At 68.8% G+C, this 57671-nt stretch carries 38 protein-coding genes and 2 pseudogenes (1 of these 40 only partly in view); 18 read left to right on the top strand and 22 right to left on the bottom strand.

From position 1 onward, the window contains the following. Nucleotides 1–441, top strand: the final stretch of a protein-coding gene (locus tag ACFWIA_RS12815; protein ID WP_387003196.1) for a hypothetical protein. The gene continues 1578 nt to the left of window position 1, outside the view; only the last 441 of its 2019 coding nucleotides appear in the window; its start codon lies beyond the left edge, outside the window; it ends in the stop codon at nt 439–441. A gap of 197 nt (nt 442–638) precedes the next feature. On the opposite strand, the gene ACFWIA_RS12810 is transcribed toward ACFWIA_RS12815, so the two are convergent. Then, on the bottom strand, nt 639–7586 hold the full coding sequence (locus tag ACFWIA_RS12810; protein WP_387003194.1) for an SDR family NAD(P)-dependent oxidoreductase: 6948 nt from the start codon (nt 7584–7586) through the stop codon (nt 639–641). A gap of 979 nt (nt 7587–8565) precedes the next feature. Here ACFWIA_RS12810 and hutH point away from each other — a divergent pair. After that, on the top strand, nt 8566–10200 hold the full coding sequence (hutH, locus tag ACFWIA_RS12805; RefSeq protein ID WP_387003192.1) for a histidine ammonia-lyase: 1635 nt from the start codon (nt 8566–8568) through the stop codon (nt 10198–10200). A 71-nt stretch (nt 10201–10271) separates the two neighbouring features. Here hutH and ACFWIA_RS12800 read toward each other — a convergent pair whose 3' ends face one another. The 5 genes from ACFWIA_RS12800 to ACFWIA_RS12780 form a co-directional block, all read right to left on the bottom strand. After that, nucleotides 10272–11384, bottom strand: coding sequence for an SDR family oxidoreductase (locus ACFWIA_RS12800; protein ID WP_387003191.1), 1113 nt, complete (start codon nt 11382–11384; stop codon nt 10272–10274). Between the two features lie 28 nt (nt 11385–11412). Then, on the bottom strand, nt 11413–12648 hold the full coding sequence (locus ACFWIA_RS12795) for a beta-ketoacyl-[acyl-carrier-protein] synthase family protein (RefSeq protein ID WP_387003189.1): 1236 nt from the start codon (nt 12646–12648) through the stop codon (nt 11413–11415). Continuing rightward, nucleotides 12645–12878, bottom strand: a complete 234-nt coding sequence (locus tag ACFWIA_RS12790) for an acyl carrier protein (RefSeq protein ID WP_387003187.1) — start codon at nt 12876–12878, stop codon at nt 12645–12647. Before ACFWIA_RS12790 ends, ACFWIA_RS12795 begins: the two co-directional genes overlap by 4 nt. A 47-nt stretch (nt 12879–12925) precedes the next feature. Next, on the bottom strand, nt 12926–13909 hold the full coding sequence (locus tag ACFWIA_RS12785; protein WP_387003185.1) for an LnmK family bifunctional acyltransferase/decarboxylase: 984 nt from the start codon (nt 13907–13909) through the stop codon (nt 12926–12928). 761 nt (nt 13910–14670) lie between these two features. Then, nucleotides 14671–14961, bottom strand: a complete 291-nt coding sequence (locus ACFWIA_RS12780) for a GNAT family N-acetyltransferase (RefSeq protein WP_387003183.1) — start codon at nt 14959–14961, stop codon at nt 14671–14673. Nucleotides 14962–15109: 148 nt separating this feature from the next. Between ACFWIA_RS12780 and ACFWIA_RS12775 the strand changes: the two are divergent. Both ACFWIA_RS12775 and ACFWIA_RS12770 read left to right on the top strand, forming a co-directional pair. After that, nucleotides 15110–16317: pseudogene (locus ACFWIA_RS12775) on the top strand (IS701 family transposase). A gap of 165 nt (nt 16318–16482) precedes the next feature. Beyond that, nucleotides 16483–17357: pseudogene (locus ACFWIA_RS12770) on the top strand (IS5 family transposase). A gap of 44 nt (nt 17358–17401) precedes the next feature. Here the strand turns inward: ACFWIA_RS12770 and ACFWIA_RS12765 are convergent. Continuing rightward, nucleotides 17402–18166 (bottom strand): GNAT family N-acetyltransferase, encoded by a 765-nt coding sequence (locus ACFWIA_RS12765; protein ID WP_387003247.1) that lies wholly within the window; start codon nt 18164–18166, stop codon nt 17402–17404. A 343-nt stretch (nt 18167–18509) separates the two neighbouring features. On the opposite strand from ACFWIA_RS12765, the gene ACFWIA_RS12760 reads away from it, so the two are divergent. Further along, a complete protein-coding gene (locus ACFWIA_RS12760; RefSeq protein ID WP_387003181.1) occupies nt 18510–19136 on the top strand; it encodes a hypothetical protein in 627 nt (208 codons plus the stop codon). A gap of 678 nt (nt 19137–19814) precedes the next feature. Beyond that, entirely contained in the window at nt 19815–21584 is a 1770-nt protein-coding gene (gene ltrA, locus ACFWIA_RS12755; RefSeq protein WP_387003180.1) for a group II intron reverse transcriptase/maturase, read from the top strand. Between the two features lie 185 nt (nt 21585–21769). On the opposite strand, the gene ACFWIA_RS12750 is transcribed toward ltrA, so the two are convergent. From ACFWIA_RS12750 to ACFWIA_RS12710, 9 genes are all read right to left on the bottom strand, one after another. Further along, on the bottom strand, nt 21770–23041 hold the full coding sequence (locus ACFWIA_RS12750) for a class I SAM-dependent methyltransferase (protein WP_387003178.1): 1272 nt from the start codon (nt 23039–23041) through the stop codon (nt 21770–21772). A 1226-nt stretch (nt 23042–24267) separates the two neighbouring features. Further along, nucleotides 24268–25362, bottom strand: a complete 1095-nt coding sequence (locus ACFWIA_RS12745; RefSeq protein ID WP_387003177.1) for a methyltransferase domain-containing protein — start codon at nt 25360–25362, stop codon at nt 24268–24270. Nucleotides 25363–25674: 312 nt separating this feature from the next. Next, nucleotides 25675–25866 carry a hypothetical protein gene (locus tag ACFWIA_RS12740; RefSeq protein WP_387003175.1) on the bottom strand — a complete coding sequence of 64 codons (192 nt, stop codon included), beginning with the start codon at nt 25864–25866 and terminating at the stop codon, nt 25675–25677. Nucleotides 25867–26096: 230 nt separating this feature from the next. Beyond that, nucleotides 26097–27353, bottom strand: coding sequence for a flavin-dependent oxidoreductase (locus ACFWIA_RS12735; RefSeq protein WP_387003173.1), 1257 nt, complete (start codon nt 27351–27353; stop codon nt 26097–26099). 644 nt (nt 27354–27997) lie between these two features. Next, the gene (locus ACFWIA_RS12730; RefSeq protein WP_387003171.1) at nt 27998–28486 is read right to left on the bottom strand and encodes a TerB family tellurite resistance protein; all 489 of its coding nucleotides are present in this window, start codon (nt 28484–28486) and stop codon (nt 27998–28000) included. A 151-nt stretch (nt 28487–28637) separates the two neighbouring features. Continuing rightward, nucleotides 28638–29465 carry an acyl-ACP desaturase gene (locus ACFWIA_RS12725; RefSeq protein WP_387003169.1) on the bottom strand — a complete coding sequence of 276 codons (828 nt, stop codon included), beginning with the start codon at nt 29463–29465 and terminating at the stop codon, nt 28638–28640. Next, nucleotides 29462–29716: a phosphopantetheine-binding protein gene (locus ACFWIA_RS12720; protein WP_387003167.1), complete on the bottom strand. Its 255-nt coding sequence runs from the start codon at nt 29714–29716 to the stop codon at nt 29462–29464. Before ACFWIA_RS12720 ends, ACFWIA_RS12725 begins: the two co-directional genes overlap by 4 nt. Before the next feature lie 51 nt (nt 29717–29767). Beyond that, the gene (locus ACFWIA_RS12715) at nt 29768–30625 is read right to left on the bottom strand and encodes a class I SAM-dependent methyltransferase (protein ID WP_387003165.1); all 858 of its coding nucleotides are present in this window, start codon (nt 30623–30625) and stop codon (nt 29768–29770) included. Next, nucleotides 30609–32258 carry an AMP-binding protein gene (locus tag ACFWIA_RS12710; protein ID WP_387003163.1) on the bottom strand — a complete coding sequence of 550 codons (1650 nt, stop codon included), beginning with the start codon at nt 32256–32258 and terminating at the stop codon, nt 30609–30611. The genes ACFWIA_RS12715 and ACFWIA_RS12710 overlap by 17 nt, the downstream gene beginning before the upstream one ends. A gap of 490 nt (nt 32259–32748) precedes the next feature. Between ACFWIA_RS12710 and ACFWIA_RS12705 the strand changes: the two genes are divergently transcribed. The 8 genes from ACFWIA_RS12705 (at nt 32749) to ACFWIA_RS12670 (ending at nt 42887) form a co-directional block, all read left to right on the top strand. Then, nucleotides 32749–33255 carry a hypothetical protein gene (locus ACFWIA_RS12705; protein ID WP_387003161.1) on the top strand — a complete coding sequence of 169 codons (507 nt, stop codon included), beginning with the start codon at nt 32749–32751 and terminating at the stop codon, nt 33253–33255. Between the two features lie 52 nt (nt 33256–33307). Next, on the top strand, nt 33308–33448 hold the full coding sequence (locus tag ACFWIA_RS12700) for a hypothetical protein (protein ID WP_387003159.1): 141 nt from the start codon (nt 33308–33310) through the stop codon (nt 33446–33448). A 1370-nt stretch (nt 33449–34818) separates the two neighbouring features. Next, complete coding sequence (locus ACFWIA_RS12695) at nt 34819–35574, top strand: thioesterase II family protein (protein ID WP_387003157.1); 756 nt, start codon at nt 34819–34821, stop codon at nt 35572–35574. Continuing rightward, nucleotides 35574–37391 carry an amino acid adenylation domain-containing protein gene (locus ACFWIA_RS12690; RefSeq protein WP_387003156.1) on the top strand — a complete coding sequence of 606 codons (1818 nt, stop codon included), beginning with the start codon at nt 35574–35576 and terminating at the stop codon, nt 37389–37391. Before ACFWIA_RS12695 ends, ACFWIA_RS12690 begins: the two co-directional genes overlap by 1 nt. After that, complete coding sequence (locus ACFWIA_RS12685) at nt 37388–38830, top strand: tryptophan 7-halogenase (RefSeq protein WP_387003154.1); 1443 nt, start codon at nt 37388–37390, stop codon at nt 38828–38830. Before ACFWIA_RS12690 ends, ACFWIA_RS12685 begins: the two co-directional genes overlap by 4 nt. Further along, on the top strand, nt 38827–40239 hold the full coding sequence (locus ACFWIA_RS12680; RefSeq protein ID WP_387003152.1) for a tryptophanase: 1413 nt from the start codon (nt 38827–38829) through the stop codon (nt 40237–40239). The genes ACFWIA_RS12685 and ACFWIA_RS12680 overlap by 4 nt, the downstream gene beginning before the upstream one ends. 450 nt (nt 40240–40689) lie before the next feature. Continuing rightward, nucleotides 40690–41547, top strand: coding sequence for an SDR family NAD(P)-dependent oxidoreductase (locus tag ACFWIA_RS12675; RefSeq protein ID WP_387003150.1), 858 nt, complete (start codon nt 40690–40692; stop codon nt 41545–41547). Nucleotides 41548–42611: 1064 nt separating this feature from the next. Next, a complete protein-coding gene (locus tag ACFWIA_RS12670) occupies nt 42612–42887 on the top strand; it encodes a hypothetical protein (RefSeq protein WP_387003148.1) in 276 nt (91 codons plus the stop codon). A gap of 69 nt (nt 42888–42956) precedes the next feature. Here the strand turns inward: ACFWIA_RS12670 and ACFWIA_RS12665 are convergent, their stop codons facing one another. The 5 genes from ACFWIA_RS12665 to ACFWIA_RS12645 all read right to left on the bottom strand — a co-directional run bounded on the left by ACFWIA_RS12665 (nt 42957) and on the right by ACFWIA_RS12645 (nt 53763). After that, a complete protein-coding gene (locus ACFWIA_RS12665; RefSeq protein WP_387003146.1) occupies nt 42957–43391 on the bottom strand; it encodes a DUF6302 family protein in 435 nt (144 codons plus the stop codon). Between the two features lie 443 nt (nt 43392–43834). Further along, a complete protein-coding gene (locus ACFWIA_RS12660; RefSeq protein ID WP_387003144.1) occupies nt 43835–44731 on the bottom strand; it encodes an MBL fold metallo-hydrolase in 897 nt (298 codons plus the stop codon). After that, complete coding sequence (locus ACFWIA_RS12655) at nt 44728–45954, bottom strand: cytochrome P450 (protein WP_387003143.1); 1227 nt, start codon at nt 45952–45954, stop codon at nt 44728–44730. Before ACFWIA_RS12655 ends, ACFWIA_RS12660 begins: the two co-directional genes overlap by 4 nt. 85 nt (nt 45955–46039) lie before the next feature. Continuing rightward, a complete protein-coding gene (locus ACFWIA_RS12650; RefSeq protein ID WP_387003141.1) occupies nt 46040–51271 on the bottom strand; it encodes a type I polyketide synthase in 5232 nt (1743 codons plus the stop codon). A gap of 1640 nt (nt 51272–52911) precedes the next feature. Then, nucleotides 52912–53763, bottom strand: coding sequence for a hypothetical protein (locus ACFWIA_RS12645; protein ID WP_387003140.1), 852 nt, complete (start codon nt 53761–53763; stop codon nt 52912–52914). A gap of 161 nt (nt 53764–53924) precedes the next feature. Between ACFWIA_RS12645 and ACFWIA_RS12640 the strand changes: the two genes are divergently transcribed. The 4 genes from ACFWIA_RS12640 (at nt 53925) to ACFWIA_RS12625 (ending at nt 56323) form a co-directional block, all read left to right on the top strand. Continuing rightward, nucleotides 53925–54245 (top strand): pyridoxal-dependent decarboxylase, encoded by a 321-nt coding sequence (locus ACFWIA_RS12640; RefSeq protein ID WP_387003245.1) that lies wholly within the window; start codon nt 53925–53927, stop codon nt 54243–54245. Next, nucleotides 54242–54529 carry a hypothetical protein gene (locus tag ACFWIA_RS12635; RefSeq protein WP_387003138.1) on the top strand — a complete coding sequence of 96 codons (288 nt, stop codon included), beginning with the start codon at nt 54242–54244 and terminating at the stop codon, nt 54527–54529. The genes ACFWIA_RS12640 and ACFWIA_RS12635 overlap by 4 nt, the downstream gene beginning before the upstream one ends. A 292-nt stretch (nt 54530–54821) precedes the next feature. After that, on the top strand, nt 54822–55430 hold the full coding sequence (locus tag ACFWIA_RS12630; RefSeq protein WP_387003136.1) for an ABC transporter ATP-binding protein: 609 nt from the start codon (nt 54822–54824) through the stop codon (nt 55428–55430). Next, the gene (locus ACFWIA_RS12625) at nt 55427–56323 is read left to right on the top strand and encodes an ABC transporter permease (RefSeq protein ID WP_387003134.1); all 897 of its coding nucleotides are present in this window, start codon (nt 55427–55429) and stop codon (nt 56321–56323) included. The genes ACFWIA_RS12630 and ACFWIA_RS12625 overlap by 4 nt, the downstream gene beginning before the upstream one ends. 252 nt (nt 56324–56575) lie before the next feature. On the opposite strand, the gene ACFWIA_RS12620 is transcribed toward ACFWIA_RS12625, so the two are convergent. Further along, on the bottom strand, nt 56576–57490 hold the full coding sequence (locus ACFWIA_RS12620; RefSeq protein ID WP_387003133.1) for an alpha/beta hydrolase: 915 nt from the start codon (nt 57488–57490) through the stop codon (nt 56576–56578). Nucleotides 57491–57671: the final 181 nt, after the last annotated feature.

The raw sequence follows: 57671 nt of genomic DNA, 5'->3' as shown, positions 1-57671 counted from the left end.
CGCCACGGACGGGGCGTCACCGTGGTGCTCGACGAGGGGGACGGGGACGCCACCCCGTACGCGCTCGCCCGCCTGCTCGCCTCGCTCGGTGAGACGACCGTGCTGCTGACAGCCGACGCGGCACCGCTGCAAGGACTGCCCTGGATAAACCGTCGGGGAGTCCAGCGCCTCATCCAAGGCACCGGAGTCGGTCACGCCTTGGGCGTGACCGCCCTGGGCTGGGACGCCTTGACCCCGGGACGTCTGCTGGTCGGCGGTTCCACCGGGTACCGGACCGTCAACGGAGTCACGCGTCTCATCTGGAGCGGCCCGAGGGTGGCTCGCCTCCACGAGGTGTCCACCGAGCGACTCGACTGCCCTGTCCTGCGATTCGGTGACCGCGCGGGACCGACGACGCTGTCCGAGGTCCTACGGCGAGCGCCTCTGCTGCCCTGGTCCTGAGGGTTCGGCGGGTGGCGGGGGAGCCGTCGGACCCGGCTCCGGCGCGTCTACGGCCACCGGTCGCGGTACGCGTTCGCCGACCCGCGCCCCGAGACGTGCGGGACCCGCTCCGCGTGGAGGTTGGCCGCCGGCTGGCAAGCAGGCGGCGGAGTCGGAGCCCGGTGGGCTGCGAAGGGTGTGGTGCGTGCCTGCCCCGGTCAGGAAGAGGGGAGGGCCGCGAGCCAGGTACGGAAGGCTTCTGCGGTCTTGTCGGCGTACTGCTCCAGGAGGGAGAAGTGGTCGCCGGCGACGGCGCGGGCGGTGTGAGGGTGTGGCCAGTCGGGTGTGCTGCCGCGGGGGTGGAGCAGCAGGGTGGGGGTGTCGATGGGCGGGGGTGTCCAGTCGATGAGCAACTGGGCGTAGCTGACGACGGCGGCGATGGGTTCGGGTGTCAGCGGTGTGTCGGAGAGGGCCAAGCGGCTGGTGGCATCGTCGATGATCCCCAGGTCGATGCCGCTGGACAGCAAGGGGTCGAGCAGGATCAACGCGGCAGCGGGCTTGCCGTGCTGCTGGAGCGTGTGGGCGAGGGCATGGGCGAGGAGGCCGGCTGCGGAGTGGCCGAGCAGGACGAAGGCTCCGGTGTCGGTGAGGGCAACCAACTGGGTGACCCAGGCACGGGTGAGGGTGGAGAGGTCGGAGGGGAGGAGGTCATCGCTGTCGCGGAGCCCGGGTAGGGAGGTGGTCCACAGGGTGTGCGATCGGTTCGTGTGCTGGGCGAGCAGGGCGTAGGGGGAGTGTTCCGGCGCGGTGGTGAGCGGCGGAACGCATACCACCGGCGGGCCGGAAGCGGTGTCGTTGAGTCGCCGTAGGGGTTCGGTGCGCAGTTCCGCCGCGGTGGTGGTTGCTCGTCGGACGCCGGTGATCTGCTGCACGCGGCGCAGTCGCTCCGGGTAGGAGTCGGCGTTCCAGGCTTCGCGCAGCGCGGCGGTCGGGTTCGGCTGGCTCAAGACCGGGGCGGTCGTCGCGGAGGGTTGTCGGTCCGCGGCGGGCAGGAGGGTGGTGAGGTGACGGGCGAGGGCGGCAGGGGTGGAGTGGTCCAGAAGAGCGGTGGCGGTGAGGCGGGTGCCGGTGGCCCGGGACAGGAGCGTACGGAGTTCGACGGCGGCGAGCGAGTCGAAGCCGGCGCTGCGGAAGGCCCGGTCGGGGTCGATGTGCTCAGGGCCGGTGTGGCCCAGCACGGCGGCGGCATGGACCTGGACCAGTCGGGTCAGGGCGCGCAGGCGCTGTGGCTGGGTCAGGGAGAGCAGGTGGTCCCGCTCGCTGCGGACGTCGTGCGCGGATGCGGTGCGCAGCGGCGCGGGTCGGCTCCGGACGATGCCGGCCAGCATCGGGTGCTCGGCGGTGGGGGCGATGCCGAATGCCGCCAGGAAGGGCTGGTCGAGGTCGAGGGCGGTGTCGAAGGCGCTGAGGGCCTGTCGTGTGGTGAGTGGGAGCAAGCCGTCGCGGACCATGCGAGCGGTGCTTGGCGTGGTCACCGTCTCGGTGAGTTCGCTGCTTTCCTCCCACAGCCCCCAGGCCACGCTGATGCAGGGAAGTCCCTGGTGGCGGCGCCAGTGGGCGAACGCGTCGACGAAGGCGTTGGCCGCCGCGTAGTTGGCTTGGCCGGGGTTGCCGAGGACGCCGGCCATGCTGGAGCAGATGACGAAGGCGCTGAGGTCCGTGTCGGCGGTCAGTTCGTGGAGGTTGAGGACTGCGTCCACCTTCGGGCGGAGTACGTTGCGCAGGTGGAGCGGGGTCTGGTTGGCCAGCAGCGCGTCGTCGAGGGTGCCCGCGGCGTGGATGACGGCACCCAGGGGGTGGTCTGGGGGGATGGTGCTCAGCGCGTGGGCCAGTTGCTCGCGGTCGGCCGTGTCGCACGCGGTGATGGTCACGGTGGCGCCGAGCCCTTCGAGTTCGTGCCTCAGCACGTGGGCGTTCGGGGCGGACTCGCCGCGGCGGCTGAGTAGGAGCAAGTGGCGCACTCGGTGCCGGGTGACGAGGTGGCGGGCGAAGGCCGCGCCGAGGGTGCCGGTGCCGCCGGTGATGAGAGTGGTGTGGTGCGGATCGAGTGCGATGGGCTGGGTGAGTACGGTCTTCCCTGTGGTACGGCCCTGGCTGAGGCGTCGCAGGGCCTGGCGGGCGTACCGGACGCTCCAGCTCTGTGTGGGTGGCACGAAGTGGTCGGCGAGGTCGAAAGTGCTCTGGTCGAGTGCGTGCCAGCGGTGGTAGACGATGCCGGGGTGGTTCGCGGCGACGTCGGCGGAGTCGCGCCGATCGGTCATGCCGAGTTCGATGTAGCGGCCCTTGGGGCGCAGCAGGCGCAGCGAGGCGTTGACGAACTTTCCGGCCAGCGAGCCGATGATGACATCGAACCCGGTGCCCCCGGTGGCTGTCCGCAGGAGGGGCTCGAAGTCCAGACTGCGGGAGTCGGCGATGCGTTCGCGGGGGATCCCGGCACTGTGGACGAGACCGTGCTTGGAGGGACTGGCGGTGGCGTAGACCTCGGCGCCCAGTCGCTGTGCCATGTGCACGGCGACGCTTCCGACACCGCCCGCGGCAGCGTGGATGAGGACCTTCTCGCCGGCCCGCACCTGTGCGAGGTCGACGAGTGCTGCCCGGGCTGTGGCGGAGACGATGGGCAGCCCTGCGGCATGCGTCAGGCGCAGTCCCGGGGGAACACGGACCAGCCGATGGGGGAGGAAGTCCGCGGCGGACGCGTAGCAGCCCCGTTCGGCGGTGTCGGAGAGGCCCACGACCCTCTCGCCGGGACTCCATCCGGTGACGTCGCCGCCGACGTCAGTGATGACGCCGGCGGCTTCGAAGCCGATGATGCCGAGATCGAGGACACCCAGGCAGACGAGGGTGTCGCGGAAGTTCACACCGGTGGCGGTGACGCGGACGCGGATCCGGTCGGCGGCCACCGGCTGCTCCAGATCCAGCGCGACGACCGGTCGCACGTCCTCCAAAGCCCGCTGGGGAGAAGGCGTCAACCTCCAGGGGCCGCCGTCCGCTGGAAGGGTCAGTGCTTCGCCACCCGAGGCGCTGACCAGTTCCGGGACGAGGACGAAGTCGGCGCGCTGGGCGTGCCAGGTGTGCGGGGAGTCGTCCATGAGCGCCAGGGTCCTGGACGTGGGGGTTTGATCGCCGGTGTCGAGGATCTGGATGCGGCCCGGATGCTCGCGGCTTGCCGAATGCGCCAGCGCGGCGCACGCCGCCGCCCCCGGGTCCCTCACCGACTCCCCGAACTCGGTGGACTGCGCCTGACGGGTCAGCAGCAGGAGCCGTGTGTCCGTGAGGGCTTCGCTGGCCAGGAACGCCTGTAGGTCCCCGAGCAGTCGGCCCAGGCGCTGGTGCACTTGCGTGCCGGACGGGAGCGAGGTGCTTTCCGTCCGGCAGTCCAGGATGAGCCGGTCGAGTTTGCCGGCTCCGGTGGTGACCAGTTCCTCGGCCCGGGCGATATCCCGCAGCGTGTGCCGGACGGGCAGGTCGTCCGCTGTGGTGACCGCTCCCCATACCGGTGTGGCGTCGGCGGCAGTCGGTGCGGCGGGCTGCCGCGGCGCGGTCAGCGGCTGCCAGCCGTGTTGGTGTGCCACGGAGTCGGCGACGGCCAGCAGGGATCGCAGATGGCGATCGGTGGTGTGCTGCGACCGCAGTCCGCTGATCGTCAGGACGGGCCGCCCGGAGGCGTCGGTGGCTTCCACCCGCACGGTCCGCGGGTCGGTGGCGGTGACCGTCGCGTGCAGGGCGCGCGCGCCGCGCGCATGGATCTGGAAGGACGTGATCGCGTAGGGCAGGAGGGTACGGTCATCGGCCAGCCCGTGATGCTGGGCGTGCAGCGCCGCGTCCAAGAGGGCCGGGTGGGTGAGGAAGCCGTCGCTCGTGTGACCGGGGGGAAGGTCCACCTCGGTGTAGGTGGTGTTGCCGTCCTTCCAAGCGCGGCGAAGGTTGCGGAACCCCGGGCCGTAGCAGTAGCCGATTCGGTCCAGTTCCCGGTAGGCGGCGGCGACGTCCACTTCGGCGGCGCCGGGCGGGGGCCACTCGTGCGCCGGATTGGGCTTGTGCGGTGCGGCGTCGTTCTGTTCGCTCGGGTCGGCGAGGGTCGCCTCGGCGTTCCGGGTCCACGAGCCGTCCCTGCCGTGGCCGCGTGAGGCGAGCACGACGTGGCGGTGGCCGTCGCGGTCGGGCGGGGAGCAGTGGAGTTGGATGTCGACGGGCGTCTCGCTCAGGACCAGGGGGGCACACAGGACGATGTTGCTCAGTCGGGTCCGCCCGACCCGATCGGCCAGGTGGGCGAGGAGGTCCAGCATGGCGCTGGCTGGGAGAAGCACGGTCCCGTGGACGGCGTGGTCGGCGAGCCACGGAAGGGTGGCCAGCGACGTCCTTCCGACCGCCAGCAGGGAGCCGTCGGCGAGGTCGGTCACCGCACGCACCATGCGGTGACCGCCGGGTCGCAGTCCGGTCTGGTGGATGCCGGCCGAGTCCGCCGACGGCGTCAGCCAGAACGAGCGGTGCTCGAACCGGTAGGTGGGCAGGTCGATGACACCTGCCGCGGGGATGACCCTGTCCCACGCCAGGCCCGCACCGTGGACATGGGCCTCGGACAGGGAACGCCGGAAGGCGGTCAGGCCGGCGTCGTCGCGGTGGATCGTCCGGTCCGCGGAGCCCTCGACCGCGGCGTCGGCGAGCATGTCGCGCAGCGGCCCCGTCAGCATCGGATGCGGCGAGACCTCGACGAAGTGCCGGTAGCCCGACCCGATCGCCTCCTGGACCGCAGGTGCGAAGGCGACGGGTTCACGCACGTTCCGGAACCAGTAGGCGCCGTCCAGCTCACCCGCCGCGACCGTGCCGCCGCTGGTCGTCGAGAACATCGGGACCCCGGGGACGGCGGAGGCGACTGCTCCGAGCTCGCCCAGCAGACGGTCCCGGACCGTGTCGAGGTGTCGGCTGTGCGAGGCGTAGTCGACCGGTAGCAGCCGTGCCCGCACTCCCCGCTCACCGCACCGGTCCACGACCTCCCGCACCACGTCCGCGTCCCCTGCCACGACGCAGGCCGCCGGACCGTTGTCCGCGGCCACTTCCACCCGGCCGTCCCACGGGGCGAGCACCTGTAGCGCCCGCTCCGCGGGCAGGCCCAGCGACGCCATCGCTCCCCGCCCGCGCACCTCCTGGAGAACCGCGGCCCGCCGTGCCACCACACGGGCGGCCTCTTCCAAGCTGAGCGCACCCGCGACGCAGGCGGCGGCGACCTCGCCCTGGCTGTGGCCGATGACCGCGGCCGGGCGTACTCCGTGCGCCTGCCACAGCCGCGCCAACGCCACGTACATCGCGAACAGCACCGGCTGGACCACCGCGGCTCGCTCCGGATCGGAGGGCGCGCAGTCGCCCATGGCCACTGCGGTGACGTCGAAGTCCACCCAGGGCGCCAGCGCCGCCGCGCACTCGGCGAACGTCTCCGCGAAGACCGGGGACTCCTCCATCAGCCGGCGGCCCATCCCCGCCCACTGCCCGCCCTGGCCCGGGAAGACGAACACGGGTCCCGGGCCGCCCACCGCGCGCCCCGTGACCACCGAGCCGCCCTCCGCGCCGGCCGCCAGTCCGGCCAGTCCGGCCAGCAACTCGCACCGGTCAGCACCGGCGACGACCGCGCGGTGGGCCAGCGGGGTGCGGGTCGTCGCCAGCGACCAGCCCACGTCCTCCGACAGCTCGCGTTCGCGCTCCCGGAGCCATGACCCCAAGGCAGCAGCCTGCGCCTTCAGCCCGGTAGCCGTCGCCCCGTAGAGCGGCCACATCAACGCAGCCGACTGCGGCCGGTCGGTCCCGGTACCCAGCCCCACGGACGCCGGCGCGGGCGCTTCCTCCACCACCAGATGGGCGTTGGTCCCGCTGACCCCGTACCCCAGTACCCCGGCACGACGCGGCTCACGGCCCCGATGCCAAGGACGGGCCTGCCTGAGCAGGCGCACCCCCGCCTCATCACCGTCCGTCCCGGGCAGTGCCTCACCCACGTGGAGCGTCGCAGGCATCCACTGCTTCTGGAGGGAGAGCACCACCTTGATCAAACCCGCCATACCGGCCGCGCCCTGGGCATGGCCGATGTTGGACTTCACCGACCCCATCCGCACCGGACCGCGATCACCTCGGTCCGCCCCGTACACCGCGAGAACCGACCCGGCCTCGATCGGGTCTCCCACCCTGGTGCCGGTTCCGTGCGCCTCGATCAACTGCACCTGCCCAGGGCGCAGTCCCGCATCCGCCAGCGCTGCCCGCATCACCGCCTGCTGCGCCGTCCCGTTCGGAACTGCGAGCCCTTCGCTGGCGCCGTCCTGGTTCAACGCGCTGCCCCGGATCACCGCCAGGACCCGTCGGTTCTCCACCACGGCCCGCTCCAGCGGCATCAGCACCAGCACGCCGACGCCCTCCGCGGCCCCGAAGCCCTTCGCGTCCGTGGAGAAGGACCGGCTCACACCATCTACGGACATCGCCCCCACCCGCCCGAACTGCACGAGGGTCTCCGGCCCGGCCATCACCGTCACCCCAGCGGCCAACGCCACCTCGCACTCACCGGCGCGCAGCGCCTGCACCGCCAGGTGCGCGGCCGTCAACGACGAGGAGCACGCGGTGTCCACCGTGACCGCCGGCCCCCTCAACCCCAGCACGTGCGCAACGCGGCCGGACACCACGGAGAGTGCCAGGCCGGTGGCCAGATGATCCGAATCAGCCATGAGACTCTGCTGCCCGTACCCGGTTCCGAAGGCTCCGACGTACACCCCCGTCGCCGTTTCGCGCAGCGAACCGGGCGGGATCCGCGCGTGCTCGAGGGCCCGCCAGGCGCACTCCAGCACCCAGCGCTGCTGGGGGTCCATCGCCGTGGCTTCCAACGGTCCGATCCCGAAGAAGTCGGCGTCGAACCCGTCCACCCCGGAGACGAACCCGCCCCGGCGCACAGGCGTCGCCCCCGGCGCCGTCGGATCGGCCGCGCACAGCCGCTCGATGTCCCAGCCCCGGTCCCGCGGCAGCGGCATCGAGACATGGCCGCCGGCCGCCAGCATTTCCCAGAACTCCTCCGGACCGCAGACATCCCCCGGAAACCGGCAACCCATCCCGAGAATGGCGATATCACGTGCCACAGCCGCTCCTCATCCGTACGTCCGCGACGGAATCCTCTTGGTGGACCGGGCTTCCCGGCCATCGGCTCACCGGCCGTCACCTCCGCACAGGAAGCACCGGCTCCCGGAGGATTCGGAGGCCTGCGCCGACTCCCTGTCGGCCCCCACCCGCCCCGGCGCGTCGGCAGCTCGGGGGCGTTCCCGACCAGGATGAAGTAGTCGGCGGCACACGGCCCAGGGCGCGCACTGCGGCGCGCGCAGCATCAGTCCGGCGTTCAGCGCGACGCTCTTGTCGATGTTCGCTCCGGCCCGGACCTCGGGCGCAGCCGCCCTCGGTAGTTCGTCGTGCACGAACCCGACGGACGCCCTCGCCGACGCCGTCCCACATGGCGAACGCGTCGCCGCGCCTCCAGCGGGGGAGCGACGCGAGGCTGACTGCCGCTTCGTAGGGGAGTGGCTTTGCCGTATCAGGTGGCGATGCCTCGGACACCCTGAGTCGGTGGGAGCAAACGCTCGACCGACATTCCACCGAAGGCGATTGCGCCGGCTGACCGCTGGCGGCTCGCCGCGGCCCGGGGCCGGGCGGGAGCGCGCATGCGTGGCGAAAGGGGGCCAGCGCGCCGAGGCCTTTCTCGGCGTCGGCCGGCGTCGGCAGGACCGGGGAAGGGACCGACCGTGGCCGCCTCGGAGCCGTCGAGGGCCCCAGCTGGTGGGAGTGGCCACGGTCGTTCATCGAAGGGATCCGAGAGGAACGAGTTCTGTTCTCCGTCCGGTGCTGGCATGGCAGGAGAACAGCTGGCTTTCGCACTCCGCATCAACTGCGCTCGGCTTCTCTCAACCGTGGTCAGAAATGACCCGCCAAGCCCGTCACCCATGGTCGACAATGCCATTCCTGCCACGAGGTTGCGGTTCCGGAATGCCTGCGATTTAGTGAAAGCGCATTTACTGGGGAGCGCTGTGACTTCAGTGGCCGCGCCTGGCGGAGTGAAAGGGGATCAGTGTGTCATCGCGCTCTGAACGGATCGATGACTCGACCGCGGACGTGATTGCAGCGAACCTGGACGGCCACTCCCTCACCTTGCGGGACGTCGCCGATGTCGCCCGCACTCCACACGCTGTGCGGGTAGCGCTCTCCGCGCGGGCGGAAGCGGCTATGGCCCGCTCCGTGGCGACGCGAAACCACCTGATCGAGTCCGGCACTCCTGTGTACGGCGCCACAACCGGCTTCGGAGACAGCAGCAACCGGCGGATCGGTTCCCCTTCGATGGCTGAGTTGCAGCGGAACATGATGCGGTTCATGCAGGTGGGGACAGGGGCTCCGGCGCCTGGGGAAGTGGTGCGGGCGACCATGCTGATCCGTGCCAACTGTCTAGCCCGAGGATGCTCCGGAATCCGCCCCGAGCCGGTGCGGCTGCTGATGAAGCTCATCGAGCTGAACATCCTGCCGGTCATCCCCGAGCGCGGTTCCGTGGGTGCCAGCGGAGATCTCGCGCCACTCGCCCATCTCGGGGCGGTCCTGGCGGGCGAGGGCGAGGTGGTGCACCAGGGGGTCCGGCAGCCGGCGGCGGAAGCGTTGAAGGCCTGTGGTCTGCGACCGGTGGAACTGGAGGCCAAGGAAGGGCTCGCACTGATCAACGGCACCTCGTTCATGGCGGCCTTCGCCGTCTTGGCCGCCGTCGACAGCCGACGTCTCGTCTTCGCGGTCGAACTGTGCACCGCACTGCTGGTACGAGCACGCCACGGCCGGCCGGAGGAGTTCTCCGCCTTTCCGCATGACCAGAAGCCGCATCCTGGTCAGATGACGAGTGCGACCGCTGTTCGAACCCTCCTCCAAGGTGATGGCCAACATCCGGTTCCCTGCGGTGCCGCATCGGAGGCCCGGTTCGACGACCCGGGGTTCGAGGACCTGGAACGGCGTCTACAGGAACCCTATTCGGTGCGCTGCGCTCCACACGTCAACGGTGTGCTGCGGGACACCCTGAGCTGGGTTGAGCAATGGCTCACGGTGGAGATCAACTCCGCGAACGACAACCCTCTCTTCGACGCCACGACACAAAGTGTCCACAACAGCGGCAACTTCTACGGCGGGCACGTCGCTCAGGCCATGGACAGCCTGAAGATCGCCGTGGCCAGTACCGCAGACTTGCTTGACAGGCAGCTCCAGTTGATCGTCGACGAGAAGTACAATCGGGGCCTACCCGCCAACCTCGTTGCCCATCAACACTTCAGCGGTGATCGGGCAGGTCTGCACCATGGCTTCAAGGGCATGCAGATCGCCGCCTCCGCCCTCACGGCTGAGGCGTTGCATTTGACCACGCCGGCCAGCGCGTTCTCTCGTTCCACCGAGGCGCACAACCAAGACAAAGTCAGCATGGGCACCATCGCCGCGCGTCACGCCCGCCGCGTAGTCGACTTGGCCCTGAACACCGCCGCCATCCATGTGATCGCCCTGTGCCAAGCCGTTGAACTGCGAGGGGAGGCGCTCAGTCCCACGCTGAGAGCCGTCCACGAGCTTGTGCGCCGCCATGTGCCGTTCGCCGAAGCGGACCGGCCCCTGCACGGAGACATCGCCTCCGTGACCGAAATCATCCGCGGCGGCCTGCTTGAGCAAGCCGTACAGACCGACAGCGCGTAGCGACGGCCGATCGCGGAGCCGTACCGAGGGGACTTCGCCCCGCAGGCGCCCGCACTGGTTCTTGTGAGCGCTCAGTCGGTGTGCGCGGACGGTCTGCGCTGGGCGAAGGGACGGAACAGGCCCCGCAGGGTCTCCGGGGCGAGGTGCCAGGCGGCGACCGACGGGTCGACGACAGCGGCGTCGCAACGGGTGCGGTCGAAATGCTGGCAGTTGTTGATGTGGGCGTGGTAGACGGACAGCATGTCGTGCAGGACCCGGTCGCGAGGGCTGAGCCATCCGGAGTCCTGGACGAAGCGAGGTTCGGCACCGCCGGCGTTGGCCACACAGGCGCGGATGAAGTCGCCGGTGCTGGGAGGCGTGGGATTGGTCAGGTGGAACACCCCCGAGGCGCTTGGACGCTGGCTGATGTCGACGGCTTCGCGTACGACGTGGTCGATGGGGACGATGTTGAAGGGCTCGTCGGGCGTGACCTGGATGCGGCACGGTTCATGACGGAAGCTACGGCCGGCGGTGCGGTAGAAGGCGGCGATGAGTGATTGCCCGGAGTAGGCGCCGGCGGGTTTCGCGACGTAGCGAAGCGTGGTGCTGTGCCCGACGATGATCGAGGGACGCAGGATTCGCACGAACATTCGACCATTGGCGGTCAGGGCAATGCGTTCGGCGGCCATTTTGCTCCGTTCGTAGGGGTTTCGGCCCTGCGGGTCGGTGATGGCCTGTTCGGTGACGGTTCCCTGTGCCCGGCCTGCGACGTAGGCGGTGCTGATCAGATTGAAGGCCGTTGTCCGGAGCTGCTCTGCGAGGGTGAGGGCACGCCGGGTGCCTGCTGCGTTGGTGGCGAAGTTGCCTCGCCGTTCTCTCTCGCGGAAGAGCATGCGCGCGGCGCAGTGCCAGAACTCGGTGCGACCCGTCCCCGCAGGCAGGGGCAGACCGCGCAGGTCAGCGGTCAGATCGATGCCGGGGATCACGGTGACGCGACGCAGGATCCGTTCGGTCTGCGCAGGAGGGACCAGGTACGCATGGGCAGCGCTGCGCAGAATACCGCGCAACCGCGTGCGGGCGTCGTCGTGCCCGTGGGTCCGCACGAGGCAGATCAGACGGGCGTCGGTACGGGTGCCGAGTTCGAGGACGAGGGCAGATCCGACCAGGCCAGTGGCTCCCGTGATGATGTGAGTGGTCGTGGTCATGATGTGCTCCCGGGTGGGGCGGTGGTTGTCAGACGGTGGCAAGGACAAGGGCGGCGTTCTGGCCGCCGAATCCGAAGGATTCGGTGACTGCCAGGGGAACGGGGCCTGGATAGGCCGTAGTGGGCAGGTTGAGGCTGAGAGCCGGATCAGGGGTGTGGAGGTTGGCGGTCGGTGGGATGAGGCCGTGGTGGATGGTCAGGGCGGTCAGCGCGGCCTCGACTGCGCCGGCGGCGGCCAGCAAGTGACCGGTGACCCCCTTGGCGGATGAGACGCACGGCCCATGGGTGAACAGCCGCTGGAGCATATGGGCTTCGGCCGCGTCGCCACGGGGTGTGCCGGTGGCATGCGCGTTGACGTGAGCGATGTCGCGTGCGGTGACGTCGGCATCGGCAAGGGCCTGGCGCAGGGCGAGTTCGGCGCCGCGGCCTTCGGGATCGGGGTCGGTGAGGTGGTGAGCGTCCGAGGTGGCGCCGTAGCCCAGCAGCCTGGCGTAGGCGCGCGCGTTCCGGGCACACGCGTGGAGTGTCGTTTCCAGTACGAGGACAGCGGCGCCCTCGCCCAACACGAAGCCGTCCCGGTCGCGGTCGAAGGGTCGGGAGGCGGCGGCCGGGTCCGTGCGACGGGTGGAGAGCGCGCCGAGGCGGTGAAACGCGGAGGCCGTGAGCCGGGACACCGCGGCCTCGGTACCGCCGGCCAGGACGATGTCGCACCGTTGAGCGCGCAGCAGGTCCAGGGCGGTGCCGATCGCGGTGGTGCCCGAGGCGCAGGCCGTGGAGACGGTGTGACTGGGCCCATGGACGGCGAGGTCCATGGAAACACGCGCGGCCGCCATGCTCGCGAGCGCCGCGGGTACGGTGAGGGGGGCGACGAACTGCGGGCCGTCATGGTCCAGTCGCAGGGTCTGCGTCTCCCAGGTCGTCACACCCGCGACCCCTGCCCCCACCACGACGCCCACGCGGACGGCATCCCACCCTCCGGTGCCCAGACCCGCGTCGGTGACGGCTTCGCGGGCGGCCACCACCGCGAGTTGGATGAAGCGGTCCATCCGGCGCGCGTGAGCGCCGAGGTGGGCGAGGGGATCGAAGGAGGAGGGCACCGTGCAGGCGAAGTCCACCGGCAGGCCGGACAGCGCCGGGGCCGCCGCTCCGGTGGGAGCGCCCTCACAAACGGCCCTCCATGATGCCGCAGTGCCGACTCCGGCTGGAGTGACCATGCCGATGCCGGTGATGAGGACTTCCCGGTCCGGGCGGTGAGAGGGCGTCACTGGGTAGCCTTCGCGCCCTTGGCCTCCAGGAGCGCGGCGAGCTGCTCCGCAGTGGTGGAGAGGGTGATGTCCCCGTCCTCGATGGGCACGTCCAGAGCGTCCTGGAGGTCGGCACCGAGCTCGGCCACCAGGAGCGAGTCCAGTCCCAGTTCGGCAAGTGTGGCCGTCGGCTCGATCTCACAGGCCACTTGGTACTGGCCGGTCAGGAGGGTGGTGAGATATGTGTACACGGCTGGTTGTCCTTCGGAGTCCGGGGGCGTGAGGTCGGTGTGGGGCTTCAGTGGTCGAAGCCGCGATGGCGGAACGCCGCCACAGCGATGGTGCGGTCGGTGGTGGCGTCACGAACGGTGAGATCGTTCTTCTCATGTGCCGGGTCTTCGGGGTCGTGCGAGGTCCGTAGGGCGACGGTGAGCGTCGCGTCGAGGTCGGCGTTGCCGAGGTAGCAGATGCGGGCGTCGAGGAGGGTGCGGTCCAGGAAGGCCCGGTCGGTGCGGCCGGTGGCCCGCCACTGGTGCAGCTGCGCGCGTTCGGCGATGGGGAAGAAGGCGGCGAAGTAGAGGAGACCGGCACCGTTGACGTCGCGGATGACGTCGACCGGTTGCTGCGACGTCACCTCCGGGCCCCTTCGCGGCCAGTGGGCCCGGGCCGGGTCGGGGAAGACGCCGAGGTCACGGGTTTGGGCGCACAGGACGCGCGGCGCGGGGGCTCCCGGCGAGCGCGGCAGGTGCGCGTGGGTGAATCCCAGCGGTGCTGAGCGCACCAGCGCGACGTTGCTGTACGGATTGCTGCGCGAGACCCACACATTGAGGTTCTCCACGTACAGGCAGTCAGGGCGCGGCCGGCCCTGGATCTCGTCCACGTCGAAGGGCAGGGGCGGCTGTAGTGGGCCCGTGGTCCGGCGTATGCGGTGCGCCGTCAGAACGGACAGACGACCGCTGTCGAAGACGAGAGAATCGACCTCGATTCGGTCGCCGAACGTCAGGTCCTGGGGGCGAAGCCGGCCGCTGGAAGAGATCCGGTAGTAGTAGAACGAGAGGTAGGAGGGGAGTCCCTGCGCGTTGCGGGCGTTGCAGACGTCAAGTCCGCACACCATGCTGACGGTCTCCCAGGTCCAGTCCCCCACACACGCGACCAGCGATTGCAGCGGGCCACACATCCCAGGCCGCACGACCACGATCCGGCGCACGGAAGCCGCTCCAGTACGCTGAACGGGAGCGTAGGGCGTCGTATCGCCGGGATGCGCCTGAACATCACTCACCATAAGAGCCTTCCACGCGAAGAGTTGTGGAGACAGAAGCTGGCTGTGTGCGTTCGGAAGGAACGCACGAGGGCCAGCACGAGGAGGCGTTGGAGCGACGAGAACGATTGTCGCGGGCAACGCGAATGTCAACGCCAGTACCCTCGAACGGGTGGTACGCCTTTCGCTGCTGGGATAGGCCGACGTGAGAGTCGGAAGCAGCGTTCCGGTGTCGTGTGGGGATCTCGTCCGTGCTCTGGTGTGCATCCTCTGACCGGTCGGAGGCGGGCCTTTGCATGAAGTGAAGCGGCGGGCTCGCGGGCAGGACGGGCAGGTCAGGAGCCGTCACGCTGGGAGCGTGGCGCGAGTTCGCGCACCGCCAGCCAGTTGGCGAGGAGCGACACGGCATCGGATGGGGGAGGGCCGCCAGGTCCTCTGGCAAGGCTCCTGAACATCACAGGAGAACGCGGAAGGGAAGGCGATTCACGCTGGCACGCTGTTCCACTGTGCGGAACGGAACGTTCGACGCCTGGAACGCGGGGTGTACACCGTGGAACTACCGCCCGCTGAACGGCAGGTCGTCCGATGCCGTTGATTCTTCGTTCCTGGGAGGATTCGTCCAGGAGAACCGTTCCGTTCAGATGTCAGGAACGGGATCTGCGGAGCGACGTCTTGCGAAGCAAGCCTAGACGTTCCTGCGTACCTATTGCTGCTCCGCAGAAGTTCGTGGAGGGGTGATTGGCTACGTATCCCAACTGGCGAATGCGGGGTTAAGGCGTCAGTGGTCACCTGGGCACGGGAGCGTCGTGGGCCCAGACGTGCAGAACGAAGGCACGGCCTTTCCCGTCCACTTGTTCTGTCTCGTCGTTGGTGGGACGGAAATCCAAGGCCCGTGCGATGGAGAGGCCGGCTGCGTTGTCAGCCTCGATTTCCAGCAGTACGCGGGGTAGCGCCAGGGTCTGGTGGGCGTATTCGGTGAGGAGTTGCGCGGCACGCAGGGCCAGGCGTTGTCCGCGGTGCGGCGCCGACGCCGTAGCCCATGGTGCCTCGGGAAAGGTTGAGCAGCACTTCCCCAAGGGTTTCGTGGCCGTCGGCCGTGATGGCGAGGTGGAGTCGTTGCCCTTCGGCTCGGGTGCGGTCGATCATCTCCAGATACGCGCGTGGTCTAGTAGTGCTTTTTTAGGTGGTCTTGTCGTATTTGGTGTCTGGTAGTTCGCTGGTTGTATGAGGGCTGGGGAGCTTGCTGCGTGTCGGGTCCGGTTGGAGGAGTTCGCCGGCGAGGTGTTCGCGCCGCTGGTGCGACGGGATCAGCGGGTGAAGAGCCTGCTGTGTCTGCGGGGTCTGCTGCTGGACGGACGGCGGAAGTCGATGCAGCCCATGGCCGGACGCCTTGGTGTTGATCATCAACAGTTGCAGCAGTTCATGACCTCCTCGACCTGGCCTGTCCAGGACGTGCGGGCCCACCTGGCGTGGAGGGCGGTCCGCGTGGTGCGTCCGCAGGTGTGGGTGGTGGACGACACCGGCTTCCCCAAGGACGGGATCTCCTCGCCGGGGGTGGCCCGGCAGTACTCGGGCACTCTGGGGAAAGTCGGCAACTGCCAGATCGGGGTCAGTGTTCATGCCGCCTCGGACACGGCCTCGTGTCCGTTGTCGTGGCGGCTGTTCCTGCCTGCTGTGTGGGACGATCCGGACGCTGCGGCCCGCCGGGCTGTGTGCCGCATCCCGGCGGGTGAGGTTCACCGCCCGAAGTGGCGGCTCGCGCTGGAGATGCTGGATGCACTGGCCGCCACCGGGCTGCGGCCGGCCGTACTCGTCGCCGACACCGGATACGGCGCGAACGCGGACTTCCGGCACGGCCTGGAAGCCCGCGGCCTTGCCCATGTCCTGCAGGCCAAGGGTGAGATGACCGCCCATGGCGCGATTGCCGAGCCGTATCAGCCCGTCTACAGCGGGCTCGGCCCCCGGCCGCTGCCCCGCTACCGCACCCGCCCCGTTTCCTTACGCGACCACGTCATCGCCGCAGGCCGCCACCAGGGTCGGGCGGTGACCTGGCGCAAGGGCTCCAGGGCGGCGATGAGCTCGCACTTCGACTCCTGCGCGTCCGCCTCGCAGGACGGCGTCCCAAGCCCGCCGCCGACGGCACGATCCCCCTCACCTGGCTGATCGCCCAGTGGCCCGATGGTGAAACAGAGCCGGTCAAGTACTGGATCTCAAACCTGCCGGAGACCATCCCGGCGAAGGATCTGATCCGGCTCGCGAAGTCACGCTGGCGAATAGAGCACGACTACCGCGAACTCAAAGCCGCTCTCGGGCTGGACCACTTCGAGGGCCGCTCGTTCACCGGCTGGCACCGGCACGTCACCCTCGTGACCGCCGCCCACCTCTTCCTCACCGAAGAACGGACCCACCCAAAAGCCCCTGCCAGGGCCTGACCCTCTACCAGACCCTGACAATCCTCCAACACCTCATCGCCACCTGGACCGGCACCTGCCCCACCTGCCGACAGCCCACTCCATGGCAGCCCTACGACACCACCTAACAAAGCACTACTAGGCCGTGTATCGAAATGGATCTTGAGCTATGAATGATCACGGTTCATGGGACGGGGAGGTCTTACGGACGAGCAGTGGGCAGTGCTGGAGCTGTTACTGCCGAAGGGCGCCAGAGCGGGGCGGCCGCCCGTCTGGCCGCGGCGGCAGTTGATCGACGGCATACGGTTCCGTGTGCGGACCGGTGTGCCATGGCGGGACGTGTCCGTCGAGTACGGACCGTGGAGCCGGGTCTACGACTTGTTCCGCCGGTGGCAGCGCAACGGCACCTGGCAGCGGATTCTCACTCGGCTTCAATCCCTGGCCGACAGGAGGGGCGCGATCGTCTGGGACTTGACTGTCGACTCCACGGTCTGCCGCGCTCACCAGCATGCGGCCGGGGCCCGCAAGCGGGGTGACCTGCAGAAAGAACCGCCGGGTGGTGTGGTCACCGAGCCCGGAGATCACGGGCTGGGAAGGTCGCGCGGCGGGTTCACCACCAAGTTGCGCCTGGCGGTCGAGCAGGGACAGAAGCCCATGTCGATCGTGATCACGGCAGGGCAGCGCGGCGATTCGCCACAGTTCGAGCCCGTGCTGGAGAGAGTCCGTGTGCCTCGCCTCGGGCCGGGCCTGCCGCGCGTCCGTCCCAACCGGGTCCGCGCGGACAAGACGTACGCCTCCCGCAAGAACCGCGCCTACCTGCGCCGGCGCGGTATCCGCTGCACCATCCCTGACTAGGCCGACCAGGCGCGCAACCGCAAGAAGCGCGGCTCCCGCGGTGGTCGGCCGCCCGGGATCAATGCTGAGGACTACAAGGCTCGGCATGCCGTCGAGTGCGGTATCAACCGCCGCAAAGGAACCGGGCTGTGGCCACGAGATACGACAAGCTCGCGGGCCGCTACGAGGCCACTGTCCTCGTAGCGGCCGTCAATGAATGGCTGTGACCAGCTTGTTCAGGAATGACGGACGTCCGTGGAGTCTTGGCGGTTCAGGCGTTGATGGCATGTTCGACGAACTGGCCGCAGGCGCGGAACCCCAGACGGCGGTAGACGGGCTCTCCGTCGGCTGACGCCTGCAGGACCGCGATGCGGTGGTCTCGCTCGCGGGCTGTGTGAAGGGCCGCGAGCGTGATGGCTCCGCCGTAGCCGCGCCGGCGGTGGGCGGCCAGGGTGGAGATGTTGTAGATGCCGGCGACTCCCGCGTGGTGGAACACCTCGGCGGAGCAGACCGGACGGTTCTCCACGTAGCCCACCAGGTACCGGGCCGGGCAGGTCGCGGCCAGCGCCTGCGAAGCGGCCCGGGCGAAGAAGTCGTGGACGGTTTCGGCGGGTGGATTCCAGTTCGCTGCGAGGACCGTGGCGTACTCGGCGAGCTGTTCGGGCGTGGTCACCGTCCGGATGTCCAGACCCGGGACAGAGGGAAGCGGCAGGGTGTCGTCCAGCTCGGCCCACATCGCCGTCTCACGTTCGGACACCGGCAGACCGGCCGCCGTCAGGCGGGCAGTGAGGTCTGCCGGTGTCGAGGCAGGGCCCACCCACCAGGAGAAACTTCGGCCGGAGCCAGCCAGCATCCCGACGGTCTCGGCGATGCGGACCGCGGCGTCGTCGGCGGTGAAGCGGGCCGCGGCGACGATGTTGAACGTGTCGTCGTTCAGGCCGCTGTCCGCGACCAGGAGGTCGCCTGTCTCTGTGACGGTCGCACCGGGCATATTCCGGTGCAGATGGCAGGCGTGTTCCGCCAGGTTCCGTTCCATCCTGTCCGGCAAGTCGGCTTCATCAGGGAAATAGTCATTCATAGCGATTGATCCCAGCACAACCGAGCGAAGACCGCATGTCATTGAGGTAGTGCCACGTCGACGACCAGCACTTTCGATACACGCCCTAGGCGGGCGTCGCGGAACGGCGTTACAAAAACGCCATAGCCGAACGCCTCGCGAAAACATCCAACACCCCTTGTTGTGCCCGGAAGTTTGAAGCGATTGTCGAGCGCTTCGAGCGCCCCTGGTTCACGCCCTGCCCCGGTGTGTCGTGCGCGTCACGGTGGACGGTGCAACCGGGGCCGGCGCCCCTTGACCGGTCCCTTCGTGGGGGCTGCTCATGGTAGCCAGCCGCCTGACCCGCCCGCAGATTGGCCGCGCCATCCGGCTCCTCCGCGACGGCATCGCCGCGGAGAACCTGACGCTTATCACCTGGACCCGCCGCGACGGGTTCATGCTCTCCGACGACCATGCGGACTGGATCGAGTACGACAAGCGACAGTTCCCACAGATCCTCGGTCGCCTCACCCGGGTGATCACGGGCACGTTCGAGCCGCACCTGGCCCGCTACCCCGACGACGAATGGGCACAGCTCGCCCCAGCCCAGCTCACCGGCGTCCGCGCCACCCTCGCCCACCAAGTAGCCCCCGCCGCCGAACATCCTGCCGAGCCCGCCATACCCGCTGCGGTCCGTCGCCGCCGCTGCCCGTCCGACACCTCCGCCGCCGAATGGGCACTGCTCGAACCCTTGCTGCCACCCCGCGGCCTGCCAGACCAGGACCGGCGGACATCCGGAGAAGTGGCCCCGACGGGAGATCGTCGAGGCATCCGCTGCATCGTCGACAACGGCGCGAAATGGCGGGCTCTGGCCCACCCTGCGCATCGTCTCCCGGCCCAAACGGGCCAAGGGCTTCGTCGTCGCTGCCCCGCTGCTGGAAAGTCGAGCGGACCATCGGCTGGTGCATGAACGCCCGCCGCAACGCACGCGACTACGAGTGCGACATGAAAGCCACTTCTATCAAGTGGCGGGAGGAAAGGAGAGAGGGAACCCGCCCCGATAGTGACCACAGTCGGTTCCCGACTCCGGGTGCGATGGCGGTAACGCCGTGGTGCTGAGCCGGAGGAGAAGGTCCAAGGAAACTGCGGGCCACCGCAGTGCACAGACCAGGGAAAGTTCAGAAGGGTGAGACACCGCGAACCCTCGTTTGCACGGCCCGTAACGCGTACGTCGCAGTGGCAAGAAGTGGGCGACGACAAGGCCGGACGCTGAGAGGCGTCACATGCTCCGGATATTCGTAAGTCCGGAGATGGTCACCATGGCCTCGGGCTATAGAGGGCACCCTACCTGGACGGGACTTGAGGAAGTGGAACATGGAAACCCCGTAGCGGTCCGGAAACGGTAAGCCGACGGTAACGAAGGCCCAACTCCGCTGCGGGAACAGGATGACCCGAGAAGCGAATGCCGCTAGAGCGAAAGCTCATGGGAAACGCCAGATACCGGCACTCTCCGCCGCTGGCCATAACTAAGCGGATACCGGGCTGATACCCGGACCCGAAAGGGAGCCCACGCGGGTCAGGTGGGCCTTTGAAGAGACAGCGAGCACAACCCGAACCACGGTGCAAGTTAGACAAGGAGGGGAAGAACATGGGATCGAATCTCAGGAACGACCTCGCCCGGAACGGAACCGTGGACGATGCTGCCGCCTGGCATGAAACTGAGTGGGCCAAGGTGGATGGCGAAGTAAGGCGACTGCGACAACGAATCTTCAAGGCTGCACAGCAAGGGGACCTCAAGAAGGTCCGCAATCTCCAGAAGCTCATGCTGCGCTCACACTCCAACACGCTGCAAAGCGTGCGGAGAGTGGCACAGCAGAGTTCAGGCAGGAGATCCGCCGGCGTGGACCGAGAGAGGGCCCTCACTCCGATGGAAAGGGGGCGCCTGGCCCGGCATATTGATGCCGAATCAGGACTCAAGGCCAAACCGGTGAAACGTGTGTACATCCCGAAGGCGAACGGGAAGAAGCGACCGCTCGGCATCCCCGTGATCAGGGACCGCGTCCACCAGGCGCGCGTCAAGAACGCGCTGGAGCCCGAGTGGGAAGCCCGGTTCGATGGCAGGAGCTACGGCTTCCGCCCCGGCCGCGGATGCCAGGACGCGATGGAGACGATCCACAGTGTCACCGCGAAACGAAATGCGCGGCGACTGTGGGTCCTCGACGCGGATCTTGCATCCGCCTTCGATCGCATCGACCACGATCACCTCATGGCGGCCATCGGGCAGTTCCCTGCCAGGAAACTTGTCCAGGGATGGCTTAAAGCGGGAGTGATGGAAGACGGGCGCTTTTCTCCGACCGAGGAAGGAACCCCGCAGGGCGGAGTAGTTAGCCCCTTGCTGCTGAACATCGCTCTCCACGGGATGGAGACGGCTGTCGGAGTACGTACGGAAACCTTCAAGAGTGGAGTGCAAAGGTCCGTCATGGGAACTCCGGTGCTGGTCAGGTACGCCGACGACTTCGTCGTGCTCTGTCACACGAAGGAAGAGGCGGTGAGGATCCGAGACGAGCTGGCAGAATGGATGCGCCCCAGAGGACTCACCTTCAACGAGGAAAAGACCCGTGTGGTCCATCTCGATGAAGGATTCGATTTCCTGGGGTTCAACTTCCGCCGGTATCGTGACGGAAAAGTCCTCGCACGCCCGAGCCAGGAAGCCGTGCGAAGGGTTCGAGGGAAGATCAGGGAGACTGTTCGGTCCAAGAGGGGTGCACCAGCCAAGGCGCTTATTGCCGAGCTGAGCCCGCTCGTCAAAGGATGGTCCACCTACTACCGAGGGTCCTGCGCATCCGACACCTTCGGCAATCTGGACCGGTACATGTTCATCACCCTATGGCGGTGGGCAGTCCGGGAACACCAGAACCAAGGCCGTGTGTGGATCCGTAGACACTACTGGGGTCAGCACCGGCCTAGGAGCAGGGACACGTGGGTATTTGGCTCCGGCCAATACTATCTCCACAAGTTCAAATGGACGCGCATCATCCGGCACGTAGCGGTTCGCTCCAATGCCTCAAAGGACGACCCTGCGATGCAGGAATACTGGCAACAGAGAATCAGTAAAAGGAAGTTGCCGTCGGCCGAGCGCAGGCTAGTCCTGACACTGGCCGCACGGCAACGGGGACTCTGTGCCGGATGCGGTCTGGACCTGATCGAAGGAGCCGAGTATCAACCAGATGACGTTCACGATTGGGTGAACTGGTTCTCGGCCGCTTCGCGTGCGCTCAACGTGCACCACGTCGTCTACCGGCGTGCAGGTGGCTCCGACGAGTTGAAGAATCTGGAACTCCGACACACCGCCTGTCACCAGCAGCACCACGCTGGTGATCACCGGAGAGAGCAGTGCCAGCCCTCGCGGCCTGCTTGAGCCGTGCGTCGAGAGACGCACGCACGGTTCTGAGGGGGCGGCCCCGCTACCCGACACGCCTTCCCCAGCACGCCGAAGCACACCTGAACTGGGCACTCATCACGCGGGCCTCATCACCGGTAGGGGGACCTCCCGTCACCCAGGCGCGAGCCCTCGGTAGCGGAAGCTCCGCGCGGCAGGGGACCTCACCGGGAAGTTCCTTCGGTGAGGAGGATCTGGCGGACGTCAAGGTAGCGGGATCGGAACCCGGCTTCCGAGTAGGCGAGGTAGAACTCCCACATGCGCTGGAAGACGGTGTCGAATCCGAGCCGGGCGACGGTGAGCCGGTTCTCGGTGAACCTCTCCCGCCACAGGCGCAGGGTCTCTGCGTAGTGCTCGCCGTAGCCGGTGTCGGCGGTGGTACGAAGTCCGGCCGTTGCGGCGTGTTCGTTGATGGCCTCGCGTGAGGGGATCAGGCCGCCGGGGAAGACGTACTTACTGATCCAGGTGTGGGCGGCGTCGGTGTTCAGCATCTGCCGGTGGCCCATGGTGATGGACTGGAGGGCGATCCTCCCGCCTGGTGCGAGCGCGTTGCACAGGGTCATGAAGTAGGCGGGCCAGTACTCGGCTCCGACGGCCTCGATCATTTCCACGCTGACGACAGCGTCGTGGCGGCCCTCGACGTCCCGGTAGTCGCGCAGTTGCACATCCACACGACCGGTGAGGCCGGCGGCCCTGACCCGGGCCCGAGTGTGCGCGGCCTGCTTGGCGGAGAGGGTCAGGGTCGTCACGCGTGCTCCGCGGGAAGCGGCCCGCAGGGCGAGTGCGCCCCAGCCCGTGCCGATCTCCAGCAGCCGGGTGCCGTCACCGACCCTGGCGAGATCCAGAAGGCGGTCGATCTTTCGGCACTGGGCGGTGGCCAGGGACGTGAAACGGGCGGGGAAGGCGGGGAAGAGCCCGCAGGAGTAAGTGAGGGTGGGGTCGAGGAACGCGGCGAACAACTCGTTGGACAGGTCGTAGTGCCGGTGGATGTTGTCGCGGGCCCCTTGGCGGGTGTTGCGATCTCTGCCGGGGCGCGCTGAGACCCACAGCGGCCGTAGCCTCCGAAGGGGCGCGGGCACCAGGCGGTCGGTGCTCGCGGCGAGCACGGTGAGCACACCGGGCAGGTCGTCGCTGTCCCACTCGCCGGCCATGTAGGACTCGCCGAATCCGATGAGTCCGTGGCAGGCGATCCTGAGGTGGAAGGCGTCCGGATCATGGAGAACCATCTTGGCCGGAGCTCCGGTGGCCGGCGTTCCACTCCGGTAGGTGTCCAGGAGTGAGAGCCTGTTCAGGGCGCTGTTCACGAGGTACCGAGCGACAGACGTCTGGCCCGGCCGGGCTGTGGGCAGCCGGGCCACATCCGGCCAGCGGACGGCGTTCACCGCCTCGCGCGGCGCCGGGGTCCGATGGCGAGGTGTGCTGGCGGGGCGGATCATCCTCACATGCCTCTCCGCGGGATGTACAGGGGCGGGCGTACAGGCAGGCCGCGCAGGAACAAGAAGGATGCCGTGGTGGCGGATACCAGTCCGGACAGCAGCCGTCGGCCAAGGCATGCGGGCCGCAGCCAAGAGCCCCTCGGAAGCGAGGGGTGGTGCCGTCCCCGAACTGTTCTGTGGGTGCTATGGCCTCCACCATCACTCACAGAGGTATCGGATGGGCCATGGCACCAGTACACGGTCATCGGGTTGAACGCCAATGGGCAGCCTCGCCGGGCGGGCCTTCCCGTTCTAGTGGGTCAGCCGCCGCGGTGCGCACTGGCCGGCGACGGCCTGGGCGCACCGACGAGATCAAGCCCTTGGCGCGCTGGGCTGCGAGGGGGCGGTCGAAGCGCCGGATCAAGCGGCCGGCACGGACAATGGGTTGGAACGGAAGCTGCGGCAGCACCACGGCGGCGAGGGGTCGACCCGGCCCGCGCGCACCGCTGGGGGAACGCCCCGGCGCGCCGTTGAAAGTCCGGACGAGAGGCACCGCTAATACCTTCGGGACTTGCCGGTCTCAGGGCGCTTCACGCTGTATAGTTGCTAACTTCCTTTCAGTTGATGATATCTCGCGAGCCATTGGGTGTTGCGTCGCTCATTTGGGTGATACCCAAGGGTGGTTTCCTGTCGAGCCTTCAACCCTGATTGCTCCTCTCCGCCTCTGTTCCCGGCTCCCTGAGCCTGCCCGATGAAGGTCACGATGAGCGGTACACGTTCATTTCGAGGGCTGAATGAGTCGTAGGCTTGGGATGCGATCCCCTGAGTATCTACTCGGATGTTGGCCCGCTCCGGGTGGTTTCGCCCGCCGTCTTGGCGGAACTGCGTGGTCTGCCTGGACTTCCCGGCAGGGGCTCGCTGACTGGTCGGTACCGGCCAACCGCCCCACCCACTCGGCACAGAGCTGGCGACGTTGATTGAGGAATCCTATGACCGCCGCCCCTCCGCACTCGTCGGTCACCGCGGCTGCCCTCCTCGTTTACCTGACGATCCGGGAACCGTGTCAGGCAGGCCACTGTCCAGCCAGTTGTCTGTGGTGTCTGCCTTCCCCGCACGGCACAGCTCCGAGTGCGCACCGCGTATCGGCCGCATCCCCAGGAGGCGCTGACGGAAGCCGGCGCAGTCACAGTGCGGGCCCTGAGGGACCGATTGGGAAGCGCTGCCGGTCGGTTTGGGGCCGAGGTCTCTCACCGAGCCTGCCATTGGCCCCATGCCTGGTGGAGGTCCGGATCGGTGATCCGGCGGCCGGGCTGCCCGAGGTGGCGGCGCACGGCGTCGACCAACCGGTCGAAGGGCTCGACTCCAGCGGGCGCGTGGGCTAGCAGGCGCGCGCGGATCACCCCGGTGAAATGAAGCAGGAGCGTGTACCGGTCATCCTTCGGGTGGGCGGCAGGATGTCTGATCGTGTTCGTGGACACGGAAACCACGCCCGTGGATTCGAGCAGGGCGCCCAGACGTCGGCCGATGCGGACGTCTCCGGTCCATAGATCGGCGATGCGATCGCGCAGCTCTTCGAAGGCCGGGAGATGTGGGTCGCAGGACCATGTCGACCAGTCGTACTCCTGCACGAGCACCCACCCTCCGGGGCGGAGCGTCGCGAGTGCCCGGCGGACCACTCGTTCGGGGTCGGGGACGTGCGCCAGGAGGAGACGGACGTGTGCCAGGTCCGCGCCCGTCACCGGGAGGGCTGAGTCCGCGCGGACATCGACAACTTTGCAGATCAGATGTGGCCCTCCGCGGCGGTCGGCCTGCCGGCGGCTGGCGACTTGGATCGTACGCCTGTCTCGGTCCAGGCCGATCACGATGCCGGAGGGTCCAACGCGGCTCTCCAAGAGGTCGAGGATGCCCAGAGGGCCGCAGCCGACGTCAACGGCCCGCCAACCGGGCTGGATCGGGATCCGGTCGAGCGCCACTTCCGCGGCGGGCCGCAACTGGGCGCTCTGGGCGATGAGGCGACGTACCTCTTCGTCCGAGGAGCCCAGGACATAGGCGTGGAGGCGTCGTGGTTCTCCATGAGATGGCTTTCTCACATCATTGGGAGGCACTGGCTGAGGGATGTGGCGAGAGGCCGCGGTGGTCCCCGAGCGCGAACACGACTGCCCCGCTGACGCGTTCAGGCTGGGAAGTGCGGGGTGGTTGGGGGATGGTGTGTTCCGCACGGCGCCCGGGAGCCGGCCAGTGCGCGCGTCGGTGCGGGGCGCCGTGGACCTGGTCGGGCCGGGTGTCCGGTCGGACCGCGAAGCCCACAACCGGCCCCGTTGGTCACCGCGGTGGAAATCCATCGGACGTACACCCTCCCGCAAGCCCCTGCGCCGACCACCCGCCCAGCCGTCTACAACGCCCACGGCACCACGATGAACCACCCCGACCTCGTCACCGACGCGTCAGGCGGCCTGAGTCGCGCCCTCGCCGCCGGTTTGCTGCGGCACGGCGCCCGGGCTGTGATCGCCGACCACGGCACCGCCGCTACTGGACTGGACGAAGCCGACACCACACTCGCTCCCCTGGCCACCAGTGGTGGGCACCGTTGCGGTCGACAGCGCAGGACCTCGGAGGTCGCCCTATCCCACTGCACGCACTCGCTGTCTGTTAGGTCAGTTAGCCTGCACGATCGTGATGACCGATGTCGTCGACATGCCGCGGGTCACCCAAAACACCGTGTCGGTGTCAGCAAGGGTGGCATTGCGCCTGTCCTGGTTCCCTTGCAGAGCGACCCCGAAAGCGTAGGGGTTCTCGGGCAGTCGAGCGACCTCTGACAGGAAGCGCTTCCGTCGGCTCTCACTCATGTTGCAGACCGAATTAGTCGCCTGAGTTGTGTATTGGATCCTGTATGTGCTCACAGCGATACCCTTGGGGTCGTCCTTGATTGCTCCACGGGCCAGCGAGGCCACCTGCTTCGCTACCCGTGGGCTTCTCGAACGAATCCTGCTGGACGGTGCAGAATGGATGACGCGGACGGAGGCGCGGCAGCGGGACGAGGGCGGCGGCGAGACCGAGAGCTGAGCATGCCGGGCCGTCAGAACCTCAGGGTCGAGTCGGGACGCGGTACTGTCCAGGACGGGTGCGTGTTGACCTGCTCCATGGTGGCGCGGGCCAGCTCTTTGTAGCCGTTCGTGATCTCCGCGGCCCGGTCGGCGGGCGGCGGGCCGACGTGGTCCTCGGCGCGCGCGATGATCTCTTCTGGCCCCAGGTTTCGGTTGGCCAGGACAATCGCGTTGGTGGTTGGCCGTCGCATCAGGTCGTAGCGGCGTAGGGCGGCCACGGGATCGCCTTCCCGGGCGAGGCACCAGGCCAGTACGCGGGTGTCGACCACGGACTGCGATCCGCCGTTCATGCCCATGGGGAACATCGGATGCGCGGCATCACCGAGAAGGGTGACCCGCCCGAAGCTCCAGCGCGGCAGCGGGTCGCGGTCGGTCATCGGGTACTCAAGGATGGCCGACGAGCGTTCCACCAAATTCGTGAGGTCGATCCATGGCAGGTTCCAAGAGGCCGTCCCGGCGTGGGCCTCCGCCGCGGTGACGCGGCGGCCGACATCGTCCGGATGCGGTAGGGCCGGGCTGCGCCGTACCTCCAGTACCCAGTTCATCAGTGCATCACCGCCCTCGTAGGCGGGATCCTCGACGGGGTAGGCCACGAACTTCGCGCCGGGGGTGCCACCGGCCACCACGATCGAACGGCCGTCAAGGATGTGCGGATACGGTGCGACGCCGCGCCACATGTGAACGCCGTTCCAGTTCGACGGGGCCTCGTTCGGATAGAGCTGGGCACGAACCGCGGAGTCGACGCCGTCGGCGCCAACCAGGCAGTGGGCGTCGGCGAGCGAGGGCAGCCCGTTTGTCCGCTCCAAGAAGTGGGCCCGGACACCATCGGCGGTCTGTTCGAAGCGCTGGAACCGCAGACCGGTTCGGACCGAGTCGGTCCCCAGCCTTTCGCGTACCGCCGCCAGTAGCATCATCTGGAGGCGTCCGCGGTGCACGGAGTACTGTGGCCAGTGATAGCCGGCCGCCGTCCCCAGCGGCTCCTCCCACACGACCTCACCAGCCCGGTTGCGGTAGCTCAGCCGGTGCGGCGGCAGCCCGATGGACGCCAGTTCGTCGGCGAGACCGAGCTCGGTGAGTTCCCGGACGGCGTGCGGCAGCAGGTTGATGCCCACTCCGAGCGCCCCGACCGTCCGCGCTGCCTCGAACACCTGGGGTGCGAAGCCTGCGGCGTGCAGGCTCAGGGCGCAGGTCAACCCGGCGATGCCTCCGCCCACGACAGTCACTCTCATAGGCCCGTCCCCGCCTTCTGCCGTTGCCGGGTTTCCTTCCCGGGCGTCGTCCGCTGCTACGGGAATCACTCTTCTCGCGCCTTTCCCATGGCTGAGGGATCCGGGGCGCGGCTGACCCGAAGCTCGCGTCCTCATGTGACACGAGCCCTCGCGGACCACGCCTCGACATCAGCATCCCGCCACCTGTCCGCCCGCGTCCAGCGTGAGGTGGTGTTGGCGGCCGTCATCATTCGTCCTCTCCGCCATGCCTCGGAGTCCCGGGGGGCTACGGCTGGGCGAAGAGGTACTGCACAGCGAACTCACAGGTCCGAGCCCGGTGGGCCGGGGCCGTCACTCCACACTCCTGCTACTGCGCGCCGACAAGGCCCACGGCAAACCTGAGCTGCGGAACGACTCCCAAGGAAACGTGTCCGCGTCGCCGGCAACGGCGTCGAGTCGTCAGAACGACGCGGCTGCCGATGTCTGGTCATCGAGCCCACAGCGTCCTGGCTGACTAACCACCGACGGCTCAGCCACCGATACGAACCCCGTGTCCGCGACCACCTGGCCGTTCTCGGCCCCGCAGCGGCCGTCTGCTGCCACGGACGACGCATCCGCCGCACGCCATCACGGTCTGGGGGCCCGAGTTCCGGCCGGCTCAAAGGCTATGGCAGATCGGGAAGGCCGAAGAGGGACTGACGCAGGGTGGTGACGGACCGCTCCAGCGCGATGAGCGCGATCAGCGCGTGCACGATGTCGTCGGTGACGCCGAGGAGAGCCGCGGCCTCCATCAGCCGTGCCCGTTCCGCCTCGTGGAAGTCACCGTCGGCCGAGGCCATCTGGACGGCGTGGTAGAGCAGGTGCCGGTTGCCCTGCCAGGAGTCCGAGTCGACGCGTACTGTACGGAGAAGGTCCGCCAGGTCGACGCCGTGCGGGACGAAGGACTGGTACTGGTCGAGGATCTCGGCTGGGGCGCCGAACCTCCGCTGGTGGTCCAGGAGCCATTGCAACTCCGCCGTCGCCACCTCGCCGTCGGCCGCGGCGATGGTGAGCAGAGCCAGGCCGTAGTTGAGGACGGATTCCGGAGATACTTCCCGGATGCCGTATTCATGGATGCTGAAGTCCGACATGGCGATGGGTTCGGTACTTGACACAGGAGATCTCCGCTCCAGAGGTTGCGCACAGGGAGGTTGCCGTGTTGCGTCTGTAGCTTTTCCGCGTCGTGGGTCGATGAACTGGAGGCCGTCCCTGTTCACTTTCTCCGGGGACGAGCGTCGGATGGGTTGGGGCAGGCCGCGGTGACCGTCAGGGAACGCGTCGGTGCGGTTCTCTTCGGATGGGGACGTCCACGGCGGCACGTGCCCGGGGGCCGGGCAGATCATGGCGGCTGAGTCCCATGGCGGCGAGAGTGGGCAGTACCACCTCCTTGAAGAACACGCCGGAGTCGATGCCGGCGGTGCGCATCACGGCGACCCGGGCCTCATAGTCCGGCAGGATGTCCTCAGCGGGCATCCGGAAGGTGCGGAGCACATGAGCGAGGTCGTGAAGGGTGCCGACGCGGTCCGTCTCCAGATGCAGTTGGAGCATCCGCTGGTAGAACTTGGCGTGAGCCATTTCGTCCCGGCCGATCAGTCGGTAAACCTCCGCGAGCACGGAGTCGCCGGACCGCGCGGCGAGGTCCCGCTGTTTGCGGTAGATGACGAACGTGGTGAGTTCCTGAACGGCTCCGTAGACGACCATCTGGCGGCCTTCGTCATAAGGAGAGCGCCAGGTTCTTGACAGGACATCTTCGGCGTAGTCGAAGAGCTGTTCTTCGGTGCGCTGTCCGCTGCGGTGGAGGTACTCCCGCAGGACCAGGGAGTGCCGGGATTCCTCATAGCCCCAATTCGCGGCGAACCATGCCTGACCGTAGTTCCCGCCGCAGAGATCGAGATGAGCTTTGAGGTAGTCGGGTAGGAACATCTCCACCCCGCAGAACGTCTCGGCGCACAGAGCCAGCCGTTCATCTGGCCGGGAATCCCTCAGATCTTCCCAGGGGATGTCCGTGAAGGGGTTCCAACGCCGGGTGCGTTCCGCCTGCTCGAAGAACGTCATGTACTCGCGGTGGAATGCCTCCCGCAGGGTGCGGTTCACTCCAGGGTCTCCTTCGCTCCGGCATCGCTGAGGAGTGTGATCAGATCTCCCACGGAGACGATCGCGTGGATCTCTTCGTCCGGTACTCGCTGTTCGGTCTTTTCCTCGGCCCAGGAGACCAGTTCCAGCAGCTCCAGTGAATCGACGCCCAGGCTCTCGATGTTGTCTTGCGATGACAGCGGGGGGAACGTCCGTCTGGTCACGTGATGCAGACCCTGGTGCAGGAGGTCCAGCAGTTGCTGATCGGTCATGGGGCCCTCCGATGGGGTGCGGTGGGGGGGGAAAAGAACCATGAGGGCGGGTCACGCCGCGTCGTCGATGCGTTGCAGGGACCACTGGGCCAGTGACATGTGGCGGCGGGCGAATCCGTTGACGCAGCCGGTCAGATAGCGGTCGTAGTCCGTGAACAGTTGGTTGCCCCACCGCTGCCGGACTAGGGCTTCGTTTCGGCGCAGGCGGGCCTGCCATTCGGCGCAGGTGCGCTGGTAGTCCGTGCGCCGGGTCCGCATCTGTTTGACTTCCCAGTAGGGCGCGGCGGCCGACATGATGTCCTCGGGCCGGGGAGCGAGGCCGCCGGGGAAGATCTTGCGACTGACCCACCTGATCTCGCGGATGTCCTCTCGCGCGCGGGGGACCCGGTCACGCAGGATGGTCTGCAGCCCGAAGTGGGTTCCGGGCTCCGCCCACTCCCAGGCCCGGCGGAAGTAGTCGGCATACTTGGCGGCTGCTCTGCCCTCGCGGAAGTCCTCGGCGGAACAAAGATGTTCGATCATACAGATCGAGATGATCGCGTCGAACCGGACGCCGGGCCGGTAGTCGGCGTAGTCGACGCAGGAGGCTGTCACTCTCGGCAGGCCCCGTCGAACGATCTCGGCGTGCTGGGCCTCGGAGAGAGTGATGCCGTGGACCTCCGCGACGTTCCGGTCGTGGACCAGATACTCCAGGTTCGCGCCCCAGCCACAGCCGATGTCCAGCACCCGGCTCGCCGACGTGACACGAGCGAAGTCGTACATCACGCCGAGCTTCGCCTGCTGCGCCTCGTCGAGGTCGTCCGTGTCATCGAAGACCGCACACGTGTAACTCATTCGTTTGTCGAGCCACAGCCTGAAGAACTCGTTGTCGATGTCGTAGGAGACGGCTACGTCAGCTTTGTCGGACACCGTCCAGTTCTCCTTCCAGATAGCGTCGGCGGGTCTCCTGGCGGCGCAGCTTGCCCGAGGTGGTTCTGGGGATCGTTCCGGGGCGCACCAGCACCACGTCGTGAACGGACAGGGTCAGCTTTTCGCTGATGGCGGTGCGGACTCGGGCGGCCAGTCCTCCTCTGTCAGCGCTCGCACGGCACTCGATCACGAGGACGAGTTCCTCGGTCTCCTCCGCAGGACGGGTGAAGGCCGCCACCCCGCCTTGGCGAACACCGGACTGGCTCTCCACGATCCACTCCACTCGCTGAGGGTCCGTGTTGTGGCCCCGTACGATCAACAGATCCTTCACCCGTCCCGTGACGAAGAGCTCTCCGTCGACGAGGAAGCCGCGATCGCCGGTGTGCAGCCATCCTTCGCCGTCGAAGGTGCGGCTGGTGGCCTCGGGGTCGCCGGCATAGGCGTGCGCCACGGACGGTCCTCTGACCCACACCTCACCCACCAGGCGATCGGGGAGAGGCCGCCCGACGCTGTCGCGCACGCTGAGCTCGTGGTCGTCGAAGGCTTTGCCGCATCCCACGACCTCGGTGAGAGGCTCGGCGGACGGGGATGATCCGGCCGGGCTGTTCGGAGCCGGAGCGGCACGGCCAGCGGAAAGGTCCTTCAACGAGACTCGTTGGAGCGCGAGGGGGCGGCCAGGCGGGCAGAGCGTCACAGCCAGGGTGGACTCGGCCAGCCCGTAGCAGGGCAACATCACATGGGGATTCAGCCCAGCCGGCCCGAATGTCTCGGCGAAGCGCCGCAGCACACGGGGATTGATCGGCTCGCCCCCGCAGCCGGCGACCCGCACCCGACTGAGGTCGAGCGCGGCCACGTGCTCCGGACGCGTGCGACGCGCGGCCAGCGCATAGGCGAAGTTCGGTGCGAAGGTCACCGTCGCAGACCTCTCGTGCATCGCCCGCATCCACGAACCCGGATCACGAGCAAAGGTTCTGGTCGGCATGAAGGAAGTGGGCAGCCCGACGGTGAGTGGGGCCACCACGAACCCCACCAGGCCCATGTCGTGATGGAGCGGCAGCCACGAGAGCGTTCGGTCCGTGGCGAGATCCACCCCAATCCCTTGCCGCGCGATGGCCAGCCCGTTGGTCATGACTGCTTCGGCCCGTGCCGCCACCGCACGCGGACGCGTTGTGCTGCCACTACTGAACTGGAGGTACACGACATCGTCCGCACTGCGCCGGACGGGACCGCGGGAGGTGGGCGAGGTGCGGGTGAGGTCTTCGTAGAAGAGAAGGCGTCCGAATGGGCGGAGGGCTTCGCTCGCTGCCGCCGGGACGCACAGCGCTGTCGGGCGGGCCACCGAGAGGACGGTGCGCAGGAGTTCGCTCCACTGCCGCTGGCGCCCGGCCATGGGCGGTGCGGGCGCGGGCACCGGCACTACCCCGGCCCACAACGCCCCGAGGAAGGCTGGGACGAAGGACGCCGGGTCGCCGTCGAGCATGGCCAGTCGGTCACCGGCCCGCAGACCCGCGTGGGAGAGTCCCGCGGCCACACTTCTGACCGCATGCGACAACTCGTGGCGGTTCAGGCTTGTCCAGCGGCCGTCGGAACCCAGGTACTCATGGGCCGGATCGTCGTCCGCGTACTCCTCCAATAGTTCCGTTATCCATAGAGCACACATGCGGAAACCCCCTTCATGCCTGCCGCATGCATCGCGAGTGTCGAGACGATTACTGGATTCCCAGGGCTGCCTGGTCTACACAGAGGAGCTCCGCGAAGTGCCCTACCTGGTGAATCATCCAGACTGAACAACCGTCGCAAAGCCCGGATCGGTATAATGAAACTCCGCGATTTGAAAGGTGCATGCTAAAAGCATGGCTGTTCGGTGCTACGGGGTGGAACGGGGTAAGGGAAAGCACCTGCGCTCCCTTGGTTGCGCCTCGCGCCTCTTCGCGCGCCGTAGGCAGATCCGTATGGAGACGTGAAGATGAGTGATGTCGGTCACCCCGCTCTGGTCGGCCGCCGTGCTCCGGAGTCGCCGGGCAGACGGGTTCGCCAACGGTGGCGGAGTCTCGAAAGTGCGCCGGCGGCTGACAGATCTTCCGACATGCACGGTTACCACTCGTTCACCACCGAGGAGCAAGGTGAGCATCTCCAGCGACAGCCGTACCACCCGCAGCACGAACGCACAGGGACTCAGGCGCTCGCTGCTGAGACGGCAGGAGACCGGCGAGCACAACCCCGTTCTCCTGATCGCCGTGGTGGGAGCCCTCACGGCTCTTCTGTGTGCCGTCGTCTACCTGGGATCGATGACCTACACGCTCGTCCACTACAGGTTCTGGGACGGCCTCTCGGCGTGGGCCGCATTCACCGTCTCCCTGATCTTCGCGCTGCTCGCCCTCTTGTCCACTCTTCCCCTTGCCGTGACGCAGAACGAGATGCGGTCGCCCGTGGTCGCCCGATACTTCTTGTGGGGGACCTGCCTGATCCTGGCGGGGGTGCAGTTCGCCGCGTCCGTGCTGGGGCAGGTCTCCCTCCCCCTGTCGGGAGTCGTCGGCATGACGACGGTGATGGGCATCGCCTGCTCCGCGGAACTCGCCGCCCACGGTGTCGCCGAGTTCAGGTCCGGGGGTTCATGGGACACCGCCTGACTGGTGGTGACGCCACTGATGGGTCTGACCTTCGGACTCTGGCTCTTCGCGCGTGGTACGACTGATCGGCGCGGACGCCGTCGGTGGGGACCAGCGTGCGGTCAACGATGACGTGCTCGCCCTCACCGAGGTCAGTGAGACCTTCGCGGGGGATAGGGGCCGGGGAAGCCAGCACCTGAAGCTGAAGCCCTGATCGTGGGGATTGCCGGAGAGGGTCAGGCGGCGCCTTCGCGAAAGCGCACTGTGGCTGACGTGGACGCCGCCGTCGGCCACGAACTCGCCGCACCGGCGGGGTGCGCGTACGGGCGTCGTGGCAGTCCTTGGGCAGTAGAAGCCCAGCCTGACTGCCCGGCTGGGACCGGCAGTGGGAAATCGGGCACGCTTCCGAGACTCGGCTCAGTGCCCCTGAGCCGAGTGATCTTGAGGCACCGGCCCAACGGACACCCACAGCTACCGATGTCAGTGAAACCAGTGCCTTGCGATCAGGACGGCCACCGGATTCCCCGTCGCCGACGTGGCCTTCGCGGACTCGCAGACGGTGCAACTCGCCACCGCGCACTTGGCCGACATCGCCAACCGGCCTCTCACCGGCGAGGGCAGGCGCGTCACCGATCAGTCGGTCGGGCCGCCCTCCCGTTCGCCCCCGGACAGTCGCCTCTCGCGCCGGACATCGCTGCGAGGCCCGGGGGGCTCCTTCGTCTCCCGGAGGTCCACCGGCTGATCCGCGTCACGGGCAAGGCGGTCATCTGCGTGGTGCTTGGCTGGACGGCCGGCGAGGGACTGCCCGCACGCAGTTTCCGAACCCGGGTAAGAGGCTTCCCTCGTCCGAGGGAAGCCGCCGTACTCCGCTATCATGCCGACGCCCGGGCTCAAGCCCGCCCTATCCCAGGACCGTTCGCGAAAGCCGAATCCGGCCCGGCGCCCGGGTCGTCCGCCACGACGCCGGTCCGCCGGGTGCGGCAAACGCGTCGCTGCAGCTTCCGAGCCATCTGGCGGCCCACCGCTCGGCCGCCTTCGCGGGACGCGTCGCTCCCGGCCAGGTCGACGAGTACGCACCTGCGCCCGGTGGCGAGCCGAACCCGGAGGACGGGTTCTCCACGACGGCCGCGGGCTCCCCGCACTCCACGGCCCCGCCGCTCCAGGGACACCGGCACCGGATGGTTCACGGCGGGCGGGAGCCGGCCATCGGCGTGGACACCGCCCACGCCGTAGTGCCCGCGCTCGCGCGCCGGTCCGCCCAGCGCGCCACTGTGCTTCAGCGCGCTCCCTCACGCCCGAGGGGAGGGGGTGGTTCCCCCGTCCCTCATGGACTACTACTGGCAGTAGCGCGCTTTCCGCTTCCGGACTTTGGGCGGTGCGTCGGAGCCGACGCCTCGCGACGCACGCCGGAGACACCCTCACCGGGTGGGCCGAAGCACTTCGGTGCGTTCGCCTCCCGCATGGTGATACGGCTGGCTGGAACTGGCTGCCACGACCCAACTGGCCCGGTCCTCAGCACGGGGTACCCGCCGAGAACCCGCCGCCGGCCTACGAATCGCCGACCCGAACGTGGGGTACCAACTCATGAACACCGTCCTTGACCCGCCCCTCAGAGTGCTCACCACGGTGAAGCCAACGGATTCGTCCGCCCCGCACTACGTGTGCTTCCCGCCCGCCGGAGGCACAGCCGCGATGTTCCGCCATCTCGCCGCGGCCCGGACCGGAGCCTGCCTCTCCGCCGTCCAGTACCCGGGGCGGGCAGACCGTGTCCGGGTACGGCTGCCGGACACCTTCGAAGAACTGGCACAGCAGTGCGCGGAGGCACCCTTGCTGGCGCGGGAAGCCACACGGACCGTGCTGATCGGCTTCAGCATGGGGGCACTGCTCGCTCTGGAAACCGCCCTGCGGATCGAATCCCGGTACGGCCGGGGCCCTCGCGCGTTGATCGTGGTCGGTGCGACCGCCCCGCACCGCCGTCACCGCCCGCCGCCGCTGGACGACGCCTGTCTGGACCGGATACTGGACGACAACGGCTCGGTCGACGACTCGCTGCGGGCCCATGCCCGGGACCTGCTACGCGCCGACATGAGCCTGATCAGCCGCTACACCGGCCCCGCGCAGCGCGGTGCGCCCTGTCCGGTCGGCGCGGTGTGCGGCGAGGACGACCCGCGGTACGTGGCTGACGACGCCACCGACGCCTGGGCGGTCTGGTCCCGGCAGCCCTTCGCCTCCCGCCTGGTGGGCGGCGGCCACCTGGGACTGCTCGCCCCGGAGCGCGCGGGCGAGCTGTGGAAGCTGGTGGACCGACTGGCCGGCGCGGCGGTGGGAGGGCGGGACTGATGTCCGCCCCCGCCGACGGGGTGCTGCGTGGGGCACGTCGCCCCGTGCCCGGCACTCCCTGGTGGGCGTTGGTCTCGCGGCAGGCGGCGCGCATCCCCGACACGACGGCCCTGGTGACCGACGAAGGCTCCCTCACCTTCCGCGAACTCGACCTCTGGTCCGACAGGTTGGCCCGGCTGCTGCGGGAGCAGGGCGTCCGTCCCGGATCCGTGGTCGCCTGTGCGCTGTCCCGCTCGGCCCCGGCGGTCCTCGCACCGCTCGCGGTCGGCAAACTCGGCGGGGTCTACGCGCCGCTGGATTCCGCACAGCCCGCCGGCCGGCTGCGGCAGATCCTCGATGACGCCCGACCGACCGTGGTACTCACCGACAGCCCCGAGACGCCGAACCCCGCTGTCGAACTGCCGTGCGGAACCTGGTGGCGCGAGCTGCGGGCGTACGCCTCCCCGTCCCCGTTTCCGGCTTCCCGCCGTGTTCCAGCCGATCCTGTCTGTCTCGTCTACACCTCGGGCTCCACCGGGAGCCCGAAGGGCGTCCTCGTCGGCGGCCACAGCCTGACCAACCTCTACACCGAACTGCGCGCCCGCTGCTTCCCCCTCGCGGGGCGCGGACCCCGAAGACGGCCGGTACGAGTCGCCCACGGAATGACGTTCGGCTTCGACGCCGCCTGGAACCCCCTGCTGTGGCTGGCGGGCGGACACGAACTGCACCTGCTCGACGACGACGTCCGGCGCGATGCCGCACTGTACGCGGAGGCGGTACGTGAACGGCGGCTCACCGTCGTGGAGGCGCTGCCCGCGCTGACCGCCGCCATGACCGAATGCGGACTCCTCCACGCCGCGACCCGTCCCGACCTGATCCTGATGGGCGGCGAGGCAATCAGCCCGGCGCTGTGGACCCGGCTGCGGGCCGAGGAGGATCTGCACGCGCTCAATCTCTACGGCCCCACCGAATGCACCGTCTTCGCCACCTCCTGCGCCACCAAGGAGAGCGAACGGCCGCTCATAGGCCGCCCCATCGCCAACTGCGCCGCCCAGGTCGTCGACGAGGAACTGCGCCGCCGTCCGCCCGGCGCCTCGGGCGAACTGTTGCTCGGTGGTGCCTGCCTGGCCCTCGGCTATCACGACCGACCCGAGTCGGACGCCGAGAGCTTCACCTTGGACGAGGGGGGAGAGCGCTGGTACCGGACGGGTGACATCGTCCGCCGACTCTCCGGCGGGCGGCTGGAGTTCCTGGGCAGGTCCGACGACCAGGTCAAGATCCGCGGACACCGGACCGAGCCGGCCGAGACCGAACACGCGCTCCTTGCCCACCCCGAGGTGCGGCAGGCCGCGGTACGGGCCGAACGGGGCCCCGGCGGGTCGGTCCGGCTGGTGGCCCATGTCGTGCGCCGCCCGGCCGCGGACACCCCCGGCGGCAGGGACGGCTTCGCGGCACTACTCCTCGGTCAGCTGCGAGCACGACTGCCGGACCACCTCGTCCCGTCGGCCGTCGTCGTTCTGGACGCCCTGCCGCTCACCGCGGCCGGCAAGACGGACCGGGCCGCGCTGGCCAGCTCTCCCACCCACTCCGAAGGGTGCCCCGACCCGCCCCTCACCGCCGTGGAACAACAGATCGCCACGGTCTGGCGGTCCGTCCTCGGCATCGAACACCCCGGAGTCCACCAGGACTTCTTCACCCTCGGCGGCGACAGCCTGCTCGCCAACGCGGTGTCCCTGCAGCTGCACGCTGTCGGCCTCGAATGCTCTACGCGCGAGGTCATGCTCCACCCGACCATTGCCGCGCTCGCGACCCGGATCGCCGAAAGGACCGGCGCATGACCCGACCTCCCAACGATTTCGACGTGATCGTGGTGGGTGGAGGGCCCGGCGGGTCCACAGCCGCCACTCTCACCGCCCAGGAAGGCCATCGCGTCCTCCTCCTCGACAAGGAGACCTTCCCCCGGTACCAGATCGGCGAGTCCCTCCTCCCCGCGACCGTGCACGGCATCTGTCCGATGCTCGGCGTGAGCGAGGAACTGGAGCGTGCGGCCTTCACCCGCAAACACGGCGGCACCTTCCAATGGGGAGCCAACCCCGAGCCGTGGACCTTCGCCTTCGCCACCTCCTCGCGCATGGCCGGGCCCACCTCCTACGCCTACCAGGTCGAACGCACACGATTCGACAACATCCTGCTGGAGAACGCCGCCCGTACCGGGGTGGACGTGCGGCAGGGCCATCGCGCGCTCGGCGTGCTTCGAGCCGGGGACGGCCGGATCGTGGGAGTCCGGTTCCAGGACGACGCGGGGCACACGCGAGAAGCCCACTCCGTCCATGTCGTCGACGCTTCCGGACACGGCAGCCGTCTGCACCAGGCGCTCGCCGGAAAGCGCGCGTACTCACCCTTCTTCCGCAACCTGGCGCTCTTCGGATACTTCCTCGACGCCGCGCGGATGCCCGAACCGAACTCCGGGAACATCCTGTGCGTCGCCTTTCCTTCCGGCTGGTTCTGGTACATCCCGCTCTCGGCCACCCTCACCAGCGTCGGAGCCGTCGTGCGGGCGGAACTGGCCGCCAGTGTGCGGGGCGACCCCGAGGCCGCCTTCCGGGCCCTCGTGGACGAGTGCCCCATGGTCAAGGAGTACCTGACTGGGGCTGGGCGCGCGCGGACCGCGCCCTACGACCGGCTGCGCGTCCGCAAGGACTGGTCCTACGACCGCAGTGAGCTGTGGGGCCCGGGCATGGTCCTGGTCGGCGACGCGGCCTGCTTCATCGACCCGGTCTTCTCCTCTGGAGTCCACCTGGCCACCTACAGCGCGCTACTCGCGGCCCGCTCCATCAATACGACACTGGCCGGAGAGCTCAGCGAGGCCCGCAGCTTTGGCGAGTTCGAAGCCCGATACCGTCGGGAGTTCGGTCTCTTCCACGACTTCCTCGTCTCCTTCTACACGCTCCACACGGACGAGGAGTCCTACTTCTGGCGAGCCCGCGAGATCTCCGGCCACCGGGGCTCCCTGCGCGAAGCCTTCGTCGACCTGGTCGGCGGCGTCCTCGCCGGCGACTTCACCCGGGAACGGTCCGCCCCGGACGAGCAGTTCACCGCAGTCATGGCCGAGAGCGCAAGGCTCCAACTCCGCAGCCGCCTCGGCGCCGCCGCAGCCTGGGAACCCCCCATGATCCCGGGCGGGCTCGTCCCCTCCCTCACCGGCTGCCGCTGGACGGAACCCCGTCCGGCCCGCACCCCAAGCACCTCCGACGCAATGGAAGGCGAGACTCCATGACCATCCCGCACCCCGTCGAGCCCTGGCGCGTCAAAACCGTCGAAGCGATCCGGCAGACCGACCGTGCCTACCGAGAGCACGCACTGCGAGAGGCCGGCTGGAACCCGACCCTGCTGCGCTCCGAGGACGTCGCCGTCGACCTGTTCACCGACTCCGGCACGAGCGCCATGTCCGACCGGCAGTGGGCCGTCCTCATGCAGGGCGACGAAGCGTACGCCGGCGCGCGCAGCTTCTACCTACTGCGGCAGGAGGTCCGTGCCCACTACGGCTTCGAACACGTCGTCCCCGTTCACCAGGGACGCGCCGGCGAGAACATCGTCTCGCAACTGCTGATCCGGCCAGGCCACCACGTCGCGGGGAACATGTACTTCACCTCCACCCGCGCCCATCAGGAACGCAACGGCGCCGTCTTCCACGACGTGATCATCGACGAAGCGCACGACCCCACCTCCGAGCACCCCTTCAAGGGCGACGTCGACCCGGCCAAACTGCGCGCCTTCATCAAGAAGCACGGCCCAGACGCCATCCCGTACCTGTCGATCGGAGCGACCGTCAACATGGCGGGAGGCCAGCCGATCAGCCTCGCCAGCCTCGCCACCGTGCGCGAGATCGCCGACGCCCACTCCCTCCCCGTCGTCCTCGACACCGCGCGCGCCGTCGAGAACGCCTACTTCATCAAGCAGCGCGAGAGCGGCTGGGCGGACACCTCGATCGCCGACATCCTGCGCGCCATGTGCGACCTGGCCGATGTCGCCATCATGTCCGCGAAGAAGGACAGCATGGTCAACATCGGTGGCTGGATCGGCATCCGGGATCCGGACCTGGCCGAGCGGGCCCGGGCGCTCGTCCTGCTGTACGAGGGGCTGCACACCTACGGAGGGATGGCCGGCCGCGACATGGAGGCGCTGGCCCAGGGCATCGTCGAATCCGTGCGGGAGGAGAACATCGCGGCCCGCATCGGACAGGTCGCCTATCTCGGCCATCGGCTCATCGACGCCGGAGTGCCGGTCGTCCGTCCCATCGGGGGCCACTGCGTCTGTGTCGACGCCCTCGCCACCCTGCCCCACATCTCCCGTGAGGAGTTCCCGGCCCAGACACTCGTCGCGGCCCTCTACGCCGACACCGGAATCCGAGGGGTGGAGCGCGGAGCCCTCTCGGCCGGACGCGATCCGGTCACCGGCGAGAACCGCTATCCACCGCTGGAGTTCGTCCGCCTCGCCATCCCCCGTCGGGTCTACACCCAGACCCACATGGACGTCGTCGCGGACAGCGTCATCCGACTGCACACCCGCCGCGAACAGATCGTCCGGGGACTGGAGTTCACGCACGAACCCCCCCACCTGCGCTTCTTCCAGGCCCGCTTCCGTCCGCTGGGCGGTGACAGCATCTTCGACAGCGACACGGTCTGACCCGGTCCGGCTTCCACCCGCCCTCCCGGGCGCGGCGCGAACGAAGAGGGCGGGTGGAAGGCCGACCGCCGACAGTGAGGAACTCGCCATCCACGACCGCGCAAGCGCCTGGGGAGCCCCAGTTCATCCGATGCGATGGTGGGCGAGGCGTACCTCCCGCACCATGCCGATCGAGTTGCTGTGGGATAGCCTGGAGTCCGCTCCGCCGCCGCGACGGCACCGCGCCGTGCGAACGCCCGCAGTCACCTCACGCGACTGCACCGGATCGAGAGGGCGGATGAGCAGGGAGTCCTGGACGTACCCCGTCTGACGGCTCGGCGACGACCGCCGCACACCAGTTCGCCCCCAGGGGCAGGCTTGTCCTGTGGCTGAGCCACGAGAGACTACATGCAGAACACCCATTTCCCAGCCCCGTGCGTGCCCGCACGGGAGGCATCCGTGGAGCGCGCAGTGCCCATCACACCGCAGAGTCCGACGGAGTCCACCGAGCACTCCTTCGAGACACCCGACGACGTCCGCGCCGGCCTTGCCGGTCGGAGCGTACTGATCACCGGCGGCTCACGCGGGTTCGGCCGGGAAATGGCCCGTGCCTTCCTCGAACGCGGTGCCCGAGTTCTCATCACCGGCCGCGACCAGGACGCCCTGGCCTCTACCCGCGCGGAACTCGCGCCGTACGGCGACCTGCGCACCGCCGTCGTGGACAGCACGGACGAGGGCGCGCTACGGGAACTCGCGGCCCGACTGCTGGCGGACTGGGGCGGTACGGACGTCCTGGTGGCCAACGCGGGAGCGAGCGGCCCGATCGGACCCGCGTGGGAGAACGATCCGGCCCATTGGTGGGCCACACACGAGGTGAACGTCCGAGGGACCTTTCTCACCTGCCACGCCTTCGTTCCCCAACTGCTCGCGCGTGGCGGCAGGATCCTGGTGATCAGTAGCAACGCGGGCATGCACCGCTGGCCGCATCTGTCGGCTTACTCGGTCTCCAAGGCCGCCGGCATCAAGCTGGCCGAGAACCTCGCCGCGGAACTGCGCCCGCACGGTGTGCACGTCTTCGCCTACCATCCCGGGCTCCTCACCATCGGAATGTCCTCCGCCCTGATGGAAACGACCGCGGAGGAGGACAGTTGGGAGGGGAAGGCCAAGCACTGGCTCCTGCGCGAGCGCGCCCAAGGCCGGACCACCTCCACGGACGTGGGCGTTCGTGGCGCGCTCCTCCTCGCGGCCGGAGTCGCGGACCACCTCACCGGCCAGTACCTCACGTCCGACCACCCCGACCTGACATGGCTTCCAGCCCTGCCCTCCTAGGCGACGCCGGACCAGGACAGCACCGCACCCTGAGCCTCGGAACGCGCATCCCGGTACCGACGGCATGGCTTCGCCCCACGCCCGGGTCCGGCAGTGGTGGAACCGCCGAACAGGTCGCCACGCAGGCTGCCGGCCGAACACCCCGATGATGCCCGGAGACCTGGCTGGCTTCGTAGCTCGTCAACCGTGGGCAACCATGTTCAGGGCCTGTCGTGTCCGTCTTCACCACGAACGGCCCGTCATCGAAACCAGGCCACGGAGCGTGAGCCCCCATCGACCAGGGACCGACAGGGACCGATGCCGACCGCTTGTACCCCGTCCAGAGTTCGAGTAGAACATCCCCCATGATCGCGGTGAACGGTCCCTGTCCGTACCTGCTCGTCGCGGGGGTGGGGCTGCCCAGCTGCGACGGACCCGACGCGGTCCGGTCCCCTGCATGAACCAGGCGTCGGTGCCCACGCTGACGAGGACATCGCCGGAGTAGTCCAGACCGAGCTGGACCCAGCCCTCCTCGTGGCCTTGGCATCCGTCTGATCCGTTGCCGGGCGCTCTCAGGTCAGCGTCGCCAGACGAGCAACGCGGTGCGGGAAACCCGGTTCAAGGGACGAACCCATCACGAATGCCGGCCGCCGCGCAGCAGGGCCGGACGCCCCCTCCCGTACAGTTCGCCGTCTCCGGCCACGACACCTCCAGCGGGAAGGAGGCGCCGAACCACGGGTGCCCTGAGGAAGCGCTCAGGACGTCCGGCCCACAACCTGTCGATTCCCCGGAGTCGAGGCGTCGGATCCCCCGACGCAACCGCACGCCCCGCCAGCGCGCTGCGCGCTCTGCCGCGCCCCCGCGGCATGCTTGCGAGGGACGGGTCGTCCATGGGATCCGAACCAGTGGGTAGATCGTGATACTACGAAGGCGACTGCGGTCAGCGTCTCGCGAGCCTCGCACCGGCGCTGCCCCCGACGAACGGACGAACTGGCGCCCTCGGGAGCACGGGGGCGGAACCGCACCCCCAACGGACCCTTCGGACGTCCCACTCCACCGCTCCGCGGTACGACAGGAGGAGTTTCATGACCCAGCCCCACCCCGACGTCCGGCGCCTTGTCGCACTGATCGCCGAACACGATCGCAGTCGTGGCAGCATCCCCGACCCGGACGGAAAGATCGCCGGATACGACGGTCTCGTCCTCCTGGGGGCGGCGGGCCACCGAGCCAGGTTCGTTCTTGAGGGACATGGCACTCTGCGGAACACTCTCACACCGCGGCAACTCGGAGAGCTGTGCCGCCTGTTCGCCGTGGCGTGGCAGGACGGGTTCGCGGTCGGCGCCCGTTCCCGGCAACCCTGAGCCCACTACGCGCCCGTGGGTGGCCCCTGCGGGCGGGACCCTATCGGGGTGTCGCGTGGCCGGGCGGATTCAACGAGCCCCGGCAGAGGATTCGGCCCTGTGCAGGGCGATACCGTGATGGTGGTAGCCCAGCATGAGTCCTCGGGGCCCGGGATCGCGGCTGGGCTCCTGCCCCCATTCCACCCGGCCCGTCGTCGAGGTGCCGTTGGCGAAGGCGGTGTACGGCTGGTGCACTCGGACCCCGGGAAATCCCAAGCTGTGTGTGTTGTCGGTCTCCAGGATGGCGAGCACGCACAGGAGCAACCGCTCGGGGACTTGGATGAACCCGCACACTCTGACTCCGCCGACCGGTACGGCCAGACCGCTCCAACGCACGGGCGACGGGCCGCTGCCGGGCTCTTCGAGGACGATACCGATGGCTCCGTCAAGGAGGCCCGGATCAGCCAGTCGTGCCGCCATGCTCGCCCGCTCATCCTCCAGACGGCCGTACTGGTCCACGGTCACGGGTCCTCCTCCAGACACCGCCAGGCGTCAGTGTTCGTGGCATCGATCATGGGTGCGGCCACCGTGCCACTCGGAATGCGGGTCCAGGGCCAGTGTGGACGGTCGCTCGGGGCGTGGGCCAGGGGCCGCGTCATCGTGCGGTGGGTCAACATTCCCTCCAACGACGTACAGGCGCCGCAACTGCCGTCCCTGTCACCATGAGCCGGCTGACCTGCCCTTTCAGGGCCCCACGTCGACGACTTCCTATGAGTGCGCAGCGGCCGTGGGGGAGGGAACCCACCGTCAAGGGGGGAAAGCTCATAGTGCTCGTCTAGGGGGTGCGGCCGGTCTGTTCGCGTGATCGGGACAGTCGGGGTCGACGACAGTCGCTCAACGCTCGCCCGCGCCTGTGACCGGACGACGGGACAGGACACCGTCGAGCCCCCTGTTCGCCCCATCGGGCATCACGTCACCGGAGCCCACGGAACCCCGGGGCCCGCGTCATCGGTGAGGTGTCCGAACGGGCGGTCGGCGAAGTGCATGCCGAAGCCGATGGTGCCGGGAAGGTGGAGACGCGCCCGCACCACGTCGCGAGTCGTGGCGGCCTGAGCCGGATCGTGGTCGGGGGCGGCACCCCAAGCGGGATGGACGAGCTGGGTCGGGGAGTGCAGAACGTCGCCGAAGACGACTAGACGGTGCTCGCCGTGGCGGACCAGGTACGTGGTGTGTCCGGGGCTGTGGCCCGGGGTGAGCCAGGTGGTGACACCGGGGAAGATCTCCTCGCCGTCGCCGAATCGGTGGGCCAGACGCGCGAGTGGTGTGATGACTCGGGCGGCGGAAGGTGCGCCGGTCTCGATGTGTCCGTCCTGGTAGTGAGGGAGTTCGTTCGCGGCCACCCAGTACAGGGCGCGAGGGAACGTCGGGCGCCGGTCCTCATCGAACGCCCACCCGACGTGATCGATGTGCAGGTGGGTGAAGGCGACCGTGTCGATGGCATCCGGCCGCAGTCCTGTCCGGGCCAAGGCCAATGGAAGGGCACCGCACGTGACGGAGCCGAACCCGATGTCCCCCCGGAAGGGGCCGAACCCCGTGTCGATCAGCATGGACCGGCCGCTTTCGTGCTGGATGAGCAATCCGCCCGTGGACATCACCAACCACCCTCCGGAATCCAGGAGGTAGGAGTGGGTACGCCAGTGGCCTGCCGGTACGGCGGGGAGGAACCGGTGGGGCGAGAGTCGCATCACCCCGTCCACCACGTACGTCACCCGTAGGGGGCCCAGCCGCAGGCTGTGCTGGCCGGCCGGCTGGTGCCAGGCGTGCACGGCCGGGGTGCAGCCCGGGACGCCGCAGGTGTCGCTCACCGGCCCCGCCTCCCACGGACGCCGGGAGTTGGTGAGCGGAAGCGGAACGTCAGCTGGTCGAAGCCGGCGTGCCGCCCGTTCTCGTAGTGCCGCCGTGGCGCCTTGGTCAGGGCGAACGGCGGGTGGTCGGCGAGTTGCCCGGCGATCTCCGTCATCTCCAGGCGGGCGAGGTGCGAGCCGACGCAGAAGTGGACGCCGTTGCCGAACGACAGATGGTGTCCGAGGGGGCGGTCGAGACGGAAGCTGTCGGGATCCGGGTAACGGCGCGGGTCACGGTTGGCGGCCCCGTTAAGGAGCAGCACCCTGGAGCCCGGTGGGATGCGCGTGCCGTCGATGGTCACGGCCCGCGTGGTCGTTCGTGTCTCGTGATCGACTGGTGGCCACAGCCGTAGGCTCTCGTCTGCGACGGTTGCCGCGATACGCGGGTCCCGCCGCAGCGCGCTTTGGAGTTCCGGGTGTTGGGACAGGTACCAGAGCATGTGCCCGATCCCGCCGAGCGTGGTGTCGTGGCCGGCGATCGCGAGCGCCACGAGGAGGGGGTGGAGTTCGGTCCCTGTGGCCGGTCGACCGTCGAAGTCCTGGCGGACGAGCCACGCCAGGTAGCTCTCGGCCGCGTCGGACCTGCGAGCGCGGTCGATCTCCTCGTCGAGGAGCGTGGCGAACTGCGGCCAGAAATCCCGGGTGCCGTCCGCTCGGTGGATGTGGCGCCAGGTGAGACGGGTGAGTTCGTGGAGGCGGTCGCGTGCCCGGGTGGAGAAGCCCACGGTCAGCACCAGCACGTCCAAGGGCAGTGGCAGGGCCAGATCACGCAACCAGTCCCCGCCGCCGCGTCGGGTGAGGTGGCGCAGACGGGCCCCGACGAGCCCGTGCACCCCGTCACGGATTTCCTTGGTCCTGGGCAGGGCGACAGCCGGGGTCATCAGGCGTCGGTACAGCATGTGGTGGGGGGCGTCGTACTCAAGGGGTGCGAAGCGGGGGGTGCCCGGTGCGCGCGGGAAGAGCACTCCGTCCCCGGAGCGGTAGGTCCGGTGATCCTGGTAGGCGGCGGAGACCTCGGCGAAGCGGGTGAGGATCCACATGCCGCCATAGGCGGTGCTGTGTGCCACGGCGCTCCGCTCGCGAAGCACACGGTGGACCTCCTCGGCCAGATCGGGTGTGAGACGGGGGTCGTGGTGGTCGAAGCGGTCGACGAGGTCTGCCAACGGGGTCGTGGTGTTCGACATAGTGGCTCCCGGGGTGGCAAAGGGGCGTGGTTGTCGGGTCGCGGTGCCGGCGGGGCTGCCAGGACGCCCCGTCGGTGGACGACCGCTATCGGTCCGCAGGGGACGCCTCGTCCGTCGGGTCGGTGAGCCGGGTGCTCAGATACGCGGTGAGCGCGGTGAGCGTGGGGTTCTCCCAGAGCAGTGCCGGGGGCGTTGCCAGGCCGAAGCACCGGTTCAGTTCCACCCGGAACCGGACGGTGAGCAAGGAGTCCATGCCCTGCTGAGACAGCGGGCGTTCGGCGGACAGATGGGCGGTGGTCGCGCCCAGCACCCGCGCGGCCGCGCGACGGACCTGGTCCGTGACCGCTTCGTGCAGGGCGTCGCCGGTCAGGTCGGCCCAAGGCGCCGCGTCCGGCGTGTCGTCCTGGGGTCGGAGTGCCGGGAGGGTGGACATCAAGGGCGGCCGGAGGTGTTCAGAGTCGTGCAGGAGTGAGAGGACCGCGATGCTCGCGCCGATAGTTCGACGTCCGTTGAGGACGTCGGTCAGGGCGCGCAGGGCTTGCGTCTCGCTGAGGTCTGAGGCTCCACGGACCGCGAGTTCGGCGTCGGTGGCGTCGGCGGACGCGGCCATGCCCAGACGGTGCCAGCTGGTGAACGCGACGCTGACCGTGTCCTGGGCACCCGCGGCGCGCCGGTGGCGTGCGAGGGCGTCCAGATAGGTGTTGGCAGCGGCGTAGGCGCCTTGCCCCGGCAGGCCCAGCAGGGGGCCCGCCGAGGAGAACAGCAGCATGAAGTCGACCGTGCCGGGCGGGAACATCCGGTGCAGAGCCAACGCGCCATGGGTCTTGGCGCGCATGACGCGCCGCAACGCGGCGTCGTCCACTTCCGTGAGCAGCGCGTTCTCTACGGTGCCCGCGGCGTGCACGACGCCCGCAACAGGCGGAAGCTGTGTGTCGTCCAGGGCTCGGCGCAGTGCCCGTGGATCGGCGACGTCGACCGCGGGCGTCATGACCACCGCCCCGGTTGATTCCAGGGCCCGGACCGCCCGCACCCTTTCCTGTGAGGCTTCGGCGAGGTCCGGGTCGTCCCAGTGGGCTCGGTCGGGGAGTCCCGTTCGGGAGGCGAGCACGAGTCTGTGAGCTCCTTGCCGCACCAGGTGCGCGGCGACGCGCAGCCCCAGGGCTCCGAGTCCGCCGGTGATCAGATACGTGCCTTCGGCCCTGCAGAGCGGGGTGGTGTTCCCCTCGCCCAGTGCCACCGGGAGCAGTCGCCGGGACCAGCACGTTCCGTCGCGGATGGAGACGATGTCGTCGTCGGGCCGTTCCTGGAGCAACTGGAGTAGGGCGGCGGCGTCGTGTGGTCCCGGCTGCTCCGCTCGCAGGTCCACGGTTCCCCCGTGCACCAGGGGGTTCTCGGTGGCGAACACGCGGCTCATGCCCCAGAGCGGTGCCTGTTCGACAGCTGCCTCGTCCGTAGATTCGCGAACGCCGCGGGTCACCCACCACACGGTGGGATCGTCGTCGCCGTGGTGGCGTGTCAGGGTCCGGACGTCCCGGACGAACGCTTCGGCGTGCTGCCGCGCGGACTGCCGGGGGTAGGCCAGCAGCACGTGGTCGGCGGTCGCTAGATGTTCGCCCTTCAGCGTCCGTTGGAACTGCACGGACGTGCCGTGCCGCCCGAATTCGGGTGCCAGGGCCCGAGCCAGACGGCGGTCGCCGACAAGGAGCACACGGCCGCCTTCTTCGCGCCGCTCCGCGGGGAGAGCGAGCGGTCGCCAGCCGACGTCGGCGGTCGACATCGTGCTGACGGGCCGTTCGTCGTCTTCCAACGGCGTGTACCGCAGTGCGGTGATCCGTGCGAACGATTGTCCACCGCGCCCGCGCACGGCGATGTCCACCGTGTCGGTTCGCCCCGGGAGCAATCGGACCGTGATCGTGACGCGATCGGGAGGGGGGCCGGTCAGTTGGATCCCGGCCAGATGCGCGGGCATCCGCAGGCGTGGTGCGCCGGGGATGACGAGCGGGGCGCACGACAGCGCCGCGTCCAGGGCGCTCGCCCAGGTCGGGGACTCGATCAGGTGGCCCGGGTCACAGGACACCTGGACGGTGAGGACACCCTCGGCGGTGTGGAGGACATCGGTTTCCCAGGGGAACCCCATGTCTTCCACGCCGACCTCGTTCAGGCGCTCCACCACGTACTCGGGAGGCAGCGCCGTGCCCGTGGCGCCGGCGGCCGGCGCGACGGGCACGGCGGGTGTCGCGGGGACGAATGTGGCGGAGCAGTGCTGCTGCCAGCTCTCCCCATCCCCTTCCCGTCCCTCTTCGCCGAGTCGCGAGGAGAGCGTCAAGCGCTGGCCCTGTCCGACCAGTTGGACGTGGCGTGCCCCGTCGCCGCGAGGTAGGGCGATCGGAGTGCGGAGGTCGACATTGTGCAGTGACGGCAGCTCCGCTGTCCCGGCGATGCGACGGCCCGCCTGCGCGAAGGTGTGGAGCAACACGGCGGCCGGGACAATCTCCGTTCCGGCGACGGGGTGGTGGCGGGGATACGGCCGGTTCTCCCGGTCGAGGACGGTGTGCCAGAGGTGGACGGCCGGGTCGTGGGAGACGGTGAGGTCGCCGACGAGCGTGTGGCTCTCCGGCGTGTGGCCGGTTCCCGGGCCGGTTCGGGGCGACGGTTCGGCGCGCAGGTGCTGCCGCTGCCATGTCATGGTCGGCAGGGGAGCGAGGGACGCGGCGGGGTGTGACCGTCGCCAGTCGGGTCGCGCTCCTCGGGTGTAGAGGGTGGCGAGGGAGCGAAGGAACGCGCGGTGCTCCCCGGGTCCTCTGCGCAGGGTGGGCACCGCGACGACCCCGCGCTCCGCGCCCATCTCCGTGATGGAGTGGGCGACCACCGGATGCGGGGAGAGCTCCACGAAGGTCTGGTGTCCGTCCTGGACCGCGGCGGTCACCGCTTCGGCGAAGCGGACGGGTTCCTTGAGGTTGCGGGCCCAGTAGTCGCCGTCCTGGATGACCCGTTCCCGCGGGTCCTCAACGGCCGTCAGATAGAGCGGTATCCGGGGTGGCCGGGGGTTCAGGTCGTCCAGGGCCCGGGCCAGCCGTTCGGCCAGGGGGCTCATCTGGGGGCTGTGGAAGGCGACGGTGGAGTCCACCGTCTTCACCGGCACTCCCCGTTCCTCCCATCGACGGGCCCACCGGGCGACCGCTCCGGGAGTTCCCGACACCACGGTGGACGTCGATGAGGACGCCACCGCGCACACCAGGTCCGGGTCCGCGCTGATCGTCCGCTGCGCTTCGGCGAAGGGAAGCCTCACCATGGCCATGGCGCCCTCGCCTTCGACCCCGCGCAGCAGTCGTGACCTGCGGCAGGCCAAGCGTGCCGCTTCCTCCTGGGTCAGAACGCCCGCGGTCGCCGCGGCGGCGATCTCTCCGACCGAGTGTCCCAGCACAGCACCGGGACGCAGTCCGTGGTGTTTCCACAGATCGGCCAGTCCCAGGTGGACGGCGACCAGGGCGGCCTGGATCCGGTCGACCGGGCCCAGCGGTTCCGCGGTCAGCGCTTGGCGAGGGGTGTACCCGATCTCCTCCGCGTACCACGGTGCCAGACGGTCGATGGTGGCCGCGAAAGCGGGTTCCCGGTCGAGCAGTTCGCGGCCCATGCCCTCCCACTGGGATCCGTGTCCGGAGAAGACCCAGACGGGAGCGTCGCCGTCCTCTCCGATCCGGCCGACGGCCACGTCCGGGTCGCCGTCCCGTTCCTCCGCGATCGTCTTCAGCCCGGCGAGGAGGTGGTGCCCGTCCCCCGCGACCACCGCGGCACGCGCGCCCAGGTGGGCCCGGTGCGCGGACAGGGTGTGCCCGACGTCTCGCAGCTCGAACGACTCGTCTTCCAGTCCGTCCCGGATCGTGTCGGACAGCCGCCGAGCGTGGAGGGACAGGGCCGTCACATCACCGGTGGAGAGCGGGTACACCCGAAGGGTGGCCGGAGCCGTGCCGGTGGGACGGACAGTGGGGCCGGTGGGGGTCCACCGCTCCAGGACGGCATGGGCGATCGTTCCCCCGTAGCCATAGCTCGCCACCGCGGCGCGAAGGGGCCGGTCCGGCGGCGTGTCGAGGGAAGCGTTCTCGACGACGAGACGGAGTCCTGACCGCTTCCAGTCGATCGTCGTCGCGGGGCCGCTGTGGGAACGGGTCGCCGGTACCGTGCCCGTTTGGAGGACCATGACCGTCTTGATCAGTCCGGCCACTCCGGCAGCGGCTTCCAGATGACCGATGTTGCCCTTGACCGACCCCAGGAGGCAGGGGTTTCCGGCTGGCCGGCCGTGGCCCAGCACGGCGGCCAACGCGCCGGCCTCCACCGGGTCGCCCGCGCGGGTGCCGGTGCCGTGCGCCTCCACGTAGTCCACCGTCGAGGGGTCGACTCCGGCGGCCTGGTACGCGCACCGCAGGAGGTCTTCCTGCGCGCCTTGGCTGGGAGCCATGATGCCCTCGGTACGGCCGTCCTGCCGTACCGCACAGCCCCGGATGACGGCCAGGACCGGATCGCCCTCGCGCGCCGCGTCGGACAGGCGTCTCAGGACCACCACTCCGCAGCCCTCACCACGGCCGTACCCGTCCGCCCCGGCATCGAAGGGCTTGGACCTGCCGTCCGCTGACAGGGCGCCGGCCTGGTCCAGTACCACGGTCAGCGCGGGGCCGGTCATCAGCATCACTCCGCCGGCGAGGGCGGTTCCGCACTCACCGGCGCGCAGGCTCAGACAAGCCTGGTGCAGGGCGACCAGCGAGGACGAGCACGCGGTGTCCACCGCGACGCTGGGGCCCCGCAGGTCGAGGCTGTGGGAGACACGGTTGGCCACCGCGCACAGCGAAGCCCCGATGCCTGACCAGGGTTCGATACCGGCGAGGTCCTCCAGGAGCGGTCGGCCGTAGTCGTCCGATCCCACCCCCATGAAGACGCCGGTGTCGGACCCCTCCAGATCCGGCGGGGCGACACCGGCGCGTTCCAGCGCTTCCCACGTCACTTCCAGCGCCAGCCGCTGCTGCGGATCCATGAGCCGGGCCTCGCGCGGCGCGATGCCGAAGAAGTCGGGATCGAAGCTGTAGACGTCCTGGTCGAGGAAGGACCCGTAGGGCGTCGTGGACGCGAGGACGCGTTCTCTCGCCCGGTCACCGACGGTGTATCCGTCCCAGCGGTCCGCCGGTACTCGCCCGACCGCCTCCACCCCTGAGAGCAGCGACTCCCAGTACTTTTCCGGCGTCACCGCGCCCGCGGGGAACCGGCACGCCATGGCGATGATGGCGATGGGCTCCCGATCGGCCGTCCCTTCAGAGGTCTTCCGCATGACGTCACCTCACGTCGCCGCTCGCTGCCCTGTCAGCGGGGCGGAGGCGATGGAAGGCCCGGCCCACTCCGACCGGGCTGGTAGCCGGGTGTGGTGGCACCCTCCTCGGCGTGATGCTGATGGCCCAAGGCGTCGATCGCTGTCGCCAATCAGACGCCGAGCCGGACTCCTGCGTGAACCGGGCTGGTCGCACCAGCCGTTCCCCGCGCTCGAAAGGGCTCCTTGCATCGTATGCGAACCGATGGGTGGACGCCTCTTGTGCTCCTGGCGGCCCTGCCTCCGGGACCGGAGCCGAAGTCGACGAGTGACCACGCCGGTCCGCTTCCGGCCGGCACACCCGTCGACCGGAAGCGGCAGCTCGCTGACGATGCCATCGGTCAACGAGGACAGTGTCGCCAGGGCTCAGGCGTAGGACACCCCACCCACTGGGGGACATTCCAACCGGCGATCACCTGCTGATGGGCGGCCGGGTGCCAGCACCCCGTTCGCCCGCTCCACATGAACGCCGGGGCGGTTGCCGGCGCTGGTGTGCTCACGGCCGTGGTCGCACCACACCGCAGGACGGCTGGCGAGGCCGACCCGTGGCCCGGGGCGTGTGGGAGCTGCTGCGTGCGACGGTCGACTGACCACTGGGGATCCTGAGGTGGGTGACCCGCAGATCTCCCGGTCTGTTCGGGCCAGTGGTCCTCACCCGACATGATGGTGTGTCAAGTGTGCGTTGTGTCCATTGGCTGCCTCCGGTGCCGAAGTCATGATGGGTTGCCACCGAGCTGGATGCGATGCCGACGCCCACGAATGCGCGGATCGCGTCGCCTCCCGGGCCTCCGGGATGGAGTCGTCCACCGCGGCGATCAGGCGCTTGGTCATCAAGGTGAAGCCGGACTCCTCCAGGACTCCGTTCCCGTTCGAGTCCAGGAGCGAGAAGATGAACGAGACCCTTCGGAAAGCCTCCGGGCGCATGGTTCCCCCGCTTCCCTGGAGGATCGTCCCCCGGAAATCGGATGCGAATCGATTGCTGGTGATTTCCCCCCGGATCTCCTGCCTACTCTGGTCCACGGCGGTAACTACCGCATCAGGTGAACCGTCGTCGTCGAACGGTCTCGGCACAACCGCGGGCGTTGCAATTCCGGCTCGCGGAAGGGCTGGGATGGGTCCGGGAGACCGGAACCGAGGTTCTGATCGGTGGGTCCGGCTTCCGCGCGGCGGTCTAGCTCGCCTACACGGCCGGCCCGGGCGACGTCGCGGCCGTCAGTGCTGAGGCCCGGACGGTCAGGGGCAGCGGCTCATCACCCGGTGGCCGGACCGCGAAGCGGGCCGTTCAAGAGCGACGGGAGCACGCTCCGTCGCTGTGGGGCCGGACAGGCCCCCGCCCGGTCTGGGAAGACCCGCGATCGCGTGGGACGGACAGGCTACCCAGTCCGCCGTCTGGCCCCTGGGACACGAGGCCCCCGGGACGGTGACCGCGTGAGTACCGAGCTCAGCGCTCGGGCCCTGGGCGCGGCCCGTGAGGCGGCGGAGGAAGCCGAACCAATCACCGCTACGGACGCCAACCAGGCAACTGCCCGGCCTTCCGTCGACCCGCAGACGTTCTCCGCTGCCACACGCGGCTCCTTGAGCCGACCACGTAGGACGCGGTCTCGCTAGTCCGGTCGCGGAGCGAGGAGGCGCTGGCGTGCGTGCGCGAGCTTGGCCAGAGTGGCGAGTGAGTCGGAGGTCCCCCCGAGGAGTGAAGGGCCGTGGCCGACGAAGCGGTCGCATACGCCGATGTGGGATTGATACACATCGCGCACCGCGTCGCGCAGGAGGTCGCAGGTGATGCGCACCGGGACGGTCGGAGCGGTGATGGCCTCTCCCCAGCGCCCCAGCTCCTGAACCAGGACGCGGTGATCGGCCGACCACAGGCCGCTGAAGCCTTCTGCCGGGTGCACGGGGGGTGCCATCGCGGGGCGGACGGCGCGATGGTAGGCATCCCGGGAGAACGCGGCGGTCAGGCGCAGCGCAGCCGCGCTGGCATGCAGGAAGGCGATGGCGCTGTCACTCCCCTCTATCGTGGCCACGGGATCCTCCGGTCTCGTGATCGCGTGCTTCAAGGCGACGACGGTGGCTTGGGTCAGAGCGAAGAAGAGGCGGTGCCCGTGGATCCACTTCTCCCAGGCGCTTGCTCCGCCATGCGAGGCCGGAGCGCGTGGTGGGGGAGAGGGGCGCCCCGCCCTGCGTAGCGCCACGGTGAGCCGAGCCCGGTCCTCGGCGTCGGCGAGCGGGCTCATGATGCCCACGGTCCGGCTCAGGGCAGTGGCGAGCAGGCCGGCAGCGGGGAGGCGATTGCAGCGGACGATGCCGAAGAAGGCGTCAAAGTCTTGCTCGTGCGGGTCGGGCAGGGGGTGGTGCGGTGCGTCTGGGTCGGACGGGCGCGCCGGTACCGCTTCGCGGAGCGCGCGAAGGTCTGACGGCAGGTCTTCGGGGGGCGCGAGACACAGGGGAGAGATGTCCATACAGCTCACCCAATAGGTCAAAGAATGTATTTTCATCTAGAATCACCATATGGGCGACTTCGCGGCGAGGGTCTCCCTGGCAGTGGGGCATCTGGTCTCGCACTGGGCCCGCCTCGCATCCGCCTCTCTGTCGGTAGTGCCCACGCGTCCCCTGGACCACCATCGCAGCCCTGCCTCCAGCCGCCCCCGAACAGGGCGAGTCCCTGAACCGCATCGTGGACGAGACATGGGCCACGATCGTGCCGGGGCTGGTGCCCTGGCAGCATCCCGCGTTCCTTGGCCACTACCCGGCCGCGAATTCTCCAGCCTCGGCCTTGGTCGAACTGGTCACCGCAGGGCTGGGTGTGCAGAGCGTGATGTGGTCCACCTCGCCAGCCACCACCGAGCCTGAGCAGGTGGTCGTGCGCTGGCTGGCCAAGAGCCTTGGCCTGCCGCATCGTTTTCTTCCACAATGGAGGCACCGGCCACGGTGGAGGTGGTGACCCAGGACTCCACCTCCTCCGCCGTGCAGGTCACACTCTCCGCCGCCGTTCAACGCGCCTCGCACGGCAACTGGCCTAACGGCCACTACCGTGTCTTCTGCACCCACCAGGCCAACTCCTGCGTGCTGAAATCCATCCGCGTCGCGGGCCTGGGCGCACCTACCGTCGTTGACACCACTTCCGGCACAGCACGGATGGACCCCGGCGCGCTCGCCGCTCGCGATGTGCTGTGGGTAACCGACCACAGGGCGTTGACCCAGGCGATGGGCCCGGTGCGACGCTGACGCCCGAATGCTCCTGCCCGCTGAGCAGTTCCACCTGCTGTCGACGCCCGCATTCTCCGCCGTTGAATCCCGGAGGGGCATCTCACGTGCCTGAAAGCGGATGAGTATCCGAAACAGTGAGATCACTAGAACAAGCAAACGCGCGCGTTCCTTTCGGGAGGGTCGAACTAAATCACCTGATCGGATGAAACTAAGCTCCTGTCGAGTGAGGGTCGTGTCCTCGACCGCCGTGGTGCGTTATGTGAGAGCTGGTGCTGCCCAACAGCCCACCACGACAGGAGGAATCCCGTTGATGGAGGTCAGCGATGTACACCACGCCTACCGAAAACGACAAGTGCTGCGTGGTGTGGACCTGGAGCTACGGAAAGGACTCGTGGCCGGGATAGTCGGTGAGAACGGCGCGGGGAAGACCACTCTTCTGAGCATCCTTTCCGGCGAGCTCCGCCCAGACCGGGGGCGGGTGCGCCACAGCGGCGAACTCGGCTACTGCCCTCAGGCAGCCGTCCTCAACAACTCCCTCACCGTCAATCAGCACATCGACTTCTTCAAGACCGCGCGGTGTCTGCCGGATCTGCGGCGCGCTGGGGAAATCATGGAGCTACTCCAGTTCCGCGAGTACGCCGAAGAGCGTGTCGGCGTACTGAGCGGCGGAACCCGGCAGAAACTGAACCTCACCCTGGCCCTCATGCACGACCCGCAGATCCTGCTACTGGACGAGCCCTACCAGGGCTTCGACTGGGAAACCTACCAACGGTTCTGGGAGCTGGCCACGCGGCTGCGCGAAGGCGGCCGTTCGGTCCTGGTCGTCTCCCACCTCGCCTACGACGCCGAGCGGCTTGACCTCCTGTGGCGACTGGACGGGGGGCGCCTGTGCGCTCAGACCACGGGGCGAACGGAATGAGCCGCCATCCGGTCCGCCGTCACTGGACCTGCTTCACCACCGCTACCCGTTACGCGCTGATCGAGCATCTGCGCAACCGGTTCGCCACGGTACTCGTCGCCCTGTTCGTTCCCGTGTGGACCGTCATGGGGTTCCTGTCGGTGCCGGACGCCCTGGTCCGCTTCCGGCTCCGGGCGACCGGTGAGACGCTCACCCCGGGAGGCAATCAGCTCACCGAGATCACCGGTGTCCTCAACTCCGTCGCACTGATCATCGGGTTCATGATGTTCGCGGCCACCTTCACTGGCAGCCACTTCGACCGGCGCCTCGTCCTGTCCGGATATCCCCGTGTCCACCTGGTCCTCGCCAAGGTCACGGCCCTCACCGTGGCGTCCGTGGTCGTCGCGGCCTATGCCACCGGGCTCACCTGCGTCTTCCGTGTCCCCGACCAACCGCTGACCTTCGCGGCGGCGCTGTTCTGCGCCGGTCTGACCTATGGCGCCCTCGGTGTCGCCCTCGGCTCACTTCTGCACCGCGAGGTCGAAGGCATGTTCGCCATCGCCATGATCAGCATCATCGACCTTGTGCTGCAGAACCCGCTCTACAGCAGCAGTTCGAGTAGTTCCGCCATGAGGTATCTGCCTTCCTACGGCAGCATGCAGGCTGCCACTGGTGCGGGCTTCTCCACCACGGCCTCGCTGAACCGGTACCTCGCCATCCAACTCCTCTGGTTCACCGTAGCCGCGTGCGTCGGCTTCGTCGCCTTCCAGCTCCGCACCCGCAGCTCTCTGACCAGGTCCGGTCCGCGGCGCCTCGTTCCCAAGAGACCCGCACGGTCCTCAACGCGCACGACCACCCCAGGTCCCCGCTCCGACGTTGCGACCCGGGGCCGCCGTCATGGAGAGCGACCATAGACGAACGCGGCCTCCGAACGGCTCGCCCGGGTCCGCCCCGTGGCCGCGCCGGTGGAAACACCCCAGATCCTCCACCGGACTGACGGGGCGGGACCTGCTCGGTGGCACGACGCGAACCAGTCTGCTGATCTGTGGGGAGTCGCGCCCTACAGCCTGGGAAACGCTGAGAGAGGTCACCGTCACCCGCTACACCCAACCCCCGCGTTCCGACGGTTCCGCGCCCGGCATCGTCGAGGCCGACGACCTCGGCACCTATGTCGTCAGGTGCTCGTTGAAGAACAGCGCAGCTTCGGCGACGGCCCGGCCGACGTACTCGGGGACGTCGTAGAAACTCATGTGCGTGCCGCCCTCGACGATCCGGAGTCGCTTGGGGGCGCGGGCACGGCCGTGCAACTCGGTGGACATCCACAGCGATCCGGCCTCGCTTCCGGCGACGATGAGGATCGGCTGGGTGAGAAGCGCCTCGACCAGATGGAAGGCGTCGAAGGTGAGGATGCGCGTGATGCTCTTGGTGTGGAGGAACTTGTTCTTGGCGTTGGGGTGCTGGGCGCGCAGGGTGAGGTAGTACTCACCGGCCTCGACCAGATCGGGTGGGGTCCGCTCGTCAGGCTCGTCCGGGACGTAGGGGAGGTAGGTGGGTTCGACGCTCCGGGACGCTTCTGCGGTGCGCTGCCGGGCGACGGCCTCCAGCATGGGGACGACGTCGGTGTCGGGGCCGGTGCCGTACCAGCCGCGACGGAAGGTGGTGCCGATGTTGACGGCGCTGACGGTCGTGAGGGCCTTGATACGGCAATCCGTCATCGCGGCACTGACGCTGTATCCGGCGCCGGCACAGATACCGAGGGTGCCGATGCGCTCGGGGTCGACGAAGTCCAGGCTCTGCATGTAGTCGACGGCGCCGCGGACGTCGTCCACGCGGGCGTAGGGGTCTTCCAAGTGACGGGGCTCGCCTCCGCTGTCGCCTTGGTAGGAGGCGTCGAAGGCGAGAGCCACGAAGCCTTGCTCGGCGAGCTTGCTCGCGTACAGGCCGGCGACCTGCTCCTTCACACCGCCGCCGGGGTGGACGACGACGACCGCCGCGTGCCGGTTGCTCGTATCCACGCCCTCGGGCAGGTAGAGGTTGCCCGCCATGGTGATCTGGCCGTTGGGGAAGGTGATCGATTTCATCGTGGTGCTCCTGCTGTCTCGTGTTGATGGGTGCAGTCGTCACTGGATGCGCAGGTGGATGAAGTCGTTCCTGACACGGGCTGGCTCGGCGTCCAGGGACCCGAGGGCACCGAACTGGGGCACCGGTGGAACACGGTGGGGAATCTTCGCGGCCGAGACTGGGGGAAGACCTTGACGGTCT

This window comes from Streptomyces sp. NPDC127068 (assembly GCF_042724695.1).
Taxonomy (GTDB): domain Bacteria; phylum Actinomycetota; class Actinomycetes; order Streptomycetales; family Streptomycetaceae; genus Streptomyces.
This window is presented reverse-complemented; position numbering and strand designations above follow the sequence as displayed.

Coding starts and splice junctions, on each gene's coding strand:
- ACFWIA_RS12800 (WP_387003191.1), bottom strand. CDS start 11,384: ATGACCACGACCACTCACATCATCACGGGAGCCACTGGCCTGGTCGGA.
- ACFWIA_RS12785 (WP_387003185.1), bottom strand. CDS start 13,909: ATGGTGAGTGATGTTCAGGCGCATCCCGGCGATACGACGCCCTACGCT.
- ACFWIA_RS12765 (WP_387003247.1), bottom strand. CDS start 18,166: ATGGAACGGAACCTGGCGGAACACGCCTGCCATCTGCACCGGAATATG.
- ACFWIA_RS12760 (WP_387003181.1), top strand. CDS start 18,510: ATGGTAGCCAGCCGCCTGACCCGCCCGCAGATTGGCCGCGCCATCCGG.
- ltrA (WP_387003180.1), top strand. CDS start 19,815: ATGGGATCGAATCTCAGGAACGACCTCGCCCGGAACGGAACCGTGGAC.
- ACFWIA_RS12750 (WP_387003178.1), bottom strand. CDS start 23,041: ATGATCCGCCCCGCCAGCACACCTCGCCATCGGACCCCGGCGCCGCGC.
- ACFWIA_RS12745 (WP_387003177.1), bottom strand. CDS start 25,362: ATGGATTTCCACCGCGGTGACCAACGGGGCCGGTTGTGGGCTTCGCGG.
- ACFWIA_RS12740 (WP_387003175.1), bottom strand. CDS start 25,866: ATGAGTGAGAGCCGACGGAAGCGCTTCCTGTCAGAGGTCGCTCGACTG.
- ACFWIA_RS12735 (WP_387003173.1), bottom strand. CDS start 27,353: ATGAGAGTGACTGTCGTGGGCGGAGGCATCGCCGGGTTGACCTGCGCC.
- ACFWIA_RS12720 (WP_387003167.1), bottom strand. CDS start 29,716: ATGACCGATCAGCAACTGCTGGACCTCCTGCACCAGGGTCTGCATCAC.
- ACFWIA_RS12695 (WP_387003157.1), top strand. CDS start 34,819: ATGAACACCGTCCTTGACCCGCCCCTCAGAGTGCTCACCACGGTGAAG.
- ACFWIA_RS12690 (WP_387003156.1), top strand. CDS start 35,574: ATGTCCGCCCCCGCCGACGGGGTGCTGCGTGGGGCACGTCGCCCCGTG.
- ACFWIA_RS12685 (WP_387003154.1), top strand. CDS start 37,388: ATGACCCGACCTCCCAACGATTTCGACGTGATCGTGGTGGGTGGAGGG.
- ACFWIA_RS12680 (WP_387003152.1), top strand. CDS start 38,827: ATGACCATCCCGCACCCCGTCGAGCCCTGGCGCGTCAAAACCGTCGAA.
- ACFWIA_RS12670 (WP_387003148.1), top strand. CDS start 42,612: ATGACCCAGCCCCACCCCGACGTCCGGCGCCTTGTCGCACTGATCGCC.
- ACFWIA_RS12655 (WP_387003143.1), bottom strand. CDS start 45,954: ATGTCGAACACCACGACCCCGTTGGCAGACCTCGTCGACCGCTTCGAC.
- ACFWIA_RS12650 (WP_387003141.1), bottom strand. CDS start 51,271: ATGCGGAAGACCTCTGAAGGGACGGCCGATCGGGAGCCCATCGCCATC.
- ACFWIA_RS12645 (WP_387003140.1), bottom strand. CDS start 53,763: ATGGACATCTCTCCCCTGTGTCTCGCGCCCCCCGAAGACCTGCCGTCA.
- ACFWIA_RS12630 (WP_387003136.1), top strand. CDS start 54,822: ATGGAGGTCAGCGATGTACACCACGCCTACCGAAAACGACAAGTGCTG.
- ACFWIA_RS12625 (WP_387003134.1), top strand. CDS start 55,427: ATGAGCCGCCATCCGGTCCGCCGTCACTGGACCTGCTTCACCACCGCT.
- ACFWIA_RS12620 (WP_387003133.1), bottom strand. CDS start 57,490: ATGAAATCGATCACCTTCCCCAACGGCCAGATCACCATGGCGGGCAAC.